This is a genomic window from Xenorhabdus indica, assembly GCF_014467235.1.
In the GTDB taxonomy this organism is placed as follows: domain Bacteria; phylum Pseudomonadota; class Gammaproteobacteria; order Enterobacterales; family Enterobacteriaceae; genus Xenorhabdus; species Xenorhabdus indica.
The window spans coordinates 146319-191244 of sequence record NZ_NKHP01000003.1 but is presented as its reverse complement, the minus strand read 5'-3'; the positions used below and the strand labels follow the sequence as shown (position 1 = coordinate 191244).

Sequence of the window (44926 nt, the reverse complement as noted above, 5' to 3'; positions counted from 1 at the left end):
ACTCTTAGTGTGCGTTGAAGAATTTATGACCGCCTTTTCATCAGGGCAACAGCCGGGAGTGAGAAAAATGAGTGTATCGTTATTATGAAAGCTTATTTATCAGCTCTTGAAAAAAGTGTTTTACAATTAACCCAACGGGGAATTACTGCCGAGCTATTACATTTGGATGTTACGGACCAAGAATCTATAAAATCTGCTGCAAATTTAATGCTTAGTAATAATACAACTATTGATGTGCTTATCAATAATGCAGGAATCTTTTTGGATTCAATTCAAAAACCCAGTGAAACATCTCTGGATAGTATTCATAACACTCTAGCGGTCAATTTGATCGGTCCCTGGCTTGTCACTCAGGCATTTTTACCTTTACTCCAACGTTCAAAAGAAGCCAGGCTGATTTTTATATCTACTGATCTTGCTGCCTTATCTCAAGCAGCCGATCCCCATTCAAAGTACAACAAGGTTGAAGGTCCGGCCTATCGCACCTCTAAAGCAGCCTTAAACATGCTTGCTTTACAATGGGCCAAAGAGCTGCGCGATTCGAATATCTCTGTCAGTGTATGTAGCCCAGGTTGGTGCAGAACCACTCTAGACAGTCAAATTGATTCACGAAAAGCCCCTAATTCTGCTGCTGACGGTGCTGATACCGCTGTTTGGCTCGCTTTAGATAAAGACAGAACACAACATGGGCATTTCTATGCATTTCGTCAACCTATCAATTGGTAACTTTATAAAATAAACAATATTGAGGATAATAACATGACAAAAAAAGAAAATATTAATATCTCTGATCACCAAGCTGAAACAACTCTTTATATAGATACATTAATTTACCAAGGAAGGGAGGCTCAAAAAGAGATTGAAAAATGCTCAGATGAAGAGATTGATAATGTTCTGCACGATTTAGCTAAAATCTTTTCCTCCCGCTGCCGTCAATGGGCCGAAAAAGAGCTTACTGTAACACATATCGGCAATGCTGATGATAAAGAACACAAATTAGCATTAGTTGTTAATCAAGTATTTAAAGGATTATATGGCACCAAAACCTACGGTCGCCTTGATGGAAGCCAAAGACTCATTGAATATGCCAGTCCGGTAGGATTGATATTTGCTGTTGTTCCATTAACCAATCCAATTCCAAATTCACTTTTCAAAATCATGCTTTCTCTCAAAACTCGCAATGCTATCATTTTCAGCTATCCGGCCAAAACAGATAAATTAGCAAGTGAATTTATTCAGTTAGTACAACAGACTATTGTTTCCCATGGTTTGCCGATTTCATTGATTCAGGTTTGTACACCGCCAAGTCACGATAAAACTCATATGTTAATGCAGCACCCTGGTGTAGATATGATCCTTGCTACAGGGGGGAAAACAATAGTCCATGCAGCTTACAGTTCAGGTAAGCCTGCATTTGGTGTGGGGCCTGGCAATGTTCCGGTTTATATTGGGCGATCCGCTAATATCAAAAAAGCTGCTGCCAATATTGTTAAGGGAAAAATGTATGATAATGGTATAGTTTGTGGCTCAGAAAGTAATCTTATAACACATCCTGCCTGTAGAAATGACCTGATCATAGCTTTAGAAGCAGATGGTGCAGCTATCTTGACAGACAGTGAAATTGAACAAGCTATCCAAATGTTATTTAACCAAGAGACCCAATATCTGAAGCGGGAAAATATTGGTCTTAATGCCGCATCATTGGCAGAAAAAGCTCATTTATCGCGCAATTATCCAATTAAATTGCTTGTTATACCCGCTGAATTAGGGAGATATAATTTTCTCAGTAATGAAAAAATGGCACCAATATTAACGTTATATACTGCCAATGAAGAAAATGGTATTGACCTCTCTTATTCGTTAATTTGTAAAGAAGGCGCTGGTCATACAGCCGTAATACATAGTGAAGATCCCGATGAAATTCATCAATTCTCGCTCGCTATGCCTGCCGGGAGGATTTTGGTGAATACTGCGGCAACACATGGCATGCTTGGAGAAACAACTGAGCTCCCTATATCATTTATGCAAGGTAGCGGAACTTTTGGCAGCAACCATACGACTGATCCGATCATCTGGAAACACTTAGTCAACATTAAACGTGTTGCGTATGGCTTACAATGATGTATCTGAATCTTTCAAATTTAAATAATTTGGGAAGAAAATAAATGAAAATACAGTGTATTGGTGCAGGCCCTGCCGGATTAGTGTTTGCCATTCTTACAAAAATGCATAATCACCATCATGAAATTGTTATATATGAACGTCATTTACCAAACGTTACAACCGGGTGGGGGCTTACACTTTCTGAATCAATTTTACAACAATTAGCCAAAATTGATCCTATTATTGTTGAACAACTCAGGTCTCATGTTTTAACGTTAAATTATATTGATATTCACATTAGAGGAAAGATAGTCCGTTCATCCAAGCAACAACTTCTTGCTATCAGTCGATTAAATATGGTCAATATTCTGAGAAAAAGAGCACAGGATATTGGTATCAAAATACATTTTAATATTTCATTAAAATATGAAGATCTTATTAAGCTTTCCGCTGATCTGACGGTTATAAGTGACGGTTCCAACAGTAAAATAAGAAATCAGTTAGAAAATAAATTTAATACAGTACTTCATGAAGGAAATAATTTATATTTATGGTTAGGAACTTCACAACTCTTTAATAATACCTTTAATTTTATTTTCGAACAAACAGAAACAGGTTGGTTTTGGGCGCATTGTTTCAAGTTTGAGAAAAATTGTTCTACGTTTATTGTTGAATGTTCACATGAAACTTGGATAAAAACAGGATTTTTATATATGGATAAAAAGCAAACAATAAATTTTTTGGAAAAAACTTTTTACCGACATTTACATGGCCATCCATTAAAATTCAATGATATATTTAGAAAAAAAATCTATTGGCGTCGTTTTGTTTCTCCCGTAAGCAAAATTTGGTATCACGATAAAAAAGTTTTGCTAGGAAATGTTGCGCATTCTACACATTTTTCTATCGGTTCAGGAACAAAGTTAGCAATAGGAGATGCAATTGCACTAGCGGAAAATTTAAGGTCATGCAATAGATTAGATCTGACCAACCTTGCACATTACCAACAGTGCCGGCAAAATGAATCATTAAATTTACATATAGCAGCAAAAAACTCTCAATCTTGGTTTGAAAATGTTGATTCATTAATTTCAAATGACTTTTTACAATTTTCTATCTCTTTACTTTTGAGAAGTGGTAGAATTTCACAAGATGATCTTTCTATAAATCTGTTACAATAATATATAAAGAGAATGTATTTTATATTTTAATTTTATAAAATAGTAAACAGAGGTTATAATGAATTACGCAAAAATATCCCCTAAAATAATAAACCCACTGTATAAAAGTTATGATGAAATACAGAAAACTGAATTAGATCACTCGCTTATTCTTTTAGTTGAAATGCGAACCTCACAAATTAATGGTTGTGCTTACTGTTGCAGGCTCCATGCAGAAATGGGGCGTAAACTAGGTATAAAAGAGGAAAAGTTCGATAAGTTACCAGGCTGGTTTAATTCCAATATCTATAGTCCGAAAGAAATATTGGCATTAGAATGGTGTGAAGCGCTAACAACAAGCATTAAGAAAAAAAATCTTGACCCTATCAGAGAACGTTTAGAAGAGGTTTTTTCAGAAAAAGAAATTGTTGATCTGACTGCTGCTATATCAGTCATGAATGCCTTGAATAGAATGGCAGTAAGCATTGGAGATAATGGGTAGTAAATTTCCATTATTTGCAACTTAGTTGATGTGTTAAATAATATATTCTATGAATATTATTTTCATAAGACATGATAGTTTCACGACTAAAGGAAATCCTATGTTAAGTGGAAATCAATTAAGATATGCAATGTTAATCGCACGTTACTCACTTTCTATTGCATTTCTAGTCGCAGTTGCTGACAGACTGGGTTTTCATAGTGGATATGGTGAAGAGCAAATTACATGGGGTAACTTCACTGTATTCCTTGACGTTGTTAAACGTTTAAACCCTTGGGCACCTGATTTTATGATCCCTATTTTGGGCTGGGGAGTTACTCTCTTGGAAATCATTTTACCAATATGCCTAATGGTAGGCTTTAAAATCAAAGAAAGTGCATTGATAAGTGCAATCCTGCTATTAATTTTTGCCATCGCAATGGCAACAACCGGCTTATTAAAAAGTGTGTTTGACTATAGTGTTTTATCTGCGTTTTCTTGTGCCCTTCTACTTTATTTTTTTGAAAAATTAAAAATGAGTGAAGATAAAATTATCTAAATTAATAGATCAAATAGTGATAATAACTAAATGGTACTGCATTGTGTAATACAGTACCAAAATTATTTTAATTATATTTAGATTCGGTGAGATTACATAATAAGTACAACATTGTTAATCTGGTAGTAAACGTGCTTGTATTTCCTTAATAATTCATTTGGTGTTTTAGCATGCTGTGTTTTTCTGGAGTAATCATTTAAGCGGTTTACAATAAAATTTATTTTCTGATCAGTTAATTCATTAAAATCAGTTCTCTTTGGAAAATATTGCCTGATTTATTCTGATTTCTCTTCATCTCCCGATTGATGGCAGGTGTGAATTTCGATTGAATGACGCGTAAATGAAAAGATGTGAACAACCTGCTTTTTTTAAACTGGGAAAATGGTATCTTTCTGTTTCAGTCAGTTGTGTATAGGACATAGTGTATAGGACATAGTGTATTTCCCTGTGGTAGAAAAGATGCCTGTTATAGCAACTAACCGCTCTTTTGAAAAATAGCACTTATTAGTTTGTCGAATCAGCCAGGTATAACTTTATGACTACTAAACAAAGAGAAAAAAATATATCTAATGCCAAGTATTTTATGCACGAAGTTTGGGTTCTAAAAAATCCCACAGATAAATCAATAAAAATGATGGATAATGATACAATTATTGAAAGTCCTACTGGAACTTCAGTTGGTATTGATTCTTTTATAACACTATTGAAAATTTGGTACAGGGCTTTTCCTTATTTAGTATACAGAGAGAACAATATCAGCGCTCACAATAGAGATATTATTATTGATTGGGAAATTGAAGGAGAACATCTTGGTGAGTTTTATTCAATTTCTGCAACCGGAAAAAAGGTTAATTATCGGGGAACAACAAAAATTGTTTTCACTGATGGGAAAATTATCCATTATCACACAAAGACTGATATAAAAAATATTATTTTACAATTGACAAATTCATCATATTCTCCAGTTTTTGATATAAAAAATATTGAGGTATATAATTTAATCAATCAAATATTAGGACATCAATTGTCTTATCGGCAAATAGAGTGCCTTGCCCTTTCTACGTTAAATACGTCTATCAAAGATATTGCAAGGTTATTATCTATAGAAAACAGTACCGTACAGACTCACTTAAAAAGAGCGTTCGAAGTCATTGGTATTAGTAATAAAAAAATGCTTATGGAGTTCATTATTGAGTGTCATGCGATTGAAATTATGGTTAGAGTTGGATTGCTTATAATAATTCGCATAAGAAGGAATAAATATTTTAAATATTAAACTACCCAATAATAATTTAATCTGAACTAAGCAATTGTGACAGATATTTGATAACAATATGATCTCCAGCCACCGTGAATGTTTCACGTCGGTCATGATTCGAACCAGGTGACTTGCTGACGCTTGATTTTCAGGTTATGTATCCATGGAAATGCATGACCGAATTATTGGGTATTATCTGAACATTCATCACTATCAATAAGTTGGAATCATGATCCCAAATTACAGTCTGTTTTTTGTTCTGATTAAAGTAAGTAATAAATTATTTTGATTAACCTGTTATTTGAAATAAATCTTTTATTAGACAGATAATAATAGTGAAATGCAGGTTGATATTTGCCTGTATGATAAAAATGGTTAAAAAAAGTAGCGTGTTATGATTTTCGACTGTATATTTATACAGTTTCTTTGTCGTGGAGAGATCTGATGCGCAAGATTATTCATATTGATATGGACTGCTTTTTTGCTGCTATTGAAATGCGGGATAACCCATCACTTCGCGATATTCCTATTGCTGTTGGTGGCAGTGCTGACAGGCGAGGTGTTATCAGTACAGCGAATTATCCTGCCCGCCGTTTCGGCGTACACAGTGCTATGTCTACCTCAATGGCTTTAAAACTTTGTCCTCAATTGAAAGTGATTTCAGGACGTATGGCGTTCTATAAAGAAGTTTCTCAACATATCCGCCAGATTTTTTCCCGTTATACCGAATTGATTGAACCTTTGTCTCTGGATGAGGCTTATCTGGATGTAACGAATTGCCAATATTGTTATGGCTCCGCTACGTTAATTGCTAAAGAGATTCGTCAGGTCATTTTTGAGGAGTTGCAACTAACTGCTTCGGCAGGTGTTGCACCCGTTAAATTTCTGGCCAAAATTGCATCAGATATCAATAAACCCAATGGTCAGTATGTGATTGCTCCTGAACAAGTTGAAGAGTTTGTGAAATCTTTACCATTGCACAAAATTCCCGGCGTGGGAAAAGTAACGGCTAATCGATTATCGGGGATAGGTTTGGAAACCTGTGTGGATGTGCAACGCTATGACAAGTTAGAGTTAATAAAAAAATTAGGGAAATTTGGCTTAGCGCTTTGGCAGCGTTGTCATGGTATTGATGAACGCTTAATCAAGCCTGAGCACTTACGTAAATCTGTTGGTGTAGAAAAAACACTGGCGCAGGATATTCATGATTGGCGTGATTGTGCCGAATTAATTGAACAACTTTACCCTGAACTGGAAAAGCGGTTGGGAAAGGTTAAGCCTGATCTGCGTATTGCTCGTCAGGGCATTAAATTAAAATTTGATGATTTTCAACTGACGACACAGGAGCATGTCCATCCTCTATTAGATAAACAGGATCTGCTTCGGATCGCCAGACAGGCTTGGGAAATTCGCAGAGAAGGCCGGGGTGTCCGGTTAGTTGGTCTGCATGTGACATTACAGAATCCACAACTGGAACGTCAGTTATTGTTAGAATGGTAATGCTGCTTGTTATGGGGGAAAGCATGTAAGAAAGAATATTCCCCTGCCTGTGAACAGGGGAATGCAGGCATTACTACTCTTTCACCGGAATTGATTTCAGAATGGCAGTCAGCAATTGCCAATACTGATCAACACTCTTAATGTGAACCCTTTCATCAGGTGAATGTGCACCTCGAATGGTTGGGCCAATGGAGACCATATCCATATCTGGATACGGTTTTTTAAACAATCCACATTCCAAACCTGCGTGGATCACCATAATATTCGGCATGTTGTCGAACAATTGGTGATAAGTTTCGCGGACTAAATGCATAACTGGAGAATTGGCATCCGGTTGCCAGCCAGGATAACCACCACTTGCTGTTGTTTCTGCGCCGGACAGTTTTGCCAGAGAATTCAGCATCCCGGCAACATAGGCTTTACCACTTTCAATTAATGAACGGATCAGACAGATAATTTCCACTCTGTCTGCTTCCATATTAACAACGCCTACATTCAGGGATGTTTCTACAACACCTTTAGCGACATCGCTCATACGAATAACACCGTTAGGCATAGTGTTTAGCATAGAGATAAAGCGAGACTGGCAGTCTTCTGTCAATGCGGGTGATGAAGTTTCAATTTTGTTCAATAAGAGAGTCAAATTCGTGTCAGAAACCGCATATTCATTTTTCAATGTTTCCAAATAATCATCTTTTAACTGATGTAGCTTTTGGCGCTGCTCTGTTGGCACGGCAATGATAGTAGAGCCTTCACGAGGAATAGCATTGCGCAGTGTCCCTCCCTGAAAATGAATCAATCTCAGGCCAAGTTCTTCTGTATGTGTAGCGAGGAAACGAGCCAGTAATTTGTTAGCGTTACCTAATCCTAAGTGGATATCACCACCGGAATGACCGCCTTTCAAGCCCTTCAGCGTTAGTTGCAGAGTTTGATAGTTTGCTGGCAGAGACTCGCGGGAGAGTGTCATCGTTGAGACAAAATCAATACCGCCTGCACAACCCATATAGATTTCGCCTTCTTCTTCTGAATCAGTATTTATCAGAATATCAGCTTGCAACCAGTCAGGTTGAAGGCCAAATGCACCATCCATACCTGCTTCTTCAGTCATGGTCAGTAAAACTTCCAGCGGGCCGTGTTTGACAGATTCGTCTGCCAGTACTGCCAAGGCGGAAGCCATACCAATACCATTATCTGCCCCTAATGTTGTACCTTCAGCCGTTATCCAGTCACCATCAATGTAAGGACGGATGGGATCTTTCGTAAAATCGTGTTGTGTATCATTATTTTTTTGAGGAACCATATCAAGATGAGCTTGAAGTACTACCGCCTTGCGGTTTTCCATGCCTTTTGTGGCCGGTTTTCTAATCAGGATATTACCGACTTCATCGCGCTCAACATGGAAATTTCTGTTTTTGGCCCATTCAATGATGTGAGAGGCCAGTTCTTCTTCATGATAGGATGGGTGTGGAATGGAGCAAATTTTAGCAAAAATATCCCATAATGGCTGAGGGGATAGTGTTGATAATTCGGACACGTCAGATCTCCTGTAACTGCATCTTGATGAAATGGGAAGTATATAATGTTTGACATATCGGGGGCTTGTATCATCTTGAGCTGCCCAGTGTCTATGCTCTTGCCTGAGAATACCATTTTCTTGTGGATAATGCGCAATCAGGATGTACCTTGTTTTTGCTGGTTTTTGCTTGCCTAACTCACTATAATCTCGCGCAACCTTTATTCCGCAACAAACTCTTTTCTGAGATTTTCTTAGTTTCCAGGATCAAATTTTATGAGCGAAAAATATGTCGTAACGTGGGATATGTTGCAAATACATGCCCGTAAACTGGCACAACGTTTACTTCCCGCAGAGCAATGGAAAGGTATTATTGCTGTAAGTCGTGGCGGGCTTGTACCTGGAGCATTATTGGCTCGTGAACTGGGGCTCCGTCATGTGGATACAGTTTGTATTTCCAGCTATGATCATGATAATCAGCGTGAGTTAAAGGTATTGAAAAAAGCCGAAGGAGATGGAGAAGGCTTTATCATCGTTGATGATTTGGTTGATACCGGAGGCACTGCTCAGGCGATCCGTGAGATGTATCCCAAAGCGCACTTTGTGACGATTTTTGCCAAACCTGCAGGCCGTCCGTTAGTGGATGATTATGTGGTTGATATTCCTCAAAACACATGGATTGAACAGCCGTGGGATATGGGCGTAATGTTTATCCCGCCTATCTGTGAATAATAATTATACTATACCTCTCATCTTGCAAGTTGCTCTTTAATTGGTTGCGCTATTCTTCATAGCTACCCCAGTCATATAGTTTAGTTACCTATGCGCCTGGGGATTTTTCTATTGCTACTGCAATGCAACTCGAAATCTATTGGGTATTTTTGTGATAAGCAGTAATAAATTTCTTTTGCCATGACTAAACATAACCTTTCAGAATCGCTGTTTAAACCTCAGGTTAAACAGCGGGAAACTTCTACATTGGTAAAATACGTTTGTCCACAAGTGACTGATGCCAGTGATAAAGTGCTCAGTGGAGAACGCCAAGAACGCTGGTATCGCATGATTAACTGGCTCGCTTGGATCTGGAGGGGGATTAATCCGCTGGAAATTCAAGATGTTCTCAGCAGGATTGCGGTGACAAATGCTGAGCGTAGTCATGACCATTTATTGGACACAGTGATTGGCTATCGTAAAGGGAATTGGGCCTTTGAATGGTCACAACAGGCTATGTTCTGGCAGCAGAAAGCACAGCATGCTGAACAGGGCTCTGAAGCCAGTGAGTGTTGGTTAAAAGCCTCAATGTTATACAGCATTGCTGCGTATCCCCATCTGCGTGGTGACGAATTGGCAGATCAGGCTGTTGCCCTGGCTAATAAAGCTTATGAAAATGCAGCACATTTCTCTGATTATCAGTTGAAAAAACTGAAATTTCAGTTAGAAGAGGGTAAAACCGTTACTGGTTTACTGCATATTCCTCCAGATGTTCAGGAACCGTGTCCGACAATACTTGTTTGTGCCAGTCTTGATAGTTTGCAAAGTGATTGTTGGCGATTGTTTCGGGAACATTTCTCACCGCTAGGTTTTGCAATGCTGACGGTGGATATGCCTTCTGTAGGTTATTCAGCCAAGTTTACATTGACACAGGATACCTGCGCTCTTCATCAACAAGTATTGCAACAATTAAAAACTGTTCCGTGGATTGATCATACAAGAGTGGGCATTTTTGGTTTTCGTTTTGGTGCCAATATTGCTGTTCGTCTCGCGTATCTGGAACCTCATCTTATTAAGGGAGTGGCTGTGGTCAGCCCGGTTGTTCATGAACTATTGCATGATGAAAAGTTACAGCAGAAAATTCCGTCAATGTACAAAGATGTACTTGCCAGTCGTCTGGGCGTTTACCATGTTGATGAAGCTGCTCTGCGTTTAGAACTGAGCTGTTATTCTTTGAAAAATCAAGGATTACTGGGGCGTCGCTGTTCTGTGCCAATGTTTTCAGTATATTGGAAGGATGATATTTTCAGTCCAAGAGAAGACTCAAAACTTATTGCTAGATCATCAATGGATGGCTCTTTATTGGCAATTCCGTCAACGCCTGTTTACAGTGGTTTCAGTCGGGCATTACACGAATCAAGTGTATGGTTGAAAGATAAAGTTGACTAAACTTAAATTTAATAGTTGAAATTTTTTAATCATTTGATACAAATGTGCTTCTGTTTATAAAGGAGACCTTTGTATGACTGTACCCGCAAGTTATTCCAGAAATAAGTTGTTAAAGAGTTTTTCTGCATTAGGGCCCTATTTACGCGAACTAAGATGCCAAAATGATTACTTCTTTTTTGATTGCCTGGCTGTCTGTGTGAGTGCAAAAGCAGCACCAGAAAAACGGGAGTTTTGGGGCTGGTGGTTAGAATTGGAATTACAGGAAAAAGGGTTTGTTTATAACTATCAGATAGGTCTATTTGATAAACATGGTGAGTGGCAACCAATGAGTATCAAAAAAGAAGCTGATCTTAAGCATCTTGAATCAACATTACAGGCGTTTCACAAACGTCTGTCCGATTCTCTTGATATCTTCAAACTGACGCTAATTCCATCTGACAACACTGTCACTCCTCAGATCTAAATTTTGGCATGAATTTGTTTTATACCTGATAAATTTTAAGTTGTATCAGGATCATAAATAAATGGAATCAATAAGAAAGCAACCTAATGAATTAAGGGTATAAATCAACTTTTTTTGAATTTTGCGTTATGCCAGTTGGCATGACGCTTCTCTCCTGCTAAAACTGAGCTCTGTTTTTTAAATTTATTGTGTCTTATTTATTTTTCAAATGAATGGTAATGGCAGGAATATGATGAATGACAGTCAAACATTGGTTGTGAAACTGGGGACGAGTGTACTGACTGGTGGTTCCCGTCGTTTAAATCGTGCCCATATGGTGGAGTTGGTTCGGCAATGCGCGCAGCAACATGAGAAAGGTCACCGTATTATTATTGTAACTTCCGGTGCCATTGCCGCAGGTCGGGAACATCTTGGTTATCCAGAACTACCGGCAACAATTGCTTCAAAACAGTTGCTTGCTGCTGTAGGGCAAAGCCGATTGATCCAATTATGGGAGCAGCTTTTCTCCATTTATGGTATTCATGTCGGCCAAATGTTGTTAACCCGAGCAGATCTGGAAGATCGTGAACGTTTCCTGAATGCAAGGGATACACTTCATGCATTACTTGATAATCAGATTATCCCTATCATTAATGAGAATGATGCAGTTGCAACAGCAGAGATCAAAGTGGGTGATAATGATAACCTTTCTGCTTTGGCGGCAATTCTGGGTAGTGCGGATAAATTGTTGCTTCTGACAGACATTGAAGGGCTATATACTGCCGATCCTCGTAATAATCCTAATGCGGAACTTATTCATGAAGTGCATGATATCAGCGATGAACTCAAAATGATGGCCGGGGATAGCGTTTCAGGTCTTGGAACTGGCGGTATGGCAACAAAACTTCAGGCCGCAGGTGTTGCAGGTCGTGCCGGAATTGATGTGATTATTGCTGCGGGTAATAGAGCCAATGTCGTTGCTGATGTGATTGAGGACAAATCGGTTGGTACACGTTTTCATGGCTTGGCCAGTCCGATGGAAAATCGTAAGCGCTGGATCTTCGGTGCACCTTCTGCGGGAGAAATCATTGTCGATGATGGTGCAGAATCTGCCATTCTTGAGAAAGGCAGCTCTTTATTGCCGAAAGGGATAAGAAGTGTTGCAGGTGACTTTTCCCGTGGTGAAGTTGTCCGCATCTGTAGCTTATCCGGCAAGAAGTTAGCCCATGGTGTATGTCGTTACAACAGTGACGCTTTACGCCTGATTGCCGGTCACCATTCACAGAAAATCTGCCAGATATTGGGTTATGAATATGGTGCAGTTGCTGTGCACCGTGATGATATGATCGTAAGTTAAGGATTCCACCATGCTAGAGCAGATGGGAAAAGCAGCTAAAGCAGCATCATGGCAACTGGCTCAATTGAGCACCAGTCAGAAAAATCAGGTGTTGAGTCATATTGCTGATTTACTTGAGCAGGAAACAGAAGATATCCTTGCTGCTAATCAGCAAGATATGGAACAAGCCCGTCAACAGGATATGAATGAGGCATTGCTTGATCGGTTATTGCTGACCCCTGAACGGTTGAAAGCGATTGCTAATGATGTGCGTCAGGTTTGTCGATTAGCTGATCCTGTGGGGCAGGTGATGGATGGACAATTGTTGGATAATGGGTTGCAGCTGAGCCGTCACCGTGTTCCTCTTGGTGTAATTGGCGTAATTTATGAAGCTCGTCCCAATGTCACTATTGATGTAGCATCATTATGCCTGAAAACAGGGAATGCCGTGATACTACGTGGTGGTAAGGAAACCCATCATACCAATCAGGCAATGGTAAAAGTGATCCAACAGGCATTAGAACAAAGTGGTGTACCTGCCGCGGCGGTTCAAGCGATTAATAAACCTGATCGTGAACTAGTTGCCGAATTATTGAAAATGGATCGCTATATTGACATGCTGATCCCTAGAGGTGGTGCCGGGTTGCATAAATTTTGTCGAGAACAGTCCACTATTCCAGTTATCACTGGAGGAATTGGCGTTTGTCACACGTTTGTTGATGAGCATGTGAATTTCGAAAAAGCGTTGGAAGTTATCACCAATGCAAAAGTTCAACGCCCAAGCGCCTGTAATGCCTTGGAAACTCTTTTGGTGCATGAGAAGATAGCCGCAGACTTTCTGCCAGCATTAAGTATCAGAATGAAAGGGCAGAAGGTAACACTGCATGCCGGGGCGTCAGCTATGGCGTTACTGAAAGATGGCCCGGCAAACGTTGTTGAAGTGGCAGAAGAAGACTATTGCGATGAATGGCTATCATTGGATATGAATGTGGAAATTGTCAACGATATTGATAAAGCTATTGAACATATCCGTACTTATGGTACAGCCCATTCGGATGCTATTTTGACAGAGTCTTTACAGCATGCAGACTATTTTATTCGTCATGTGGATTCTTCAGCTGTATATGTAAATGCCAGTACACGTTTTACTGATGGCGGTCAGTTTGGTTTAGGGGCAGAGGTTGCTGTCAGTACCCAGAAACTACACTCCAGAGGTCCAATGGGACTGGATGCATTGACGACTTATAAATGGATCGGTTACGGAGATTACCTTACCCGTCGTTAATGGCAATATTCTGTTTTAGTAATTTTTAATTCAGAACAGGCCACACTTACCATTAAGTGTGGCTTTTAACGTGGTAAAAATATATTTTTACATAAGTGTAAACATTTAGTTACTATATTTTGTATTCAACTTTAATGGCTCAGACCTTCAGGAAAAACAATACAATGAAGCAAACTCTATTTATCGTAGGTGCACGTGGTGCAGGGAAGACGACAATAGGTAATTTGTTAGCTGAAGTGTTAGCGTATAAATTTGTTGACACCGATGAAAATATTCAGATTTCATGTGGGATGACTATTGCTGACCTCGTTGAGCAACGTGGTTGGGACTACTTCAGGAAATTGGAAAGCCAAACATTAAAAGCTGTTAGCCAGAAAAACCGGGTCATTTCTACAGGGGGGGGAATGATATTAGCAGCTGAGAATCGGCTGTATATGCGGCAAAATGGCATTGTGATTTATCTGCAAGCCCCGGTAGAAGTTCTGATAGAGCGGTTGTCTCATAATCCAGAAAATTCACAGCGCCCTAGTTTGACTGGGAAATCCATAACGGAAGAAATAACCGGAGTGTTGGCAGAAAGAGAGCCATTATATCGTGAATGTGCACATTTTATTGTTGATGCTACCCTGCCAATAGAAAATACCGTTCTTGATATAAAAAGTTATATTTTGAGTCAATACAAACAGATAATTTGATATATTTTTTTATTTTTACGTTTATTTTTTATATGAGTAATAAATTCTATATCTCAGATCATTTATACCTCTTATAGTATCACTCTACTTATTACTCACTTTAATTTTATTTAATTATATTGAGATATGGATTGATATATGGATATGCTCTTAAAGTTTCTGCGATTACTTGTGCGTGTGCTCTTTAGAGTTACAGTAGAAGGTGATGATAAGCATCTCAAACACCCCAAATGTATTATTACTCCCAATCATATTTCCTTTTTGGATGGTCTTTTGATTGGGCTTTTTCTGCCAGTGAAACCTGTATTTGCTATTTATTCTAATATTGCGACACGGAGCTTTCTCAAATTTATTAAACCCTATGCGGATGTTGTGCCCTTGGATCCAACGAATCCAATGGCAATCAGAACACTGGTTAAAGAGATCGATAATGGGCGACCTATCGTCATTTTCCCTGAAGGCCGGATCACGGTAACGGGCTCTTTGATGAAAGTTTATGATGGTGCAGCATTCATTGCAGCTAAGTCAGATGCTAAAGTCGTGCCTATCCGTATTGATGGTGCAGAACAAAGTATTTTTGGGCGTTTGAAAGGTGTTATGAAACTTCATTGGTTCCCTAAAATTACCATCAAGATTTTACCTGCCATAGATTTTCCGATGCCTGATGCCCCGGATTCGTCAATACGTCGCCGTTTGGCGGGAGAAAAACTGCATGCTGTCATGATGGATGTGAGAATGCAGACACGTCCGAAAGAGACGTTATTCAGTGCTTATCTGACAGCTCAAAAGCGTTTTGGACGTTTTAAATCTTGTATTGAAGATAATGCACTGAAAGAAGATAGTTATCACACACTATTGAAAAAAATATTGGCAGTCAGTCGGATCTTAGAACGTTTTACTCAGGAAGGTGAAAGAATAGGATTTTTACTGCCTAATGCTACTGTTATGGCGGCTGCTATATACGGTGCATCGCTGAGAGGACGGGTTCCGGCCTTGTTAAACTATACGGCGGGGAGCAGTGGTGTTAAAAATGCCATACAAGCGGCGACAATCAAAACCATTGTGACTTCTCGTCAATTTCTGGAAAAAAGGCAGTTAACCCATTTGCCTGAGCAGGTAACCGAAGCGAATTGGGTCTATCTTGAAGATCTGAAAGATACCATCACACGGGACGATAAGTTTTGGATATTCTGGCACTTAATTTTCCCAACCAAAGCTATTCTGCCTTCACAGAAACCAGAAGATGAGGCGCTGATCCTGTTTACTTCAGGTTCTGAAGGTGCACCAAAAGGAGTTGTGCATAGTCATGCCAGTTTATTAGCTAATGTTGAGCAAATTAAAACGATTGCAGACTTTACTCCACAGGATCGTTTTATGTCATCTTTGCCCCTGTTTCATGCCTTTGGGCTGACAGTCGGGTTATTTACCCCTTTGATGACGGGAAGCCGTGTATTCCTTTACCCAAATCCACTGCATTATCGTGTTATTCCTGAAGTGGTCTATGACCAAAACTGTACGGTTCTGTTCGGAACCTCAACTTTCTTGGGTAATTATGCCCGTTTTGCCCACCCTTATGATTTTGCCCGCTTGCGCTATGTCGTTGCAGGTGCAGAAAAACTGTCAGAAAACACCAAACGTGTTTGGCAGGATAAATTTGGCATCCGTATTCTGGAAGGTTATGGCGTGACAGAATGTGCTCCTGTTGTGGCAATTAATGTTCCGATGGTTGCCAAAGTAGGTACAGTTGGACGGATTTTGCCGGGTATGGAAGCGCGCTTACTGCCTGTGCCAGGCATTGAAGAGGGTGGACGTCTGCAATTGCGTGGCCCGAATATCATGAAAGGTTATCTGCGGGTTGAGACTCCGGATCGTCTTGAACCACCCGCAGCAGAAGATATTGAAGGGAATCTACAGCTTGGTTGGTATGATACAGGTGATGTTGTCTCCATTGATGAAGAGGGTTTTTGTACGATTAAAGGGCGTGTGAAGCGTTTTGCTAAATTGGCAGGTGAAATGATTTCTCTTGAAGCCGTAGAGCAAATTGCGTCAAGGATCTCACCGGATGCTCTGCATGCAGCAACGGCCAGAAGCGATTACAGTAAAGGTGAAGCTCTGGTGCTGTTCACGACAGATACAGTACTGAACAGAAATGCGATGTTAGTTGTTGCACGCGAAATTGGTATGCCTGAACTGGCAGTTCCACGAGATATTCGCTATGTGCAGCAATTACCTTTACTTAGTAGTGGCAAACCTGATTTTGTCACATTAAGAGAAATGGCAGAGCAGGAGTAAGGAAATGCATGGGACTGTGGAGACACAACCATTGTTAAATCGAGGAATGAAGGCAGTTTTATTATCCCAGTTTCTGTCTGCTTTTGCTGATAATGCACTATTCTTCGCTATATTAGCTCAATTGAAGGCTGAGTCGTATCCGGGATGGAGCTTGCCAGCCCTACAAATTGTTTTCGTGCTGACTTATATTGTACTCGCTCCCTTTGTGGGGCAAATTGCTGATCGGTTTTCGAAAGGCCGGGTTATGCTCTTTTCCAATGGCATCAAATTACTGGGTGCTGTCAGTATCTGCATTGATATGAACCCTTTTCTGGGATATACCCTTGTGGGAATTGGAGCAGCAGCTTATTCACCTGCTAAATATGGAATCTTGGGCGAATTGACTGATGGTGCGCATTTGGTTAAAGCTAATGGCATGATGGAAGCATCAACAATTGCAGCGATTCTGATTGGTTCTGTAGCAGGTGGCTTTCTCTCTGATTTCAATCTGTTTCTTGCATTAGGGCTATGCGCTTTTATGTATAGTGCAGCTGTGGTAGCTAATTTCTATATTCCTCGTTTGGCGGCAGCCCGCCAGGGGAAAGGTTGGGCTCCTAAAGCAATGCTGGTGGATTTTATTGTTGTTACTTCTGCCCTTTGGCGAAACCCCGAAACCCGTTTCTCTTTAGTTGGAACTAGCCTGTTCTGGGGAGCTGGTGTTACCCTTCGCTTTTTGTTGGTTGCATGGGTACCTATCGTACTGGGAATTGAAGGTAATACAACGCCAACCTTGATGAATGCAGTTGTTGCGATTGGTATTATTGTAGGAGCGGGTTTGGCTGCAAGGTTTATTACATTGAAAACTGTGCGTCGCTGTATGCCTGCCGGAATTTTGATCGGTGTTATTGTTATCATTTTTGCCATTCAACAATCAATATGGCATTCATACTTAATCCTGATTACGCTTGGTGTGTTTGGTGGTCTTTTCGTCGTGCCATTGAATGCATTGTTGCAGGAACATGGGAAGCATGAAATGGGAGCCGGTAAAGCTGTTGCGGTACAGAATCTTGGTGAAAACAGCGCAATGCTGATTATGTTAGGACTGTACTTAATTTCCATCATGTCAGGAATGTCCGTCATTGCTATAGGTGTTGGGTTTGGTATCTTATTTTCTTTGGCAATCGGCGGGTTGTGGATTTGGGATCTGTTTCAGAAAAATTAATTTCTTATAGAGTTAAAGGCGTACTATGGATGAAAAAATCCTGAATCAGCTTAGTATTGAACTTGGGAAAAGGTTACGCCAGAAACAATTATCCATAACCTGTGCAGAATCCTGCACAGGAGGATGGATCGCTAAGACGATCACAGATATTGCTGGTAGTTCAGCCTATTTTAATCGTGGTTTTGTAACTTACAGTAATGATGCCAAGCATGAAATGCTGGGAGTATCGCATGTGTCTCTGGCTCAGTTTGGCGCAGTCAGTGAGCAGGTTGTTAAAGAAATGGCTTCAGGGGCGTTGGAAGTCGCTAAAGCAGATTTTGCTATTTCAGTCAGTGGCGTAGCAGGGCCAGACGGTGGCAGCGAAGAAAAACCAGTAGGTACAGTCTATTTTGGGTTTGCTGTTCGTGATGGTGAAAATATATACATGAAATCATATCGTCGGCTTTTTATTGGTGATCGTTACTCTGTACGGCTTCAGTCAGTTATTTTTTCTTTAAAAACATTGCTGGAAGAAATCATAAAAAATTAACTTGATGCTGTATGATTATACAGTATAATTGGTTTCAGCACTTTGATTATATAAACATGGTATCAGAAACAGTTTATCAGCAGTGGGGCAGCCCCTTCACTTCATTGCTTACGAAGGAGTAAACATGGCTAACGATGAAAACAAACAAAAAGCACTAGCAGCGGCACTGGGCCAAATTGAAAAACAATTTGGTAAAGGTTCTATCATGCGTCTGGGCGAAAACCGTTCAATGGATGTTGAAACCATTTCTACTGGTTCACTGTCACTAGATATTGCTTTAGGTGCGGGCGGTTTGCCAATGGGGCGTATTGTTGAAATATACGGGCCTGAATCGTCTGGTAAAACAACGCTAACCCTTCAGGTTATTGCTGCTGCTCAGCGTGAAGGCAGAACATGTGCTTTTATTGATGCCGAACATGCCCTTGATCCGGTTTATGCCAAAAAATTGGGTGTGGATATTGATAACTTACTGTGTTCTCAGCCTGATACTGGTGAACAAGCGTTAGAAATTTGTGATGCTTTGTCACGTTCTGGTGCCGTTGATGTTATTGTGGTTGATTCTGTTGCTGCGTTGACACCAAAAGCAGAAATCGAAGGTGAAATCGGTGATTCACATATGGGGCTGGCGGCTCGTATGATGAGCCAGGCTATGCGTAAGCTGGCAGGAAACCTGAAAAACTCCAATACATTGCTGATCTTTATTAACCAGATTCGTATGAAAATTGGTGTGATGTTTGGTAATCCAGAAACCACAACCGGTGGCAACGCACTCAAATTCTATGCATCTGTTCGTCTGGACATCCGTCGTACTGGCTCTGTGAAAAACAGCGATGAAGTTGTCGGCAGCGAAACTCGTGTGAAGGTCGTTAAGAACAAAGTTGCTGCACCTTTTAAACAAGCTGAATTCCAAATCCTGTATGGTGAAGGTATTAATACTTATGGTGAGCTTATCGACCTGGGTGTTAAACACAAAATGGTGGAAAAAGCGGGGGCATGGTATAGCTATAACGGCGACAAAATTGGTCAGGGTAAAGCTAATGCCACAATTTACCTGAAAGAGCATCCAGAAGTTGCATCTGAACTGGATAAAAAACTGCGTGAATTGCTGTTGAATAATGCAGGTGGATTCAGTAGCGCTGCTTCTGATTATGTCACTGATTATGAAGACAACGTCGAAGAAGTGAATAACGAAGAATTTTAATCACTTTTCACTTTGTGATCATCACAAATTGTTTCCGTCAAAAACCACATCCGGTTTGGGTGTGGTTTTTGCTTTTATGTAGGCATAAATACGATTGGAAATGATTGTATCGAAACTGGTCTGACAAACAGACTTTCAGAAAATGTCCAGACGAATTACAATGCTGAAAAGCGAATGGATTTATATGGGATTTTACTTCTTATGGAAGACACTCTATCTTAACCCTATTTTAATGTGTTCGTGAGTTGAAATGGTGATGAGATATTCCACCTCAACCATCCATTATTCTGTTTTTTCAGCTTGATTTCGGGACAATTATGAGCAAAAGCACCGCTGAGATCCGTCAAGCGTTTCTTGACTTTTTTCACACTAAAGGGCACCAAATAGTACCAAGTAGTTCGTTGGTGCCAACCAATGATCCAACATTGTTGTTCACCAACGCGGGAATGAACCAATTCAAAGATGTTTTTCTTGGGTTGGATAAAAGGCCTTATACTCGAGCAACAACGGCTCAGCGCTGTGTTCGTGCTGGCGGCAAGCACAACGATTTAGAAAATGTTGGTTATACCGCTCGTCATCACACTTTCTTTGAAATGTTGGGTAATTTCAGTTTTGGTGATTACTTCAAGCAAGATGCGATTAAATACGCTTGGGAATTGCTGACAGGAGCAGAGTGGTTCAATCTGCCAAAAGAGAAATTGTGGGTGACTGTCTATGAGACAGACGATGAAGCCTACAATATCTGGAGCAAAGAAGTCGGTGTTCCAGCAGAAAGAATTATTCGCATTGGTGATAATAAAGGTGCTCCTTATGCGTCAGATAACTTCTGGCAAATGGGGGATACAGGCCCTTGTGGTCCTTGTACAGAAATTTTTTACGATCACGGTGAACATATTTGGGGTGGGCCTCCAGGTAGTCCTGAAGAAGACGGTGACAGATATATTGAAATCTGGAATATCGTTTTCATGCAGTTTAACCGTCATGCAGACGGTACAATGGAATCTTTGCCAAAACCTTCCGTTGATACCGGCATGGGCTTGGAGCGTTTGGCTGCGGTATTGCAGCATGTGAATTCCAACTATGAAATTGATGCGTTCCGTGATTTGATCGCTACAGTAGCAGAAGTGACGGGTGCAACTGATCTCACTAATAAATCCCTACGTGTTATTGCTGACCATATCCGTTCATGCTCATTCCTGATTTGCGATGGTGTTATTCCATCGAATGAGAATCGGGGTTATGTGCTTCGTCGTATCATTCGCCGTGCTATTCGTCATGGCAATATGTTGGGAGCTAAAGAGACATTCTTCTATAAGCTGGTTGCTCCATTGATCAAAATTATGGGGGCAGCAGGTGAAGAACTGCAACGTCAACAGTCATTAGTTGAGCAGGTATTAAAAACAGAAGAAGAGCAATTTGCCCGTACTTTGGAACGTGGCCTGCAATTACTGGATGAAGAACTGGCGCAACTGTCTGGTGATACCTTAGATGGTGAAACTGCTTTCCGCTTATATGACACCTATGGCTTCCCTCTTGATTTGACTGCGGATGTTTGTCGTGAACGCAATATTAAGGTTGATGAAGCGGGCTTTGAGATTGCAATGGATAGTCAGCGTCGTCGTGCTCGTGAATCCAGTGGTTTTGGTACTGATTACAATGAAGTAATCAAAGTTGATAGCCACAGCGATTTTTCTGGTTATGAACATAACTCTCAAAAAGCGGCTGTAACGGCTATTTATCGCCATGGAGAGCCAGTTGAGCAACTTCATGCTGGTGAAGAAGCGATCGTTATACTTGATAAGACGGCCTTCTATGCTGAATCTGGCGGACAAGTCGGGGATACAGGCAAGCTCTTCTGCGGTGAAAGTACATTTGAAGTTGTTGATACCCAGAAATATGGTCAGGCAATTGGTCATATTGGTAAATTGACAAATGGTAGTCTGAGCGTTAATGGTACAGTTGATGCCAAAGTTAATGCAGTGCGCAGAGATACAATTCGTTTGAACCACTCTGCTACTCACTTATTACATGCAGCATTGCGTCAAATTCTGGGAGAGCATGTTTCTCAGAAAGGTTCTTTGGTAAATGATAAGTATCTGCGTTTTGACTTCTCCCATTTTGAAGCAATGAAGCCAGAACAAATTCGTCAAGTAGAAAATCTGGTAAATGGAGAAATTCGCAAAAATTTACCAATTGTTACAGAATTAATGGACTTGGAAACAGCAAAAGCCAAAGGTGCTATGGCACTATTTGGTGAAAAGTATGATGAGCAAGTACGTGTATTGAGCATGGGCGATTTTTCTACTGAGTTGTGTGGTGGAACTCATGCAAGTCGTACCGGTGATATCGGGTTGTTCCGTATTATCAGTGAATCAGGCACAGCCGCTGGGATCCGCCGTATAGAAGCAGTTACAGGGCAAACTGCACTAAATTCTATTTATCAACAAACTGAATTATTGCAAGATATAGCTCATTTGGTGAAGGGGGATATCAGTAGTCTGAGTGAGAAGGTGAAAACGACGCTGGATAGAACGAAACAATTGGAAAAGGAGTTGCAACAGTTGAAATCTCAGCAGGCAGCTCAAGAAAGCTCTTCTTTGGCTAACCAAGCGAAAGATATCCAAGGTATTCGTCTACTGGTGACACAGTTGGGTGAAGTTGAACCCAAAATGCTCAGAACGATGGTTGATGATCTGAAAAATCAATTAGGATCAGCAATTATTGTGCTTTCTACTGTGACTGGTGATAAAGTCTCCCTAATTGTTGGTATAACAAAGGATTTGACTGCTAGAATAAAAGCGGGTGATTTAATCTCTTTTGTTGCCCAACAAGTTGGAGGTAAAGGAGGAGGACGTCCTGATCTGGCTCAGGCTGGTGGGACAGATGTAGCAGCTCTTCCTTCCGCATTAGCTAGTGTAGAAGAGTGGGTAATATTGCGGTTGTAGTTAATATCGCCGTGATAGTAGTGGCACCATGAAACTATTTTTATGGTGCCAAATGTTTTTTGTTGTGAAATTGTTGAAACGTTGGGCACATACTTATATTTTAGCTATCCTATAGATATAGGAAATGTGTTCAAAACTGCTTATGCTTTAAGTAGATATCATAGCTTTACGTTTTCACGGTGTTTGATGGATAATAGCGGGGAAACCTAGAGACCCGACTCTTTTAAATTTTCAAGGAGCAAAGAATGCTTATTCTGACTCGTCGAGTTGGTGAAACGCTCATGATAGGCGATGAGGTAACAGTTACAGTACTGGGAGTTAAAGGCAACCAAGTTCGAATTGGTGTGAATGCACCCAAGGAAGTTTCTGTTCACCGTGAAGAAATTTATCAACGGATTCAGGCAGAGAAGTCTCAGCCTACAACTTTTTAATTCAAGAATGGCGTCCATGCTTTTTTAAACTTGGGCGCTACTCTACTTCCTCCCTTTCTTTATGAACCACATGGTTTATCCTTTTTTGTTACCTTAATTCTATTTTCCCACATTTTTTTATTTTCTATCTGTTGAAAAGACATCATTCATGATGTCATAGAAGTGAATAATTTTTTCCATCAATTTTTACGCATCTCAGGGAATTTCACTGTCGATAAAACAGACTTTTAGATGTTAATCTCATCATTATGTGCGCAAAGTATTCAAATAAAAAAAAGTTGCGAAAAATTGTTTGACTTATCAGGCTGGGAAAGTAATATGTGCGCCATCGCAACGACGACGAGCTTTAAGAAAAGCTTCTGAGTAAGCCTCAGAAGTAAAGATTCAAAAAGTTTTGAGGTGAGAACTTCAAGTCTAGAGCTTAAGTCAAGAGTTTTAAAGCGTATGGTGAGGTGGCCGAGAGGCTGAAGGCGCTCCCCTGCTAAGGGAGTATGTGGTTAAGAGCTGCATCGAGGGTTCGAATCCCTCCCTCACCGCCATTTTACAACGCATCCGTAGCTCAGCTGGATAGAGTACTCGGCTACGAACCGAGCGGTCGGAGGTTCGAATCCTCCCGGATGCGCCACTTTAAACACCGCGATTTATTAGGTATCTCAATTCTGAAAAATTAGGCAGTCAATAGCGCCTGAACAGAACATAGAAAACCGACAACGCATCCGTAGCTCAGCTGGATAGAGTACTCGGCTACGAACCGAGCGGTCGGAGGTTCGAATCCTCCCGGATGCGCCACTTTAAACACCGCGATTTATTAGGTATCTCAATTCTGAAAAATTAGGCAGTCAATAGCGCCTGAACAGAACATAGAAAACCGACAACGCATCCGTAGCTCAGCTGGATAGAGTACTCGGCTACGAACCGAGCGGTCGGAGGTTCGAATCCTCCCGGATGCGCCACTTTAAACACCGCGATTTACTAGGTATCTCAATTCTGAAAAGTTAGGCAGTCAATAGCGCCTGAACAGAACATAAAAAACCGACAACGCATCCGTAGCTCAGCTGGATAGAGTACTCGGCTACGAACCGAGCGGTCGGAGGTTCGAATCCTCCCGGATGCGCCATTTTGAGTAAACCCCTGTCTTATTAAGACAGGGGTTTTTCATTTTTATTCTGCTATACATTATATTTTCTTTACCATTCGACGATTATAATTCGTTCAATAACATATCATCAGGACTATGTAATCAGCGACAACTTGACTTGTTTGATATAAAGTAAACGCTCAGTAATAATCTTCTTAAAACTCCACGGGAGGTCAAATTGATCCCGGATGTATCAAAAGCATTGTCATGGTTAGAGGCAAACCCTACCGTTTTAGATGGTATTTGTCGCGGTGTTGAACGTGAAACTTTGCGTGTTACTCCAGATGGTCATTTAGCTATGACAAAGCATCCAGAACCACTTGGTGCTTCCTTAACACATAAATGGATTACAACCGATTTTGCTGAATCTTTATTGGAGTTTATTACTCCTGTTGATAGTGATATAAAAAGAACCCTTGATTTTCTTAAAGATTTACATCGATATACTGCGAAAAATCTGATAAATGAAAAAACCTGGCCTTTGAGTATGCCATGCTTCATTGATAAAGAAGAAGACATCACTCTGGCGCAATATGGCAAGTCCAATATAGGGCGCTTTAAGACCCTGTATAGAGAGGGATTGAAAAATCGTTATGGTGCATTAATGCAAACTATCTCTGGCGTGCACTATAATTTTTCATTGCCGATAAGTTTCTGGCAGGCGTGGTTAGGTGTAAAAGATGCTGAAAGCGGAAAAGAACAAATTTCGGACGGATATTTTAAACTGATCCGTAATTATTACCGATTTGGTTGGGTAATCCCTTATTTGTTTGGTGCATCCCCGGCGATTTGCTCTTCATTTTTACGTGGAAGAGATACTGCGCTATCCTTTGAACAGACCGAAAAAGGAACTAGTTACTTACCTTATGCGACTTCTTTGAGGATGAGTGATTTGGGGTATACCAACAAATCACAGAGTGATCTGAATATTACTTTCAACAATCTTCATACGTATGTTGCGGGCTTGAAAAACGCAATTCATAAGCCATCAGCAGAATTTGCAGATCTGGGGCTTAAAAAAGAGGGTAAATACCTACAACTCAATACCAATGTTCTTCAAATAGAAAATGAACTATATGCACCGATACGTCCTAAACGGGTAACCGGAGAAGGGGAATCACCTTCCGATGCTTTACTTCGTGGTGGTGTAGAATATATAGAAGTTCGTTCTCTGGACATAAACCCGTTCACAGCGATTGGTGTTGATGAAACACAGCTCCGTTTTCTCGATCTATTCTTGATATGGTGTGCTGTCGCGGATTCACCTGAAATGAGCGATGAAGAGTTGGACTGTTGTCGTAAAAATTGGAATAAGGTGATCCTGGAAGGACGCAGACCAAACTTGGATATTGGTATTGGCTGTGGAGCGAAGCAGCAGCCACTGAAGATAGTTGGACAAGAGTTATTCGCAGATTTAGAGCGTGTCGCTGAGGTTTTGGATAGTTGCTCTGGAACGCAATATCAGTCAGTCTGTAGAGAGTTGGTTGGTATGTTTGAGGATCCATCATTAACATTTTCAGCTCGTGTATTAGATCGAATGAAAACTCAAGGGATTGTTGGCTTTGGTCTAGAACTGGCAAACAAGTATTATCTGGAACTGGTCAATGAACCGTATAGTATATTGAATGATGAGCGTTTTTCTGTGGAACGTAAAGTTTCGGTAGAACGGCAACATTATCTGGAGCAACAAGACAGCATAAGTTTTGAAGATTATCTAAAATTACATGCTGAGTCTTAGAAAAGAAAAATGGCCACCATTTGGTGGCCGAAACTAAATAAAGTCTCTTAGAAAAATAAGGATGATAACAATTTTGCGCGTCTTCATATCTTAAGACCAGCCGTAAATAAAAAGGTTTCATCTATTTGAAAAAATTTTTGCAAAAAATCTGATGCCTGAGGAGGTAGGATCATGCCTTTATTGGACAGTTTTACAGTTGACCATACCCGGATGTCTGCGCCAGCCGTTAGAGTTGCTAAGACGATGAAAACACCCCATGGTGATACTATCACGGTATTTGACTTACGCTTTTGCATTCCTAACAAAGAGGTCATGCCGGAAAGGGGAATTCATACACTTGAACATTTGTTTGCCGGTTTTATGCGTAACCATCTGAATGGTGATGGTGTTGAAATTATCGACATTTCTCCAATGGGATGCCGTACTGGTTTTTACATGAGCTTGATTGGTGCACCAGTTGAACTTAGAGTAGCGGAAGCTTGGAAAGCCGCTATGGCTGATGTATTGAAAGTTCAGGATCAGAAGCAAATCCCTGAGTTGAATATTTATCAATGTGGTACGTATCAGATGCACTCTCTGCAAGAAGCACAGGATATCGCTCGCCACATTCTTGATGCAGATGTTCGTATTAACCAAAATGATGAACTGGCTTTGCCGGAAGAAAAACTGGTTGAATTACAAGTGTAGTAGAACGGTGCTAATTTGTTGTAATGTTTTTTGAAAAGCATTTTTTCAAGGAATTATAACTGATATTGCATACGATACTGGCCGTAAAAATTTTGTTTTACGGCCAGATTTGCAACTTTGAGTTATTCTTTACTGGATTTTAATACTTTCTCTTTTTCCTGTTTCATCGGAATTACACGTACCTTTTTAATAACATTGTCATTCACAGAAAGAATTTCAAAATCGTACTCATTAATTTGTACCTGAACATTCAATTCGGGGATCTCGCCCAACTCTTCCAGGATCATACCATTCACTGTTCTTGGCCCGTCAGCGGGTAATGTCCAGCCAAATGCTTTGTTTAACTCACGGATATTGGCGGTGCCATCAACTAAAACAGTGCCATCACTTTGTGGTAAGACTTCTTCTGCCAGAGTAGGAGACATAGAAGTGGTAAATTCTCCGACAATTTCTTCCAAAATATCTTCTACAGTGACTAATCCTTGGATATCGCCATACTCATCAACGATTAAGCCTGCTTTTTCTTTATTACGTTGGAAGTTAACTAACTGGGTATTCAATGGAGTACTAACGGGAATGAAGTAAATTTTATCTGCTGCTTTGATCAAGTTCTTTTTCGTGAATTCCTTTTTCTCCATCATCAGACGATAGGCTTCACGTACTCGTAGCATACCAATAGCATCATCCAGAGAATTCCGGTACAACACTATTCTGCCGTGTGGTGAATGAGTCAATTGCCGTATAACAGATTTCCAGTCACCGTTAATATCAATTCCAACAATCTCATTACGGGGCACCATGATGTCGCCAACGGTGACTTTTTCAAGATCCAGTATTGAGATAAGCATATCCTGATTGCGGCGCGAGAGATGGGTGTTTGATTCATTCACAATCGTCCGAAGCTCATCTTTGCTAACCGCATCATTGCGAATGTCGGAAACTTTGATCCCCAGACAACGCATAAACAGCAAAGTAATCTTGTTAAATGCCCAAACGAGAGGCAGCATGATCTTTTGTAAAGGTCGCAGCAGAAAGCTGCTTGGGAATGCAATTTTTTCCGGGTAGAGCGCTGCGATAGTCTTGGGCATAACTTCAGCAAAAACCAGAATCACGAAGGTCAGTATACCGGTTGCAATCGCAACCCCTGCGTCACCATAAAGGCGCATGCCAACAATGGTAGCCAATGAAGATGCCAAGATATTGACAAGGTTATTACCGATCAGAATCAGGCTGATTAGCCTGTCAGGATGGCTGAGTAGTGATTCGACTCTCCGCGCGGAATTGCTACCTTGTTTTGCCAAATGACGTAAGCGATAACGGTTTATTGTCATCATGCCAGTTTCTGAGGCAGAAAAGTAGGCAGAAATGATAACCATGATGACAAGAATAATAATTAATGTGCCTGTTGAGACATGCTCCAAAGCAGAATTCCTTCCTAATGTTTATATAAACTGGCTACAGTGATTGTTTACTGCTTAATAAATCAAGAATTCCTGTAATAACCGATTGCCGAAAAAAGCAAGCGTCAGGATAAATGCACCAATCAGATTGAACCAAATGACACGTTTGCCGCGCCATCCTTCATGATAGTGTCCCCAGAGCAGGATGACGTAGATAAACCATGCAATGATAGACAAAACCGATTTATGCATATTTTCTTTATTGAAAATATCATCCATATACATGATGCCTGTACATAACGTCAATGTTAGTAAGATTACGCCAATTTGGGTAATGCGAAACATTTTGCGTTCAATGGCCATTAATGGAGGCATGCCAGAAGAAAAAGTCAGTTTTTTCTTTTTCAGTCGATAATCCAGCCAACCAACCTGTAATGCATAAAGTGCGGCAATAAGTAGAGTGGCATACCCAAGTAATGCTAACCCAATATGTATAAATAGCCCGATACTCTTCTCAAGATGTGTAATGAATTCTCCAGGCACCATACTGGCCAGAATCAAATTTATCATGGCAAAACTGTAAATAATGGGCAGTAAAAACCATGCACGGCCACGAAAGGCAACAATAGTCATAATAATGCAGACGAGTAAACTGACAATAGAGCCTAAATTCAATAGAGTTAGGTTTTGGCCACTGCTGACATGAAAAACCTGATACTTTAAGGCTATCGCATGGTTGATCAGTGCAACAGTTGCGAAAAATAGAGCCAGTTTTTGATAGCTGTTTTGTTGCCGTAATAAGCCCGGTACGATAAGCATCAGGCTAATGAGATAAGCAAGTAAGGCAATGATTGAAAATACCTGCATAAAGTTTTTCGTTTTCGCAATAGTGTTAGAAAAAGTGTTAGAGTTAATAGTGCTAAAGTTAACTCAAAATTCAAGTATACCGTCAGCAGAGATAGCCTCCAACCATTGTTAGCTATACTTGGGAATCTCTTTGCAGAGATTACATCATCATCGTGTTATAATCCGCTAAATTTGCCTTACAGGTAGACCCACTTGTAGATATCTGAGCTGAGACAATGTTTGATAATTTAACTGACAGACTATCGCGCACATTGCGCAATATCAGCGGTCGTGGACGGCTGACTGAAGATAATATTAAAGATACGCTGCGTGAAGTTCGCATGGCTTTACTTGAAGCAGATGTTGCATTGCCTGTAGTGCGTGATTTTATTTCAAGAGTCAAAGAAAGCGCGGTAGGGCACGAAGTTAATAAAAGTCTAACTCCTGGACAAGAATTCGTCAAAATTGTTCAAAATGAACTAGTGAAGGCGATGGGAGAGGTAAACAGCGAGCTAAATCTTGCTGTACAACCTCCCGCTGTGGTTCTTATGGCAGGTTTGCAAGGTGCTGGTAAAACAACCAGTGTTGCAAAATTGGGTAAGCTGCTAAAAGAAAAAAATAAGAAAAAAGTCTTGGTGGTTTCTGCTGACGTATACCGTCCGGCAGCGATCAAACAGCTTGAAACATTATCTGAAACTGTTGGAATTGATTTTTTCCCATCAGATCCGCAAGAAAAACCAGTTGATATTGTCAACAAAGCAATCCAACACGCTAAGTTGAGATTCTACGATGTGCTTTTGATCGATACCGCAGGACGTCTGCATGTCGATGAAGCCATGATGGATGAAATTAAAGAAGTTCACGCTGCGGTTAATCCTATCGAAACATTGTTTGTTGTCGATGCAATGACGGGGCAGGATGCTGCGAATACAGCAAAAGCATTTAATGAAGCACTGCCACTAACAGGGGTTGTTCTGACCAAAGTAGATGGTGATGCTCGTGGTGGTGCCGCTCTTTCTATTCGACATATCACAGGCAAGCCAATTAAATTCCTTGGTGTCGGTGAAAAAACTGATGCCTTGGAGCCTTTCCATCCTGATCGTATCGCATCCAGGATCCTGGGAATGGGGGATATGCTTTCACTGATTGAAGAGATTGAAAGTAAGGTTGACCGCACTCAAGCGGAAAAGCTGGCATCAAAACTGAAGAAAGGGGATGGTTTTGATTTAAATGATTTTCTCGAACAGCTTAAACAAATGCGCAATATGGGGGGCATGACAAGCATGTTGAGCAAAATGCCAGGTATGTCCCAGATCCCTGATGCTGTTAAATCCCAAATGGATGACAAAATTCTGGTTAAAATGGAAGCCATCATTAACTCAATGACCCGCAAAGAGCGTGAGAAACCAGAAATTATCAAAGGTTCACGCAAACGTCGTATCGCAATGGGGTCAGGTACACAGGTGCAGGATGTCAACCGCTTACTGAAACAGTTTGATGAAATGCAGCGCATGATGAAAAAGATGAAGAATGGTGGCCTGGCGAAAATGATGCGTGGCATGAAAGGTATGTTGCCACCTGGGCTTATGGGGCGATAATCAACAAAATTTCGAAAGAAAATGCTCTTTGGATTGCTTTTTGCGCCAAAGTGAGTAAAATTTTCGGGCTTTTTAATGGACAGCCGGACTCCATTCCTCGATGGAGTCTGGTTGTTTTGCTAACTAATGAGGATGTTATGGTAACAATTCGTTTAGCTCGTGGCGGCGCAAAAAAGCGTCCGTTTTATCAAGTAGTAGTGACTGACAGCCGCAATGCGCGTGATGGTCGCTTTATTGAGCGCGTTGGTTTCTTCAACCCTATCGCATCAGGGAAAGCTGAAGCTTTGCGTTTAGATCTGGACCGTATCGAACACTGGGTTGGTCTGGGTGCATCTGTGTCTGATCGTGTTGCTGCACTGATCAAAGACGCTAAAAAAGCAGCTTAATCTGTCGCGGTGGTAACAATGAGCAAACAATCTGGCCTGGAGCACCCTGTTGATCCAATCGTGTTGGGGAAACTGGGGTCAGCGTATGGCATACGTGGTTGGCTCAGAGTTTTTTCTTCCACCGAACAAGCCGAAGACATTTTTGAATATCAACCGTGGTTTATCCAGAGAGCTGGTCAATGGCAACACATTGAGCTGGAAACGTGGAAATACCACAATCAGGATATGATCATCAAAATCAAAGGTGTTGATGATCGGGAAGCTGCGAATTTACTCACTAACTGCGAATTAGTGGTGGATTCATCTAAATTACCAAAACTAGAAGCCGGTGATTATTATTGGAAAGACCTTATGGGGTGTCAGGTAATTAATACGGCTGGTTATAACCTTGGAACCGTCCAAGATATGATGGAAACAGGGTCTAACGATGTCATGGTAATAAAGGCAAACCTGAAAGATGCATTCGGTATCAAGGAGCGGTTAGTACCGTTTCTTGATGGGCAGGTTATCAAGAAAGTTGATCTAGCTACTAAAACTATTGAAGTAGATTGGGATCCTGGTTTTTAATCTCCGGTAAAACGGTTTAGGAGTGGGACGCTGTATGTGGATTGGGGTGATTAGCCTGTTTCCTGAAATGTTCCGCGCAATAACCGATTACGGGGTAACTGGTCGGGCAGTGAAAAATGGCCTGCTTAGTGTCGATTGCTGGAGTCCAAGGGATTTTACCTACGACAGGCATCGTACTGTAGATGATCGCCCTTATGGCGGTGGTCCAGGTATGCTGATGATGGTGCAACCATTAAGGGAAGCCATCCATGCAGCCAAAACTGCGGCAGGTATTGATGCAAAGGTGATTTATCTATCACCTCAAGGGCGCAAACTTGATCAACAGGGAGTTTGTGAACTGGCGGCAAACAAGAAATTAATTCTGGTTTGTGGTCGTTATGAAGGTATTGATGAGCGTGTCATCCAAACCGAAATTGACGAAGAATGGTCTATTGGTGATTACGTTCTCAGTGGGGGAGAAATCCCGGCTATGGCAATGATTGATTCTATATCTCGGTTTATTCCTGGAGTATTGGGTCGTCAGGCATCGGCAGAGGAAGACTCGTTTGCTGATGGGCTGTTGGATTGTCCGCATTATACCCGCCCTGAAGTGTTGGATGGGATGGAAGTTCCGCCTGTTTTACTATCAGGAAACCATGCAGAAATTAATCGCTGGCGCATGAAACAATCGCTTGGCCGCACTTGGTTAAGAAGGCCCGAACTTCTAGAAAACCTAGCTCTGACTGACGAGCAAAGGATGTTGCTGGCTGAATTCCAACGGGAATATCAGGATCAAGCAACGAATTAATCCAGACATATCCTTATGAAGGAATGTCTTTGATATATCAGTTTACCTAGGGTAAGAGAGTTATTATGAGCAATATTATTAAACAACTTGAACAAGAGCAGATGAAGCAAGACGTACCTTCATTCCGTTCGGGTGACACCGTGGAAGTTAAGGTATGGGTCGTTGAAGGTTCTAAAAAGCGCCTGCAGACATTCGAGGGCGTGGTTATCGCGATTCGTAACCGCGGTCTGCATTCTGCATTCACTGTTCGTAAGATTTCTAACGGCGAAGGCGTTGAGCGTGTATTCCAGACTCACTCCCCAGTCGTAGACAGCATCAGCGTTAAACGTCGTGGTGCTGTTCGCAGAGCTAAACTGTACTACCTGCGTGAGCGTTCTGGTAAGGCGGCTCGTATTAAAGAGCGTCTGAACGCTAAATAATACGCTTTTGCTACATCCGAAAGTTATCGTTAAAGGCCGGAATTTTTCCGGCCTTTTTATTTATCCGGTTTTTTGCAGAAAAATAAATAATCCGCAATCAGCGAGATATTTTTGTGAACTTTTTTATGTTATGAGCATACAGAGCCGATTACATAAAAGTACTCACTAAAATATACCCCACAGCACAAGCACTGCAGACACCAATCAAGCCCGGAACAAGGAAACTATGGTTGATGATAAATTTTCCGATCCTTGTTGTCCCGGAGCGGTCAAATCCAATACATGCTAGATCACTAGGGTAGGTGGGTAAAACAAAATAGCCGTAGGCCGCCGGGAAGAATGCGATTAAAAGTTTAGGATCAACACCAAGTTGTAATCCCATTGGCGCGATTGCAGTTAAAGCTGCGGCTTGGCTGTTAACCAACTTTGATACCAGGAACAATACTAACGCATAAGTCCAGGGGCTTGCTTGTACGACATCGTCTAATACCAGCTTCAGTGCGCCTAAATGGGTGTGGAAAAACGTATCACTCATCCATGCTACGCCAAAGACCGAGAAGATCGCAACCATTCCTGCTTTAAACACGGCACTATTGGCGATTTCACTGGTTTTGACCTTACATGTCATTAAGATAATAGAGCCAGCAATTAACATCATCATCTGGATAACCAGATTCATGGAAAGCGGTTTTAATTCTCCTTTGATTTCGAAAGAAGGGCGTAATTCTGTAAATGCACCAAACAATACTACTACTGCAATTGCAGCGAAGAAGATCCAGGTTGCTCTGTAAGCTTGTTTAGGAAATATTTGATCTAATAAGGTTTCTGAACTGCCATAGATAAACTCACGTTGTCTGGGATCTTTAATTTTTTCTTGGAATTCTTCATCCTTATCCAAATCTTTGCCACGACGCAAACTCCATAATGCAGCAAGTATTACTCCTGTCAGTGATGCAGGAATTGAAACTGCCAGAATTTCTAAGATTCCGTAAGTACGCCCAATACCATGACTGGCAGCAATAATTGACACTAAAGAAACAACGGCAACAGAAACGGGAGAAGCTGTGATTGCCATCTGAGAGGCAACAGAAGCAACAGCCATTGGACGTTCAGGGCGGATCCCTTTTTTTAAGGCAATATCACCGATGATTGGGAACATGGTATAGACCACATGACCAGTACCACAGAGGAACGTTAACATCCATGTCGTCAATGGAGCCAGGATAGTAATATGTTGCGGATGGCGGCGTAGAAGACGTTCAGCACATTGCATCATGACGTTTAGCCCGCCGGCAGTTTGCAACACGGATGCACAACCGATAACTGCAAGAATAGTGAGCATCACATCAACTGGTGGCTTACCTGGTTCCAATCCAAAAATAAATGTCAGTATAAAAAGTCCAATACCACTGATCAGCCCCAATCCCATGCCCGCATAACGCGTACCTATCAATAAGCATATAATTATTATGGCAAATTGCAGCGTTATCATATCTGTCCTTAATAAATGAGTAAGAAATAAAAGCTGATAATCAGCCGCTTTAAGCAGTGTTATTCAGCTATTCTTTATAAGTGTTGTTTTATAGTTTCAATCCAACACAAAAAAATACATATTAATATTATGAAAATACAAATATAAAAATGGGATTAAGATCTTATTTTTATCACATGATTTTTAAAGTAATTTATCTTCATTATAAATAAATCATGAATAGTAAATAAAATATTTCTATTGTGAATGATATTGTAAAATTTTATGATCTTGTTGTTAACATTAATGATATCTAATATATTTATTGTGAAAATTAAAATTTATTGAAATTATTAATATATTTATTAAATTTAATTACTGAAACAATATCGTGTAAACATTTATTTACGTTTTCGTAAAAAAATATAAACAATCGGATTGTATTCTTTACGAAGCATGGTATGTTATTTGCCAAACATCAAAAACAACGTTAAACAGACAAACAAAACAGGTATGAAAAATGATCATGCAAAAAGATGCGCTTAATAACATTCATATTCTTGATGAACAGATTCTTATTACACCAGAAGAGCTGAAGCAAAAATATCCATTGAGTAGCAGCGATCTGCATGCCATTACAAACGCACGTAATACTATTGCTAATATCATCCATCACAATGATCCTCGTTTGTTGGTAGTATGCGGCCCGTGTTCCATTCATGATGTAGAAGCTGCCCTTGATTATGCTCATCGCTTGAAATCACTTTCTGCCGAACTAAGTGATTGTCTGTATATTGTTATGCGCGTCTATTTTGAAAAACCCCGCACCACAGTTGGTTGGAAAGGTTTAATTAGTGATCCTTATATGGATGGATCATTTGATATGGATGCCGGATTACATATCGCCCGCCATTTATTACTGAACTTAGTAGAAATGGGATTGCCATTGGCAAATGAAGCTCTTGATCCTAATAATCCTCAATATTTGGGCGATCTTTTCAGTTGGTCAGCAATCGGAGCAAGAACAACAGAATCCCAGACTCATCGTGAGATGGCCTCAGGGTTATCTGTATCAGTAGGTTTTAAAAATGGCACTGATGGTAATTTAAATACGGCCATTAATGCCATGAAAGCCGCTGCTATGCCACATCGCTTTATGGGAATAAATCAGTCAGGCCAAGTTTGTCTGCTACAGACTCAGGGGAATCCGAATGGTCATGTAATCTTGCGTGGTGGGGTAGAACCTAATTATAGCCCTGAACATGTGTATGACTGCGAAAATCAAATGATTGGGGCGGGTTTGGTGCCATCATTGATGATTGATTGTAGTCATGGGAATTCTAATAAAGATTTTCGCCGCCAAAGCGTCGTAGTGGATTCTGTTGCTGAACAGATTATGGCCGGAAATCAATCCATTATTGGTATTATGTTGGAAAGCCATATTAATGAAGGGAATCAGTCTTCAGAATTACCTCGTTCTGAAATGCGATATGGAGTTTCAGTAACTGATGCTTGTATCAGTTGGCAAATGACTGAACAGTTATTAAGAAAGTTACATCGGCAAATCAAACCTCACTTATCAAAACGTAACATAATGATGCAACAGGCAGGATAATTGATATGGCAGCAGAATTATCTCAATTGCGGGAGCAAATTGATGAGGTAGATAAGGCTTTATTGAGCTTACTGGCTAAGCGCATGGCTCTGGTAGCGGAAGTGGGGGAAATTAAGAGTCAACTTGGCTTGCCTATTTATGCACCTGAACGGGAGGCCAGCATGTTGGCTTCTCGCCGTCAAGAAGCAGAAAAATTGGGGATCTCTCCAGACTTAATTGAAGATATTCTGCGCCGTATTATGCGGGAATCCTATGTTAGTGAAAATGATAAGGGGTTTAAAAAGCTCAACCTTCAAATGGGGCCTATCGTTATTGTTGGTGGTTCTGGGAAGATGGGAAGGTTATTTAATCGTTTGTTGACCTTGTCTGGTTATGAAGTTCGGATCCTTGAGGCAGATGATTGGGATCAGGCTGAACATATATTAGCTGATGCTGGTATGGTCATCGTCAGCGTACCAATCCATTTAACTGAAGCGATTATCCACCGATTACCACCTTTGCCAGAACAATGTATCTTAGTAGATTTGGCTTCTATTAAGCAGAAACCACTTCAGGCTATGCTTGATGTGCATAAAGGACCAGTTTTGGGATTACACCCGATGTTTGGGCCTGATGTGGGAAGTTTTGCTAAACAGGTTGTTGTTTACTGTGATGGATGCCAGCCAGAATCATATCAATGGTTTTTGGAACAAATATCGGTGTGGGGTGCACGATTACATAAAATCAGTGCGGAACAGCATGATAAAAATATGAGTTTTATTCAGGCATTACGTCACTTCACGACGTTTTCTTATGGCCGACATCTTGCACAAGAAAATATCGACTTACAGCAATTATTATCACTGTCTTCACCTATTTATCGGCTGGAACTCGCCATGGTTGGACGGTTATTTGCGCAAGATCCGCAGTTATATGCGGATATTATTATGTCCAGTCCTGAAAATATTGAGGTGATCCGTCGTTATCACCAGAGCTTCGGACAAGCCTTGGAATTACTGGAGAATAAGGACAAAACAGCGTTCATTACGAGTTTTAATCAGGTGAGTGAATGGTTTGGTGATGAGGCTAATCGATTTATGAAAGAAAGTAGAACGCTTTTACAGCAAGCCAATGATAGCCGGGTATAATAGCTTGAATATAGAGAAAGGAGACCGGATGTTGCCATCCGGTTTTCTATCTTAGAATGGATCTACTGTGATCACGTTTTCTGAGGGATAACTCCCCAATACTTTCAAGAAGCGAGTAATTTCAGATAGTTCCTTAAGCGCTTGTTGCATTTTCATAGAGCGCAAATTGGCCTGAACATCAATATAAAACATCTCTTCCCATGGTTTACCGTTTATTGGGCGTGACTCCAATTTACTCATAATAATATCGTGTTTTTTTAAGATAATGAGTGCATCGACCAGAGAACCTGCCTGTTGTCTTGTGTACATGATAAAAGTTGTCTTAGCGGGAACCTGATCTGATACTTCAATAGGTTTTTGGGCGACAACAATAAACCGAGTGCTGTTGTTTTGTTGGTTTGCCAGAGTATTTTCTAAAACCTGTAGACCGTAAAGCGCTCCCCCGGCTTCACTTCCCAATGCTGCTACTTCTGGGGAATTCAATTCGGTTACTTTCTGCATAGCAGCAGCTGTACTTTCACAGTAGACAATATTCCAGTCTGGAAATTGATTGAGGTATTGGCTGCATTGTTGGAAAGGTTGGGAATGGCTGTATACCGTCTTTATTTTCGAAGTATCACTTTCTTGGGCAACCAGTAAACAGTGGTTGATAGGTAGAGTGATCTCCCCGACCAAAGACAATGGGGTGTACTGTAATAGATCATAAACATCATTGATTGCTCCGGTACTGGTATTTTCGAGGGGCAGAATACCGTAATCCGCTTGACCAAGTTCCACTAATGAAAAGATATCTGCAAATTTGTGGCAGCTACATTCAATTAATTGATTGAAATGGCGTGCTGAAAATTGGCGAGCGGCAAGGTGAGAATAAGAGCCTCTGGGGCCAAGAAAGGTAATCCTGGCGGTATCATAAGGTGTTTGGTTCAGATGCTGTTGTAACAATGCTTGTTGTGTTAATACAGAATCTTCAATGATCATTTGGAACAAGCGGGTAATATAAAATCCGTCTAACCCTCGAGATTTACCTTTATTAATTAACACATCCAATAGTTCCCGTTCCCGGTTTTTATCTCTTATCGGGCGATGATCGAGAAGTTTGGTTTGTGCAATGTCGCTGGCCAATTGTCGGCGTTTTGCGAGTAGATCCAGTAAATCTGCATCAATATCGCTAATTTCTTGACGAAGGTTAATTAAATCTCGTTCCATAGTATATTCCTGACATTTTTATTATAGAAATAATTTTTATCTTTCAAATTACAGTTTTAAGTCTATTGGGTATATAAGTTGTGGCCTATAAAATAAAAAAACCTCCCATTGGTAGGGAGGTTTTTCTGTTCGTCTTCTTTTTATTTTTAAACGAAAAACCTCCTCATGGGAAGACAAAAAAGAAAAAGGAGAAGAACAAGGTAGCAATCATATCGTCTGTATGTATCTTATTTTTTGCAGAGTGAATAGTGTTCTTTAATTAACCTATTGGGCGAGGTATGTCAACATACCCGTTGTTTTTTTAAGTTGCAGTTTTATTCGTTATATCTTGGAATCCACGGGGTATCGAAAGGGGGTAAAGTCAGTAAAAACGCGCTCATTGAGCGCGCTAAGAAAATAAAAACGGTAGTTATATCTCTAAATTAAGATTGGACTCTTTCACACTATGATCTGCTCGGCGAGCTTCTCCTTTATGCTGAACTTTATTAAGTTGGCGTTCTAATTTTGTCAGCAACTCATTGATAGCTGCATACATATCTTCATGTTTGGCACTGGCAACTAATGTACCATTTGGTGTGCCGATTGTGGCATCAACCAGGAATCCTTGGGGTTCTTTTGAAAGTACAATATGTGGATTGATTAGATTAACTTGCCATTTATTCAACTTGTTTAGACGGTCTTCTACATGGCTACGAATTGCGGGGGTAATTTCCATTTGTTTACTGGTAATGTTTACTAACATATAGTTACCTCTTTATGTTACTCCGTCTTCGATGGTTTCAGCATAACGCTCTTTTACGGAAAAAGAATGATCTAAATCACTTTTATTCGGAGATTTAGAAGTGGATTGGTGAAACTGTGATTCACAATAAAGATATGGGTAATACTTGTTGCTAAGAGCGGCGTTATGCGTCATTATCGATTAGTTATGGTATTATCAACTCAGTTAACAATTCTAAAATTTAAATTGGTTTCATTGGGTAATGATGCTAGAAAAACAGCAGCTATACAGATAACTGCTGTTTTTGTTATTTGATACTTTTTTGAAACTCTATACCGGATTAGCTGCAATTAATGCTGCGACTTTATCTGCTTCGGTTTTAAGCCCTAATGCTTGATATGCTTTCTCCATGTAAGGCAGAGATTCTCTGGTTGAATGAGTATCGGGATAATCACGTAACATTTGTTCTGCACGATTGACAACTGCCACATAAGCACCACGTTTAGTGTAATATTGCACAACTGCAAGCTCATGTTTAGCTAAACGCTCTTTGAGGAAAATTAAACGCTTATAAGCATCTGCAGCATATTGACTGTTAGGATAGTAGCGCACTAACTGTTTGAAATCGCGGAAAGCCGCCCGCGCATTTTCAGGATCACGGTCTGAACGGTCAATCCCCAAAAAATCTTGCAAGAGATTATCATCCATCGCTTGTAATACCAGAGCCCGCATATACAGTACGTAGTCGATATTAGGATGGGTTGGATTCAGACGCATGAAACGTTCAGCAGATGCAAGCGCGAGAGGGAATTCTGCTGATTTATAATAAGAATAGATCAAGTCAAGCTGAACTTGTTGAGAATACGGCCCGAAAGGGTAGCGGTTATCAAGGGATTCCAATTGCTTAATAGCCAATTTATAGTTACCGTTTTGTAGTTTTTCCTGCCCATTTGAATAAATTTGAGATGGTGGGATATCAGGAACAGCATCTTTGTTGCTGGAGCATCCAGATAAAACTAGACTCAATGTGGCCGAAGCCACCAGATATTTCATGCGAATCATCACGTGTTGATTACCCTCTGATTGTTTTCTGGGAGACTATCCGCGAAGGACTATCCGTGAAGCTCCCGGCAAAAGATAGAGTTACAATAGTACACTATTTTAAATGAAACGGCCTCGCCGTCAAAACTCAACGTAAAATATAGAAATTATATATGGCACAACAAATACGACTTAATACAACAGTCGCTGAATCCCAGCTTGGTCAACGTTTAGATCAAGCTTTGGCTGAATTGTTCCCTGATTATTCAAGATCACGGATAAAAGAGTGGATTTTGCACGACAAAGTTCAGGTTAACGGCAAATTGATTAATAAGCCAAAAGAAAAAGTATTGGGCGGCGAAGAAATTTCCATTGATACTATTATTGAAGAGGATAGTCGTTGGGAGCCGCAAGATATTGAACTGAATGTTGTCTATGAAGATGGCGATATTCTGGTCATTAATAAACCACGTGACTTGGTTGTACATCCTGGTGCTGGAAATCCTGATGGTACAATATTGAATGCTCTGCTATATCGTTATCCTGAAATTGCAGATGTTCCCCGTGCTGGCATTGTGCATCGTCTTGATAAAGACACTACGGGTCTGATGGTTGTCGCAAAAACAGTACCAGCGCAGACTCGTTTGGTGGAATCTCTGCAATTGCGTGAAATTACCCGTGAATACGAAGCTATCGCTTTGGGACATATGACTGCGGGTGGAATAGTGGAGGAACCGATATCCCGTCACCCAACAAAACGGACCCATATGGCTGTTCATCCAATGGGTAAACCAGCAGTGACTCACTACCGAATCATGGAGCATTTCCGGGCGCATACCCGTTTGCGTTTGCGTCTGGAGACAGGCAGAACACACCAAATCCGTGTGCATATGTCCCATATTAAACATCCACTGGTTGGTGACCCGCTATATGGTGGTCGGCCTCGTCCTCTGAAAGGGGCTTCTGAAGAATTTCGCGAAGTGATGCGCAACTTTGATCGCCAAGCATTGCATGCCACTATGTTACGTCTTTATCATCCGATAACAGGTATTGAAATGGAATGGCACGCAGCGTTACCGGATGACATGGTTAGACTTATTGATGTAATGAAGGCAGATGCTGAAACTTTCAAAGACGAGATGGATTGGTAGGTAATGGCACCACTAATTTTTCCTGACTGGGCACAACCTGAAAGCGTTGGTGCATGTAGTACAACCCGGACGGGAGGTATCAGCCTGCCTCCTTATGATGGACTGAATTTAGGCGGCCACGTTGGGGATGACCCTGAATGTGTAGAGAAGAACAGAGAACTCTTAGTTGAACATGCTCATCTACCGCAGCAACCTATCTGGTTGAATCAGGTACACGGAACACGTGTCATCAGATTGGATGATCAATTAGTGGAAGATAATCGGGCTGATGCTGTTTACACAAATAGAGCAGGGCAGGTTTGTGCTGTAATGACAGCGGATTGTTTGCCTGTACTTTTTTGCTCCAGTAATGGAGATGAGGTTGCAGCAGCTCATGCAGGCTGGCGTGGATTATGTGCCGGCGTGCTGGAAAATACGGTAGCTCAATTCAGTGCAAAACCTGACGTGATCTGTGTATGGATGGGGCCAGCTATTGGCCCTGAAAAATTCGAAGTCGGGCGCGAGGTAATGGACGCCTTTATAGCAACCGATCCAAATCTGGAACAAGCCTTTACACCTTATGGTGTTAAATTTTTGGCAAATATCTATTTACTGGCTAGATTAAAGTTGCAGTCTATTGGAATAAATGAAGTTTTTGGAGGCACTGTTTGTACGGTTTCCGAGGAGAAGAACTTTTTTTCTTATCGTCGTGATGGTATCACCGGACGTATGGCAACTTTAATCTGGTTGAGATAACCTATCTCGCAGGACGATCTTTGGTGCATAGCATAAAGTCTCCAATTAACTTTTCAGAATACCTTGAATATTTAAGGAATGACCTTATTTAATCTCCAGTAGCAAATTCTGACCAGTATTGGAGGTGTTATGCGTCTGGATCGTCTTACTAATAAATTCCAGCTTGCTCTCGCTGACGCCCAATCTCTCGCATTAGGGCGTGATAATCAATTCATTGAACCTGTCCATTTGATGAGCACATTGCTTAACCAGGAGGGAGGTTCCGTTCGTCCTTTATTAATGTCCGCAAGGATTGATACGAGTAACTTGAATGATCGGATTAACCTGGCTTTGGATAAATTTCCGAAAGTGGAAGGTAGTGGCGGTGATGTGCAGATATCCAATGAATTAGGACGTTATTTAAATCTGTGCGACAAGCTTGCTCAAAAAGCAGGTGATAATTTCATTTCTTCTGAACTTTTTGTTCTTGCAGCGTTAGAAGAGCGCGGCACATTAAGTGACATATTGAAAGCTGCGGGAGCAACTAAAGATAAAATCACTGAGGCCATAGAAAAGATGCGTGGTGGTGAAAAAGTCAATGACCAAGGTGCCGAAGATCAACGTCAGGCCCTGAAAAAATACACAATTGATCTAACTGAACGGGCTGAACAAGGTAAGTTAGATCCCGTGATAGGACGTGACGAAGAGATTCGTCGAACAATTCAGGTATTACAACGTCGAACCAAGAATAATCCTGTACTGATTGGTGAACCTGGGGTTGGGAAAACAGCTATTGTTGAAGGGCTGGCACAACGTATTGTTAATGGTGAAGTTCCTGAAGGACTGAAAAACAAACGTGTGCTGTCTCTTGATATGGGAGCATTGTTGGCGGGAGCTAAATACCGTGGCGAATTTGAAGAACGTTTGAAAGGTGTTTTGAATGATCTCGCTAAACAGGAAGGTTCGGTCATTCTGTTCATTGATGAATTACATACGATGGTAGGTGCAGGTAAAGCTGATGGTGCTATGGACGCTGGCAACATGCTGAAACCCGCACTGGCACGAGGTGAATTGCACTGTGTTGGTGCGACAACATTAGATGAATATCGTCAGTATATTGAGAAAGATGCAGCTTTAGAACGCCGCTTCCAGAAAGTTTATGTTGCGGAGCCTACTGTTGAGGACACCATTGCTATTTTACGTGGCCTTAAAGAGCGTTATGAGTTGCACCACCATGTTCAAATAACTGATCCAGCAATTGTTGCTGCGGCGACATTATCTCATCGTTATATTTCTGATCGTATGTTACCTGACAAAGCGATTGACTTAATTGATGAAGCTGGAGCTAGTCTGCGTATGCAGATGGATTCTAAGCCAGAGGCATTAGATCGCCTGGAACGTCGAATTATTCAGTTAAAACTTGAGCAGCAGGCTTTAAAAAAAGAATCGGATGATGCCAGTAAAAAGCGCTTGGATATGTTGAATGAAGAGCTGGTGGAAAAAGAACGAGAATATTCTGAGCTGGAAGAAGAGTGGAAAGCAGAAAAAGCCGAGCTTACTGGTACTCAAAACATCAAGGCTGAATTAGAAAATGCACGTATTGAGTTAGAAAAAGCCCGCCGTAGCGGTGACTTGGCAAAAATGTCGGAAATTCAGTACGGAAAAATTCCCGAATTAGAAAAACTTCTTACTGCTGCGACCACAGCAGAAAGTCATCCAATGAGACTGCTGCGTAATAAAGTGACTGATGCTGAAATTGCTGAAATTCTTGCTCGCTGGACGGGAATCCCTGTATCCAGAATGTTGGAAAGTGAAAAAGATAAATTATTGCGTATGGAACATGAATTACACAAACGTGTAATTGGGCAAAATGAGGCTGTTGATGCTGTATCGAACGCAATTCGCCGTAGCCGTGCTGGTCTATCTGATCCAAACCGCCCGATAGGTTCTTTCATGTTCTTAGGACCAACAGGGGTTGGTAAAACTGAGTTGTGCAAGGCGTTGGCTAATTTCCTGTTTGATAGTGACGATGCAATGGTACGTATTGACATGTCTGAATTTATGGAAAAACATGCCGTTTCAAGGTTAGTGGGTGCTCCTCCCGGATATGTTGGGTATGAAGAAGGGGGGTATCTGACAGAAGCAGTGCGCCGTCGCCCTTATTCTGTCATTTTATTAGATGAAATTGAAAAAGCTCATCCAGATGTTTTCAATATTTTGCTACAAGTCTTGGATGATGGTCGTTTGACTGATGGTCAAGGAAGAACAGTAGATTTTCGTAATACCGTTGTAATTATGACCTCTAACTTAGGTTCAGACATGATTCAGGAGCATTTTGGTGCACTGGATTATGTAGGAATGAAAGATATGGTGATGGAGATAGTTGGCCGCCATTTCAGGCCTGAGTTCATTAACCGAGTTGATGAAGTTGTTGTATTCCATCCACTAGGAAAAGAACATCTGAAATCTATTACGAATATCCAATTACAGCGTCTATATAAACGTTTGGAAGAACGTGGCTATCAAATCACAATGACTCCATCAGCTTTGGAAAAACTGAGTGACACTGGTTTTGACCCAGTATATGGGGCACGTCCATTAAAACGGGCTATTCAGCAAGAGATTGAAAATCCGCTAGCTCAGCAGATCCTTTCAGGGAAATTGATGCCAGGTAAATTGGTCACATTAGATTTGGAAAATGACCATATTATTGCAAGACAATAACATTTTTTACTCAATTCACTTTGTGATGTTCTATAGATAATTATTTTTATAGACAATTATTGAGCAGTAATGTCGTTAAGCAATATAAAAAAATCTTACAAAGATGAAAGAGAGGTGAAAAAATCACCTCTCTTTCATCTTTGTAAGGTCAAAAATATATCTAAAAAGCTTATTTTGAATAATAAGCGATCGATTGAGTTATTTTTTTAAAATAACTGTTGCCAGTATCACAAAAGTCCCTATAATGCGCCTCCGTTGTCACGATGAATACACAAATGAATCAGCGTGACAAGAGCTGAAGGCCACGAAAATAAAGGCTTGACAGGCTGAGAGGAAGGCGTAAGATACACCACCTCAGGCAAGAAGAAAGAAATAACTTCTGCCAACGCTCTTTAACAAGTTAATCAGACAATCTGTGTGGGCACTCGCAGGACATTATCGACAAGGCCGAAAGGCCAGAAAGATTAAAGTCTTGAAGAGTGACTGAGACAGTTAATTC

Annotated in this window: 38 protein-coding genes, 5 tRNA genes, 1 pseudogene and 1 other annotated feature; of the genes and pseudogenes, 36 read left to right on the top strand and 8 right to left on the bottom strand. The window is 40.8% G+C overall.

The window, feature by feature from the left end; all coding sequences use genetic code 11:
- Positions 1-21 precede the first annotated feature (21 nt).
- From Xind_RS24945 to Xind_RS24925, 5 genes are all read left to right on the top strand, one after another.
- A complete protein-coding gene (locus Xind_RS24945) occupies positions 22-726 on the top strand; it encodes an SDR family NAD(P)-dependent oxidoreductase (RefSeq protein WP_420856062.1) in 705 nt (234 codons plus the stop codon).
- Between the two features lie 33 nt (positions 727-759).
- Positions 760-2121: an aldehyde dehydrogenase family protein gene (locus Xind_RS24940; RefSeq protein WP_047679771.1), complete on the top strand. Its 1362-nt coding sequence runs from the start codon at positions 760-762 to the stop codon at positions 2119-2121.
- A 44-nt stretch (positions 2122-2165) separates the two neighbouring features.
- Positions 2166-3284 (top strand): FAD-dependent monooxygenase, encoded by a 1119-nt coding sequence (locus Xind_RS24935; protein ID WP_052189408.1) that lies wholly within the window; start codon positions 2166-2168, stop codon positions 3282-3284.
- 58 nt (positions 3285-3342) lie between these two features.
- Positions 3343-3765 (top strand): carboxymuconolactone decarboxylase family protein, encoded by a 423-nt coding sequence (locus Xind_RS24930; protein ID WP_047679769.1) that lies wholly within the window; start codon positions 3343-3345, stop codon positions 3763-3765.
- A 100-nt stretch (positions 3766-3865) separates the two neighbouring features.
- The gene (locus Xind_RS24925) at positions 3866-4303 is read left to right on the top strand and encodes a MauE/DoxX family redox-associated membrane protein (RefSeq protein WP_047679767.1); all 438 of its coding nucleotides are present in this window, start codon (positions 3866-3868) and stop codon (positions 4301-4303) included.
- Between the two features lie 114 nt (positions 4304-4417).
- On the opposite strand, the pseudogene Xind_RS24920 reads toward Xind_RS24925, so the two are convergent.
- Positions 4418-4578, bottom strand: a pseudogene (locus Xind_RS24920) (IS30 family transposase); the annotation flags it as partial.
- A 260-nt stretch (positions 4579-4838) separates the two neighbouring features.
- Between Xind_RS24920 and Xind_RS24915 the strand changes: the two are divergent.
- Entirely contained in the window at positions 4839-5579 is a 741-nt protein-coding gene (locus tag Xind_RS24915; RefSeq protein WP_052189406.1) for an ester cyclase, read from the top strand.
- A 426-nt stretch (positions 5580-6005) separates the two neighbouring features.
- Positions 6006-7061: a DNA polymerase IV gene (dinB, locus tag Xind_RS24910; protein ID WP_187649509.1), complete on the top strand. Its 1056-nt coding sequence runs from the start codon at positions 6006-6008 to the stop codon at positions 7059-7061.
- A gap of 73 nt (positions 7062-7134) precedes the next feature.
- Here the strand turns inward: dinB and pepD are convergent, their stop codons facing one another.
- Positions 7135-8595, bottom strand: a complete 1461-nt coding sequence (gene pepD, locus Xind_RS24905) for a beta-Ala-His dipeptidase (RefSeq protein ID WP_047679763.1) — start codon at positions 8593-8595, stop codon at positions 7135-7137.
- Between the two features lie 255 nt (positions 8596-8850).
- Between pepD and gpt the strand changes: the two genes are divergently transcribed.
- The 19 genes from gpt (at position 8851) to luxS (ending at position 26654) form a co-directional block, all read left to right on the top strand.
- On the top strand, positions 8851-9306 hold the full coding sequence (gpt, locus tag Xind_RS24900; RefSeq protein WP_047679761.1) for a xanthine phosphoribosyltransferase: 456 nt from the start codon (positions 8851-8853) through the stop codon (positions 9304-9306).
- A gap of 180 nt (positions 9307-9486) precedes the next feature.
- A complete protein-coding gene (frsA, locus tag Xind_RS24895) occupies positions 9487-10734 on the top strand; it encodes an esterase FrsA (protein WP_047679759.1) in 1248 nt (415 codons plus the stop codon).
- Positions 10735-10807: 73 nt separating this feature from the next.
- Positions 10808-11197: a sigma factor-binding protein Crl gene (gene crl, locus Xind_RS24890; RefSeq protein WP_047679757.1), complete on the top strand. Its 390-nt coding sequence runs from the start codon at positions 10808-10810 to the stop codon at positions 11195-11197.
- 232 nt (positions 11198-11429) lie between these two features.
- A complete protein-coding gene (gene proB, locus Xind_RS24885) occupies positions 11430-12533 on the top strand; it encodes a glutamate 5-kinase (RefSeq protein WP_047679755.1) in 1104 nt (367 codons plus the stop codon).
- Between the two features lie 10 nt (positions 12534-12543).
- On the top strand, positions 12544-13797 hold the full coding sequence (gene proA / locus Xind_RS24880; protein ID WP_187649508.1) for a glutamate-5-semialdehyde dehydrogenase: 1254 nt from the start codon (positions 12544-12546) through the stop codon (positions 13795-13797).
- 164 nt (positions 13798-13961) lie between these two features.
- Complete coding sequence (aroL, locus tag Xind_RS24875; protein ID WP_047679751.1) at positions 13962-14492, top strand: shikimate kinase AroL; 531 nt, start codon at positions 13962-13964, stop codon at positions 14490-14492.
- A 144-nt stretch (positions 14493-14636) separates the two neighbouring features.
- Positions 14637-16784, top strand: a complete 2148-nt coding sequence (gene aas / locus Xind_RS24870) for a bifunctional acyl-ACP--phospholipid O-acyltransferase/long-chain-fatty-acid--ACP ligase (protein WP_187649551.1) — start codon at positions 14637-14639, stop codon at positions 16782-16784.
- Between the two features lie 4 nt (positions 16785-16788).
- Entirely contained in the window at positions 16789-17985 is a 1197-nt protein-coding gene (lplT, locus tag Xind_RS24865; RefSeq protein WP_047679749.1) for a lysophospholipid transporter LplT, read from the top strand.
- Between the two features lie 25 nt (positions 17986-18010).
- Positions 18011-18514: a nicotinamide-nucleotide amidase gene (gene pncC, locus Xind_RS24860; RefSeq protein ID WP_047679747.1), complete on the top strand. Its 504-nt coding sequence runs from the start codon at positions 18011-18013 to the stop codon at positions 18512-18514.
- Positions 18515-18638: 124 nt separating this feature from the next.
- Positions 18639-19715, top strand: coding sequence for a recombinase RecA (recA, locus tag Xind_RS24855; protein ID WP_038263203.1), 1077 nt, complete (start codon positions 18639-18641; stop codon positions 19713-19715).
- 317 nt (positions 19716-20032) lie between these two features.
- Complete coding sequence (gene alaS / locus Xind_RS24850) at positions 20033-22660, top strand: alanine--tRNA ligase (protein WP_047679745.1); 2628 nt, start codon at positions 20033-20035, stop codon at positions 22658-22660.
- A gap of 245 nt (positions 22661-22905) precedes the next feature.
- The gene (gene csrA / locus Xind_RS24845) at positions 22906-23091 is read left to right on the top strand and encodes a carbon storage regulator CsrA (RefSeq protein ID WP_010845367.1); all 186 of its coding nucleotides are present in this window, start codon (positions 22906-22908) and stop codon (positions 23089-23091) included.
- 446 nt (positions 23092-23537) lie between these two features.
- A tRNA-Ser gene (locus tag Xind_RS24840) sits at positions 23538-23630 on the top strand.
- Positions 23631-23639: 9 nt separating this feature from the next.
- Positions 23640-23716, top strand: a tRNA-Arg gene (locus Xind_RS24835).
- Positions 23717-23803: 87 nt separating this feature from the next.
- Positions 23804-23880 (top strand) — tRNA-Arg (locus Xind_RS24830).
- Between the two features lie 87 nt (positions 23881-23967).
- Positions 23968-24044, top strand: a tRNA-Arg gene (locus Xind_RS24825).
- Between the two features lie 87 nt (positions 24045-24131).
- Positions 24132-24208: transfer RNA gene (locus tag Xind_RS24820), tRNA-Arg, on the top strand.
- Between the two features lie 199 nt (positions 24209-24407).
- Positions 24408-25967 carry a glutamate--cysteine ligase gene (gshA, locus tag Xind_RS24815; protein ID WP_047678726.1) on the top strand — a complete coding sequence of 520 codons (1560 nt, stop codon included), beginning with the start codon at positions 24408-24410 and terminating at the stop codon, positions 25965-25967.
- A 171-nt stretch (positions 25968-26138) separates the two neighbouring features.
- Positions 26139-26654 carry an S-ribosylhomocysteine lyase gene (gene luxS / locus Xind_RS24810; RefSeq protein WP_047678723.1) on the top strand — a complete coding sequence of 172 codons (516 nt, stop codon included), beginning with the start codon at positions 26139-26141 and terminating at the stop codon, positions 26652-26654.
- 122 nt (positions 26655-26776) lie between these two features.
- On the opposite strand, the gene Xind_RS24805 is transcribed toward luxS, so the two are convergent.
- Positions 26777-28075: an HlyC/CorC family transporter gene (locus tag Xind_RS24805; protein WP_047678720.1), complete on the bottom strand. Its 1299-nt coding sequence runs from the start codon at positions 28073-28075 to the stop codon at positions 26777-26779.
- A gap of 54 nt (positions 28076-28129) precedes the next feature.
- Positions 28130-28921 carry a cytochrome C assembly family protein gene (locus Xind_RS24800; protein WP_047678717.1) on the bottom strand — a complete coding sequence of 264 codons (792 nt, stop codon included), beginning with the start codon at positions 28919-28921 and terminating at the stop codon, positions 28130-28132.
- 215 nt (positions 28922-29136) lie between these two features.
- On the opposite strand from Xind_RS24800, the gene ffh reads away from it, so the two are divergent.
- The 5 genes from ffh (at position 29137) to rplS (ending at position 32657) form a co-directional block, all read left to right on the top strand.
- Positions 29137-30498, top strand: coding sequence for a signal recognition particle protein (gene ffh, locus Xind_RS24795; RefSeq protein WP_047678714.1), 1362 nt, complete (start codon positions 29137-29139; stop codon positions 30496-30498).
- Between the two features lie 137 nt (positions 30499-30635).
- Complete coding sequence (gene rpsP / locus Xind_RS24790) at positions 30636-30884, top strand: 30S ribosomal protein S16 (RefSeq protein ID WP_047678711.1); 249 nt, start codon at positions 30636-30638, stop codon at positions 30882-30884.
- A gap of 18 nt (positions 30885-30902) precedes the next feature.
- Positions 30903-31451, top strand: coding sequence for a ribosome maturation factor RimM (gene rimM, locus Xind_RS24785; RefSeq protein WP_047678708.1), 549 nt, complete (start codon positions 30903-30905; stop codon positions 31449-31451).
- A 34-nt stretch (positions 31452-31485) separates the two neighbouring features.
- Entirely contained in the window at positions 31486-32238 is a 753-nt protein-coding gene (gene trmD, locus Xind_RS24780) for a tRNA (guanosine(37)-N1)-methyltransferase TrmD (protein WP_047678705.1), read from the top strand.
- A 65-nt stretch (positions 32239-32303) separates the two neighbouring features.
- Positions 32304-32657, top strand: coding sequence for a 50S ribosomal protein L19 (rplS, locus tag Xind_RS24775; RefSeq protein WP_047678702.1), 354 nt, complete (start codon positions 32304-32306; stop codon positions 32655-32657).
- Positions 32658-32805: 148 nt separating this feature from the next.
- Here the strand turns inward: rplS and Xind_RS24770 are convergent, their stop codons facing one another.
- Positions 32806-34149: an anaerobic C4-dicarboxylate transporter gene (locus Xind_RS24770; RefSeq protein WP_047678699.1), complete on the bottom strand. Its 1344-nt coding sequence runs from the start codon at positions 34147-34149 to the stop codon at positions 32806-32808.
- Positions 34150-34648: 499 nt separating this feature from the next.
- Between Xind_RS24770 and Xind_RS24765 the strand changes: the two genes are divergently transcribed.
- Together Xind_RS24765 and tyrA are read left to right on the top strand one after the other, a co-directional pair.
- Positions 34649-35743, top strand: coding sequence for a 3-deoxy-7-phosphoheptulonate synthase (locus Xind_RS24765; RefSeq protein ID WP_047678696.1), 1095 nt, complete (start codon positions 34649-34651; stop codon positions 35741-35743).
- Positions 35744-35748: 5 nt separating this feature from the next.
- On the top strand, positions 35749-36870 hold the full coding sequence (tyrA, locus tag Xind_RS24760) for a bifunctional chorismate mutase/prephenate dehydrogenase (RefSeq protein WP_047678694.1): 1122 nt from the start codon (positions 35749-35751) through the stop codon (positions 36868-36870).
- Between the two features lie 51 nt (positions 36871-36921).
- Here the strand turns inward: tyrA and pheA are convergent, their stop codons facing one another.
- The 3 genes from pheA to bamD form a co-directional block, all read right to left on the bottom strand.
- Complete coding sequence (gene pheA / locus Xind_RS24755; RefSeq protein WP_187649507.1) at positions 36922-38076, bottom strand: bifunctional chorismate mutase/prephenate dehydratase; 1155 nt, start codon at positions 38074-38076, stop codon at positions 36922-36924.
- 91 nt (positions 38077-38167) lie between these two features.
- Positions 38168-38288, bottom strand: a sequence feature (Phe leader region).
- A 197-nt stretch (positions 38289-38485) separates the two neighbouring features.
- Entirely contained in the window at positions 38486-38818 is a 333-nt protein-coding gene (gene raiA / locus Xind_RS24750; protein ID WP_047678690.1) for a ribosome-associated translation inhibitor RaiA, read from the bottom strand.
- 309 nt (positions 38819-39127) lie between these two features.
- A complete protein-coding gene (gene bamD / locus Xind_RS24745; RefSeq protein WP_187649549.1) occupies positions 39128-39850 on the bottom strand; it encodes an outer membrane protein assembly factor BamD in 723 nt (240 codons plus the stop codon).
- 161 nt (positions 39851-40011) lie between these two features.
- Here bamD and rluD point away from each other — a divergent pair, with 161 nt between their 5' ends.
- From rluD to clpB, 3 genes are all read left to right on the top strand, one after another.
- On the top strand, positions 40012-40989 hold the full coding sequence (gene rluD / locus Xind_RS24740; RefSeq protein ID WP_187649506.1) for a 23S rRNA pseudouridine(1911/1915/1917) synthase RluD: 978 nt from the start codon (positions 40012-40014) through the stop codon (positions 40987-40989).
- Between the two features lie 3 nt (positions 40990-40992).
- Positions 40993-41724 (top strand): purine nucleoside phosphorylase YfiH, encoded by a 732-nt coding sequence (gene yfiH / locus Xind_RS24735; RefSeq protein WP_187649505.1) that lies wholly within the window; start codon positions 40993-40995, stop codon positions 41722-41724.
- A 129-nt stretch (positions 41725-41853) separates the two neighbouring features.
- On the top strand, positions 41854-44427 hold the full coding sequence (clpB, locus tag Xind_RS24730; RefSeq protein ID WP_187649504.1) for an ATP-dependent chaperone ClpB: 2574 nt from the start codon (positions 41854-41856) through the stop codon (positions 44425-44427).
- Positions 44428-44926 lie beyond the last annotated feature (499 nt).

What these genes read in the sequence shown, in the direction of transcription:
- Xind_RS24940 (WP_047679771.1), top strand. Translation starts at nt 760, where the DNA reads ATGACAAAAAAAGAAAATATTAATATCTCTGATCACCAAGCTGAAACA.
- Xind_RS24935 (WP_052189408.1), top strand. Translation starts at nt 2,166, where the DNA reads ATGAAAATACAGTGTATTGGTGCAGGCCCTGCCGGATTAGTGTTTGCC.
- Xind_RS24930 (WP_047679769.1), top strand. Translation starts at nt 3,343, where the DNA reads ATGAATTACGCAAAAATATCCCCTAAAATAATAAACCCACTGTATAAA.
- Xind_RS24925 (WP_047679767.1), top strand. Translation starts at nt 3,866, where the DNA reads ATGTTAAGTGGAAATCAATTAAGATATGCAATGTTAATCGCACGTTAC.
- Xind_RS24915 (WP_052189406.1), top strand. Translation starts at nt 4,839, where the DNA reads ATGACTACTAAACAAAGAGAAAAAAATATATCTAATGCCAAGTATTTT.
- dinB (WP_187649509.1), top strand. Translation starts at nt 6,006, where the DNA reads ATGCGCAAGATTATTCATATTGATATGGACTGCTTTTTTGCTGCTATT.
- gpt (WP_047679761.1), top strand. Translation starts at nt 8,851, where the DNA reads ATGAGCGAAAAATATGTCGTAACGTGGGATATGTTGCAAATACATGCC.
- frsA (WP_047679759.1), top strand. Translation starts at nt 9,487, where the DNA reads ATGACTAAACATAACCTTTCAGAATCGCTGTTTAAACCTCAGGTTAAA.
- crl (WP_047679757.1), top strand. Translation starts at nt 10,808, where the DNA reads ATGACTGTACCCGCAAGTTATTCCAGAAATAAGTTGTTAAAGAGTTTT.
- proB (WP_047679755.1), top strand. Translation starts at nt 11,430, where the DNA reads ATGAATGACAGTCAAACATTGGTTGTGAAACTGGGGACGAGTGTACTG.
- proA (WP_187649508.1), top strand. Translation starts at nt 12,544, where the DNA reads ATGCTAGAGCAGATGGGAAAAGCAGCTAAAGCAGCATCATGGCAACTG.
- aroL (WP_047679751.1), top strand. Translation starts at nt 13,962, where the DNA reads ATGAAGCAAACTCTATTTATCGTAGGTGCACGTGGTGCAGGGAAGACG.
- aas (WP_187649551.1), top strand. Translation starts at nt 14,637, where the DNA reads ATGCTCTTAAAGTTTCTGCGATTACTTGTGCGTGTGCTCTTTAGAGTT.
- lplT (WP_047679749.1), top strand. Translation starts at nt 16,789, where the DNA reads ATGCATGGGACTGTGGAGACACAACCATTGTTAAATCGAGGAATGAAG.
- pncC (WP_047679747.1), top strand. Translation starts at nt 18,011, where the DNA reads ATGGATGAAAAAATCCTGAATCAGCTTAGTATTGAACTTGGGAAAAGG.
- recA (WP_038263203.1), top strand. Translation starts at nt 18,639, where the DNA reads ATGGCTAACGATGAAAACAAACAAAAAGCACTAGCAGCGGCACTGGGC.
- alaS (WP_047679745.1), top strand. Translation starts at nt 20,033, where the DNA reads ATGAGCAAAAGCACCGCTGAGATCCGTCAAGCGTTTCTTGACTTTTTT.
- csrA (WP_010845367.1), top strand. Translation starts at nt 22,906, where the DNA reads ATGCTTATTCTGACTCGTCGAGTTGGTGAAACGCTCATGATAGGCGAT.
- luxS (WP_047678723.1), top strand. Translation starts at nt 26,139, where the DNA reads ATGCCTTTATTGGACAGTTTTACAGTTGACCATACCCGGATGTCTGCG.
- Xind_RS24800 (WP_047678717.1), bottom strand. Translation starts at nt 28,921, where the DNA reads ATGCAGGTATTTTCAATCATTGCCTTACTTGCTTATCTCATTAGCCTG.
- ffh (WP_047678714.1), top strand. Translation starts at nt 29,137, where the DNA reads ATGTTTGATAATTTAACTGACAGACTATCGCGCACATTGCGCAATATC.
- rpsP (WP_047678711.1), top strand. Translation starts at nt 30,636, where the DNA reads ATGGTAACAATTCGTTTAGCTCGTGGCGGCGCAAAAAAGCGTCCGTTT.
- rimM (WP_047678708.1), top strand. Translation starts at nt 30,903, where the DNA reads ATGAGCAAACAATCTGGCCTGGAGCACCCTGTTGATCCAATCGTGTTG.
- trmD (WP_047678705.1), top strand. Translation starts at nt 31,486, where the DNA reads ATGTGGATTGGGGTGATTAGCCTGTTTCCTGAAATGTTCCGCGCAATA.
- rplS (WP_047678702.1), top strand. Translation starts at nt 32,304, where the DNA reads ATGAGCAATATTATTAAACAACTTGAACAAGAGCAGATGAAGCAAGAC.
- Xind_RS24770 (WP_047678699.1), bottom strand. Translation starts at nt 34,149, where the DNA reads ATGATAACGCTGCAATTTGCCATAATAATTATATGCTTATTGATAGGT.
- Xind_RS24765 (WP_047678696.1), top strand. Translation starts at nt 34,649, where the DNA reads ATGATCATGCAAAAAGATGCGCTTAATAACATTCATATTCTTGATGAA.
- tyrA (WP_047678694.1), top strand. Translation starts at nt 35,749, where the DNA reads ATGGCAGCAGAATTATCTCAATTGCGGGAGCAAATTGATGAGGTAGAT.
- pheA (WP_187649507.1), bottom strand. Translation starts at nt 38,076, where the DNA reads ATGGAACGAGATTTAATTAACCTTCGTCAAGAAATTAGCGATATTGAT.
- raiA (WP_047678690.1), bottom strand. Translation starts at nt 38,818, where the DNA reads ATGTTAGTAAACATTACCAGTAAACAAATGGAAATTACCCCCGCAATT.
- bamD (WP_187649549.1), bottom strand. Translation starts at nt 39,850, where the DNA reads ATGAAATATCTGGTGGCTTCGGCCACATTGAGTCTAGTTTTATCTGGA.
- rluD (WP_187649506.1), top strand. Translation starts at nt 40,012, where the DNA reads ATGGCACAACAAATACGACTTAATACAACAGTCGCTGAATCCCAGCTT.
- yfiH (WP_187649505.1), top strand. Translation starts at nt 40,993, where the DNA reads ATGGCACCACTAATTTTTCCTGACTGGGCACAACCTGAAAGCGTTGGT.
- clpB (WP_187649504.1), top strand. Translation starts at nt 41,854, where the DNA reads ATGCGTCTGGATCGTCTTACTAATAAATTCCAGCTTGCTCTCGCTGAC.